The following is a 53,313-nucleotide window of genomic DNA, read 5'->3' as shown; positions in this document are numbered from 1 at the left end:
ATTCCGAACCCGGAAGCTAAGCCTTACAGCGCCGATGGTACTGCAGGGGGGACCCTGTGGGAGAGTAGGACGCCGCCGAACAATTCTTGAAGAAAGCCCCCGTGCCATTCGGCACGGGGGCTTTCTGCGTTTCAGGACGGCTCCACCAGTTTCGTGTCGTACGCCAGGATCACGGCCTGGATGCGGTCCCGTGAGCCGGTCTTCGCGAGTATCCGGCCCACGTGGGTTTTCACCGTGGACTCGGCCAGGTGGAGGCGGGCGGCGATCTCGCTGTTCGTCCACCCTTTTCCGATGACGGTGAGGATCTCGCGTTCCCGCTCCGTGAGGGCGGACAGACGTGCGTCGGCGGGAGGAACGGCCGCGGTGCCGTCGCCGGTGGGCAGATGCTGGGCGTAGGCGTCGAGGAGGCGGCGGGTCAGGCTGGGGGCGACGACCGCGTCCCCGGTCGCCACGGAGCGGATGCCGGAGAGGAGCTCCTCCGGCTGGGCGTCCTTGACGAGGAAGCCGGAGGCGCCCGCGCGGAGGCCGGCGTAGGCGTACTCGTCCAGGTCGAACGTCGTCAGGATGAGGACGCGGGTGCGGTCGCCGGTGGCGACGATGCGGCGGGTCGCCTCGATGCCGTCCAGGCCGGGCATGCGGATGTCCATCAGGACCACGTCGGGGTGCAGCTCCGCCGTCATGCGGATCGCTTCGGTGCCGTTCGCCGCCTCGCCCAGGACGGTGAGGTCGTCCTGGCTCTCCAGGAGCATGCGGAAGCCGAAGCGCTGGAGGGGCTGGTCGTCGGCGATGAGGACGGTGGTCACTGCGGGGATTCCTCCGGAAGGTGCAGACGGACGCGCCAGCCCTGCTCGGGCCGCGGTCGGGGGCCGGCCTCAAGTGTGCCGCCGTACAGGGCGGTTCGCTCACGCATGCCGGGGAGTCCGCGGCCGTCGGAAGCGGCGGCCGTCGTCGGGGTTCCCGTGTCGGTGACGGTGACCGTGACGGCGCCCTTGTCGCCGTAGGCGATGGCGATTTCCGAGGTGGCGTCGGGGCCGGCGTGCTTGAGGGTGTTGGTGAGGGCTTCCTGGATGACGCGGTAGACGGTGAGCTGACGGCCCGGGGGGAGGGTGGTCCGGCCCTCGACGGTGGTGTGGACGGGCAGGCCCGCGTTGCGGACGCCGTCGATGAGCTGGTCCAGGTCGGTGAGGGCCGGCTGGGGGGCCAGTTCCGCGGGGTGGGCGGCCGCTGTCCCCTCGTCCCTCAGGACGTCGAGGAGGCGGCGTAGTTCGCCGAGGGCCTGGCGGCTGGTGGTGGCGATGGCGTCCAGGGCCTGGGCGGCGCGTTCCGGGGACTTGCCGGCCGCGTACCTGCCGCCGTCGGCGAGGCCCGTGATGACGGAGAGGTTGTGGCCGATGATGTCGTGCATCTCGCGGGCGATGCGGGCGCGCTCGGCGGCGGCGGCGAGCTGCGCCTGCTGGTCGCGTTCGATCTCCAGGCGGCGGGCGCGGTCCTCCAGGGCGACGGTGTAGTTCCTGCGGGTGCGGACCGTGACGCCGATGAGAGCCGCCACCGTGATGGACATCAGCTGGGCGCCGATCTGCTGGTCCCAGGGCTGCTCGCCGTGGCGGAGGGCCGAGACGACGACCGGGGTGAGCACCAGGGGGGTCGACCAGTACAGGGCACGCAGGGGCAGGCGCAGGGCGATGTGGAAGACGACGAGCAGCTGGAGCATGGCCGCCTGGAGGATGGCGCCGGTCCAGGCGTTGACGAGGGCGAACGGGGCCATCGTGAGCAGGACCGCCCCCGGGTGGCTGCGGCGCCACAGGAGCGGGACCGTGAAGCCCAGGCTCAGGGAGAGCAACAGCCAGCCGGGGACGTCCGGGTTGTGGGCGATGCTGCGCCAGCCCCCGCCGACGTAGTCGATGAGGGCGGCCGTCAGCCAGAAACCGGCGAGGTGCAGGTCCCACAGCATCGGGTGGTGCCGGTCGAAGGCGCGCACCCGCCGGTTGATCCGCTGTGTGTACTCGGTGAGGGGCTCGGCCGCGCGGTCTTCGGTCACGGCGTCCATGGTGACGGGTGCGTGCGTCATACGTCCCGTCGCTTCAGCGATGCCGCCGCCGCGGCCAGGGACGCCGCCGCCCACAGGGTGAGGGTGAGCAGGGCCGTGCCCGGGGAGGTGGCGTCGGCGGCGGTGAGGGACTGCAGGGCCTGGGCGGGGAAGTGGTCGACGGCGTCGTCGACGACGGCGTACGGCAGCATCGCCAGGACCTCCGGCACGATCATGACGAGGCCGATGTACGCGCCGATGGCCAGGGGGATCGAACGGGTCACGGCGCCGAGGCCGAGGGCCATGACGGCGAGGAGGGTGAGGGCGACCGCGTTGCCGGCGAGGCCGCGCAGGACCCCGGGGTCGCCGAGAGCGGCGGACTGGTCGGTGTCGGTGAGGAAGGCCTGGGCCAGGGGGAAGGTGAGCAGGTTGGTCAGCAGGCACAGGGGGAGGGCGACGGCGGCCAGGACGGCGGCCTTGGACCACAGGACGGGCAGGCGGCGCGGTACGGCGGTCATCGTGGCCCGGATCTGGCCGGTGGAGTACTCGCCGGCGGTGGCGAGGATGCCCAGGACGGCCAGGTTGACGGTGGCGAACTGGGTGCCGAGGAGGACGAAGACGACCGTGTCGAGGCCGCCCTCGCCGGTGCCGTCGTAGGCGGCGCTGATGCCGGCGCCCATGGCGAGGGTGAGGGCGCCGGTGGCGACGAGGTTGACCCAGGTGGAGCGGAGCGTCCACAGCTTGTGCCATTCGGATTGCAGGACGCGGGCCGGGGTGGTCCGGTAGGGCTGGACGGCGGTGGTCATGCGGCTGCTCCTTCCAGGGCGGCGGGGTACTCGACCGCGTCGTGGGTGAGGTTCATGAACGCCTCCTCCAGGGAGGCCGTGTTCGGGGTGAGTTCGAAGAGGGGGATGCCGTGGGCGGCGGCCGTGCGGCCGATGTGCTCGGCGTCGGTGCCGTGCACGGTGAGGGTGCCGGGGGCGTCGGTGGTGACCGTGACACCGGGGGCGGTGAGGTGGCGTACGAGGTCGGCGGCGTCCGGGGTGACGACCTTGACGGTGCCCGCGCCGGAGTGGCGTACGAAGTCGGTGACGGTGGTGTCGGCGAGGAGCCGGCCGCGGCCGATGACGACCAGGTGGTCGGCGGTGAGGGCCATCTCGCTCATCAGGTGGGAGGAGACCAGGACCGTACGGCCCTCGGCGGCCAGGGACTTGAGGAGGGTGCGGATCCACAGGACGCCCTCGGGGTCGAGGCCGTTGACCGGCTCGTCGAGGATGACCGCGGCCGGGTCGCCGAGCAGGGCGGCGGCGATGCCGAGGCGTTGGCCCATGCCGAGGGAGAAGCCCTTGACCCGGCGGTGGGCCACGTCGGTCAGGCCGGTGAGGCCCAGGACGTGCTCGACGCGGCTCTTCGGGATGCCGTGGGTGAGGGCGAGGGCGCGCAGGTGGTGGTGGGCGGTGCGGCCGGGGTGGACGGAGCGGGCCTCCAGCAGGGCGCCGACCTGGGTGAGGGGTGCGGGGTGGGCGGCGTAGGAGCGGCCGCCGACGGTGGCGTGGCCGCGGGTGGGGGCGTCCAGGCCGAGGATCATCCGCATGGTGGTGGACTTGCCGGCGCCGTTCGGGCCGAGGAAGCCGGTGACGGTGCCGGGGCGGACGGTGAAGGACAGGTCGGTGACGACGGTCCGGTCGCCGTAGCGTTTGGTGAGGTCCTGTGCCGTAATCATGCTTCGATGCTCGGCCGTGCGGGGGCGGCGGGCGTCGGACCGCGGGCCGTAATTCGGGGTGAGGGCGGTGGTACCCCGGTACTACGGTGGCGGCCATGAGCGCCCTCCCCATCGATGACTGCGTGATCCGGCCGGTGCGCGCGGAGGAGTGGGCCGCGGCGAGGGAGCTGCGGCTCACCGCGCTGCGGGACCCGGTCGCGCACATCGCCTACATGGACACCTACGAGGAGGCCGTGGCCCGGCCGGACTCCTGGTGGCGGGAGCGTGCGGCGAACGGGGCGCGGCAGTTCATCGCCGAGGCGGGGGACGGGAGCTGGGTCGCCAATGCGGCCGTGCTGATCGAGGAGGTCGGTACGACCGACTGGGCCGGGTCCGTCGTCGCGCGGCGGCAGGGGCATCTGGTGGGCGTGTACGTGGCTCCCGGGTACCGGGGGAGCGGGCTGGCGAAGGCGCTGTTCGAGACCGCGCTGGAGTGGGCGTGGGGGCGCGGGGTGGAGCGCGTGCGGCTCCTCGTGCACTCGGACAACGCGCGGGCGCTGGCGTCCTACCGCAAGGCGGGTTTCGTCGAGACCGGGGTGACCGTGTCGCTGGGGGACGATCCGGGCGATCTGGAACTGGAGCTGGCCGTGGAGCGGCCGGTGCCGCACCGGTAGGTCACACCGGTAGTTCGTCGTGGGGCCAGCGGGTCCTGCCCTGTTCGCGGGAGCGGAGCAGCGCCAGGGTGGGCATGCCGTGGTCGGCGCCGGTGGCGAGCAGTTCCGGGAGCTGGGGGAGCGGGGCCACGGCCGCCACGTCGTCCAGGACGAGGGTGAGTGGTGGGTCGAGCCGACCGGAGGATGACCGTTCGGCCATGCGCCGGCCGTGCTCGACCACGTGTGAGGCGAGGGCCGTCAGCAGGGGCATCGCGCCCGGGCTGGTGCGGGGGTCCTCGATGGATTCACCCACGACATAAAGCGTTCCCCCTTCGTGGACGAAGGAATCCAAGGCGAGGGCATCATTTCGGTTGGGAGTGCAGGCCTCGCGGACGTTGACCGTGGAGAGCGCGGCCAGGGCGCGGGTGGTCAGCTGCTGGGCCATGTCCCGGCGTTCGGGGTGTGCGGTGAGGGCCGCCTCGAGTTCACCGGCGGCGCCGGGGGCGGCCTTGGGGTTGGTGCGGAGGATGCGTACGGCGTCGTGGACCTGGAGGCCCTGGGACCAGCGGTGGACGTGGCGGATCGTACGGCCGTCGACGGCGGCGGCGTGGACGTAGCTGCGGAGCAGGGTCTCCGCGGTGTCGCTGACCGCCTGGTCGAGGCGGGAGGTGGGGCGGACGGGGGTGAGGAGTGCGGCTGCCCTGGCTTTGGCCGTGTCCTTGTCCTCGCAGCCGGCTGTGGGGGACCAGTGGAGACGGGCGGGCGTGTCACAGAGGTGGGTGGGGTCGTAGAGGTGGATGGGGCCGAGTTTGGCGCGGGCGTCCTTGGTGTCGTGCCAGAGGGCGGGGTTGGAGGTGAGGACGAGGGCGGGGCCCTCCGCGTCGCGCACGGCCTGGGCCGCGGTGGTGTGGCGGGTGGCCGGGGGGCCGTAGTGGACCCCCGCGCCTGCGGAGCGGGGTGTTTCCCATCCGTCCGCCCGTTCGCTCTCGGATAGGGAGGTGAGCGCCGTCTCCTGCGGCGCGGGTGACTGCCGGGGTGCCGGTGGCCGCACCGGCTGCGGCGCCGGCGTCTCCTGCTCGGGTCCCCTCGGCGTCGGCACCTCGTGCAGCTGCTTCGGTGCCGGGTCCGGCTGCCGCTGGGGCCGTTGCCCCGGCATGGCCCGCGTCGCCCGCTCCGCCCGGCGTCGTGCCCGTACCGCTCTCCAGCGGGCCACCGTGCCCAGCACGAACACCGTCAGGACGGTCAGGATCATCAGCTGGCCGATGAACAGGCCCCAGAAGAGGCCGTGCCCCGAGAGGGCGGCCTCCGGGGCGTCCGGCCAGGCGCCGGGGAGGTTCTGCGGGTCGGCGACGAGGTGGCGCATGGCCACCGGGGTGCGGGCGAAGGTGACGCCGGACGGCCAGTGGCCGTGGGCGAAGAGGCCCGCGAGGCCGGTGGCCGTCCACACCATCGTGGTGACGCCGATGAGGAACGCGAGGATGCCGATCAGCAGCCCGTCGGGGATGCCGCCGCCCTGGCCGCCGGCCCGGCCGTGCTCACGGTGATCGTCCGGTCTCACGCGTGCTCCCCTACGCCACCGTCGATTCGGAGTCGCCGACGTGCTGTTCCACGAAGGCCGCCGCCCGTTCCTCCGCCTCCCGTTCGGCGGCGCGCAGGGCGTCGTCGTTGAAGTCGGCGGAGGACTCGGTCATCGCGCGGTCGGTGAAGACCAGTGGGCGTTCGGTCTCGGTGACCAGGTGTTTGACCACCTGGACGTTGCCGTTGACGTCCCACACCGCGATACCGGGCGTCAGCGTCGGAATGATCTCCACCGCCCACCTGGGCAGGCCGAGGACCCGGCCGGTCGCCCGCGCCTCGTCCGCCTTCTGGGCGTAGATGGTCCGGGTCGACGCCATCTTCAGGATGGCCGCCGCCTCCTTCGCCGCCGCCCCGTCCACCACGTCGGACAGGTGGTGGACGACCGCGACGAACGACAGGCCGAGCCGCCGGCCGAACTTCAGCAGCCGCTGGAACAGCTGGGCGACGAACGGGCTGTTGATGATGTGCCAGGCCTCCTCGACCAGGAAGATCCGCTTCTTCCGGTCGGGGCGGATCCAGGTGTGCTCCAGCCACACGCCGACGATCGCCATCAGGATCGGCATGGCGATGGAGTTGCGGTCGATGTGGGACAGGTCGAAGACGATGAGCGGCGCGTCCAGGTCGATGCCGACGGTCGTCGGGCCGTCGAACATGCCGCGCAGGTCACCGTCGACCAGGCGGTCCAGGACCAGCGCGACGTCCAGGCCCCACGCCCGTACGTCGTCTATGGCCACGTTCATCGCCTCCGCCGACTCCGGTTCGGGGTGGCGCAGCCGCTCCACGATGTCGGAGAGGACCGGCTGGCGTTCGACGATGGACTCGTTGACGTAGGCGTGCGCGACCTTGAGGGCGAAGCCGGAGCGTTCGTCCAGGCCGTGGCCCATCGCGACCTCGATGATGGTCCGGAGCAGGGCGAGCTGCCCGGTGGTCGTGATCGACGGGTCCAGGGGGTTGAGCCGGATGCCCTGGTCGAGTGCGGCCATCGGGTCCAGGCGGATCGGCGTTATCCCCAGTTCCTGCGCGATGAGGTTCCACTCACCGGCGCCGTCCTCGCCCTGGGCGTCCAGGACGACGACCTGGCGGTCGCGGAAGCGCAGCTGGCGCAGGACGTACGTCTTCTCCAGGGCCGACTTGCCGTTTCCGGACTCGCCGAGGACCAGCCAGTGCGGGGCGGGGAGCTGCTGGCCGTAGAGCTGGAAGGGGTCGTAGATGTAGCCCTTGCCGGAGTAGACCTCGCGGCCGATGATGACGCCGGAGTCGCCGAGGCCGGGGGCGGCGGTCGGGAGGTAGACCGCCTGTGCCTGGCCCGTGGACGTGCGCACCGGCAGCCGCGTCGTCTCGACCTTCCCGAACAGGAAGGACGTGAAGGCGTCGGTGACGACGGACAGCGGATCCCGCATATCGGCTCAGCCCCTACCTTCGAATGCCGGTGGCGAACGGGAGTGTGTTCACGAACGCGCGGTGGTGCTCGCGGTCGCACCACTCCAGCTTCAGGTACGACTTTCCGGCCGACGCCCGTATGGTCCGCTTGTCGCGGGCCAGGGCCTCGGGATTGCGGGAGGAGACGGTGATGTAGCCGACCAGGTTGACGCCGGCCGCGCCGCTGGCGAGGTCCTCGCCGCGCTGGTCCAGGCGGCTGTGGGCGGCGAGGTCGCGCGGGTCGACGGTGCGGTTCATCTTGGCGGCGCGGGACGCCTCCGCCTCGTCGTTGGTCTTCTCGGTCAGCATCCGCTCGATGGCGACCTCGGTGGGTTCGAGGTCCATGGTGACGGCGACCGTGCGGATCACGTCCGGGGTGTGGACGAGGAGGGGGGCCAGGAAGTTGACGCCCACCGGGGTCATCGGCCATTCCTTCACCCAGGCCGTGGCGTGGCACCAGGGGGCGCGGGTGACGGACTCGCGGGTCTTGGCCTGGAGGTAGGTGGGCTCCATGGCGTCCAGCTCGGCCGGCCAGGCGTTGCGCTGCGTCATCGCCTGGATGTGGTCGATCGGGTGGTCCGGGTCGTACATGGAGTGGATCAGCGAGGACAGCCTGCTCTGGCCGAGCGGCTGCCGTACGCGGATGTCGGCCTCCTGGAGCCGGGAGCAGATGTCGGTCAGCTCACGGGCCATGACGACGGCGAGCCCCGCGTCCCGGTCCACCTTGCCGCCGCCCTGGCTGCGCATCGCGCGGGCCATGGCGTTGGCCTCGGCGGCCAGTTCGCGCGTGTAGTGCATGCAGGCGACGAGGTAGGCGCGGTGCTGCTCGCTGCTGGTCGACACCATCGACTGGAGCTGGTCGTACGACTGCTGCAGCCACGGCGGCGACGTGGCGTCCCCGCGCACGGCGACGTCCTTGGCGTGCGCGTCGGGGTCGGCGGGCAGGGTGCGGGCGAGCATCTGGATGCGGGTCACGAAGCCGTCGCCGTTGGCCACGTGCTTCAGCAGCGTGCCGAAGCGGTCGACGAGGGCTTCCTGGTCCTCGGAGTCGCGCAGGCCGACGCCCGGTCCCTCGATCTCGATGGCGGCGGTGACGGTCTTGCGGTCCGCGTGCAGCAGTACGGCGATCTCGTCGGGGCCGAAGGGGGCGGCGAGCCAGGTGATCCGCCCGATCCCGGGCGGCGGCCCGATCTCCACCTCACGCCCGTCCATGCGGGTGCCCGCCTCGACGGCGCCGGAGCGGTAGGTGGTGCCGCGGCGCACGGTGCGCTTGTAGCTGCGGTTGATCTCGAACCATTTGTAGAAGGTGCGGTGCCTGTACGGCACGTACACGGCGGCCAGTGCCAGCATCGGGAAGCCGACGAGGAGGACGATCCGCACGGACAGGACGGGGACGAGGAGTCCGCACATCATGCCGAGGAACGCGCCCACGACGATCAGCGCGATCTCACCGGTCTCGCGATTACGGCCGACGATCGCGTTCGGCCGGGCGCGGCCGATCAGATACGTACGGCGGGGCGTGACCGGATGGGACAAGTGGGACTCGGTCGTCAACGCCCATCACCTCCCGTGCTGTTGTTACTGCTGTTGCGGGTGTTGCTGGCGTGGGGGGTGTTCACCGGGCTGCTCGAGCGGGGTGCGGGGGCGGTGGCTCCGCCGCCGTTCGACGTGCGCGAGCTGTGCGCGGCGACTCCGCCGGAGGCGGGGTTGGAGGGGCGGGGGCCGGTGGACTGGCCGCCGCGGTTGTTGTCGGCGCGGGTGCTGTGGGTCTTGATGCCCTGCGCGACCAGGGTCGCCGGGGAGCTCATGACGGCGGCGGCCTTGCCCTCGGCGCCCTGCATGAGGCGGTTGTTGCGGGAACTGGCGAGTTCGTCGCCGAAGCCGGGGACGAAGCGGTAGATCATCGCGGAGGCGAAGATGGCGAGCAGGATGATCGCCAGTCCGGAGACCACGGCGGAGAAGGCGTCCGGCCCGTCCTCGGCGGACAGTGCCCCGGCGAGGCCGAGCACGATCACGATCACCGGCTTCACGAGGATCACGGCGATCATGATGCCCGCCCAGCGGCGGACGTGGCCCCACAGGTTCTTGTCCACGAGGCCCGCGTAGACGACGGTGCCGAGGAGGGCACCGACGTAGAGCAGGGCGGCGCGGATGACGAGTTCCAGCCAGAGGACGCCGGCGGCGAGGATGGAGACGAGGGAGACGACGATCAGCATGATCGGTCCGCCGCCGATGTCGTCGCCCTTCTCGAGCGCGCCGGAGAACGTGCCGAAGAACGTGTCCGTCTGGTCGCCGGTCGCCTTCGCGAGGACCTCGGTGACGCCGTCGGTCGCCGACACGATGGTGTAGAGGATCAGCGGGGTGAAGGCGGAGGCGAGGACGGTGAGCCAGAGGAAACCGATCGCCTCGGACAGGGCGGTGGTGAGGGGGACGCCGCGCACCGCGCGCTTGGCGACCGCGAGCAGCCAGAGGAGGAGGGTGAGGATCGTCGACGCGGCGAAGACGACGGCGTACTGCTGGAGGAACGTGTCGTTGGTGAAGTCGACGTTCGCGGTTTCCTGTACGGCGTCGCTGAGCTTGTCGACGGTCCAGGAGGCGGCGTCGGCGCAGCCCTGGGCGAGGGAGGCGAGGGGGTCGAGGGTGGTGGTGGGGTCGTCGAGGGTGGAGGAACTGCCGGACCCTTCACCCTCTCTGCCTCGTTCGCAGTAGTCCTTGGCGCGGCCGGGGATGAGGTCGCAGGGGTTGTTGCTGTCCGTGGGCGTGGGTGTGGGAGTGGGTGTCGGCGTGGGTGCGGCGAAGGCCTGCGCGGCGAAAACGACGGCAGCCGCCTGCACGGCCGCGACGATACCGGTCAGTTTGAGCAGGCGGTGGTTAGCGGGCATACGTGAACCCTCCGTACTCCTCGACGGCCTTCGCCATCTCGTCGGCGCTGGAGGCCCGCTTGTCACCGGGAACCGGGGTGGGGCCGTCCTTCTGAGAGTGGGTCACGATCTTCCAGTCGTCGTTGGTCCACTCAAGCTGCATGGTGATGGTGAACCAACTGTTGGTGACCGGATTGGTGGAGCTCTCGCCTGCCAGCCCCAGAAGTCCGCTGCACCAGACCTCCACCGTTGCCGCGTCGGCGGACGACGCGGTGACCTTGGTGCCGATCGGGCTGGTACGCGAGACGAACGTGTAGCCCTTCGGTGTGGTGCCGTCGTCGTTGAGGCCCACGTTCTTGTTGAACTCCGGTGTGTACGCCTTGTCCAGCGTCGCCTCGAAGTCCGCGACGCGGTCGGGAACGATGATCGACTGAAGGATGACGTCTCGTCGGTCCTTGTCGAACATCTCGGCGGAGCCCAGCGCCACCGAGTAGTTCGCCGCCGCGCTCTCCGCGCCCTGCTGGTCGTGGGCGAAGCCCGAGGGGATGCCGGACGCCTTCGAGCTGACCGGCTTCTTCCCCGACGGGGCTGTCGCCGCCGCCTTGGGGGAGTCGCCGGAGCCGCCCTCCTCTGCGGCGGAATCGTCGCCTCCACGGTTCGCGAAGGCGATCGCCGCGATCAGGAGGACCACCACGCCGACCACCGTCACCAGGCTGCGCGACGACGAACGGCCGCCTCTGCGCGCACCGCCGTACGGATCGCCGCCCCTTTCCGGCAGGCGGGTGCGGGTCTGGCCCGTGTCGTCTCCGAGACTCATACCGCGTACGCCCCCTCAGTGCCGTGCGGAAACACCTCGTACTCCGCGTACTCCATGTACGACGGTAGCCGTGCTGGTCCCCGCGCGGGCGCGGTGTGGTGACTGGACATCAGGGAAACGCAACCTCAGCCGGTGGGCACGACGGGCGGGTGGGGTGGAGGAGGTGCCGGGCGTGCCCGGTCGGGAGCGATGGGGCGGGGCTACACGGCCATTCCGTACACGATGGTGAACAGCGTGCCGAGCGAACCGATGATGAAGACGCCCGTGAGCCCCGCGATGATGAGGCCCTTGCCCTGTTCGGCACTGAACGTGTCCCTCAACGCCGTGGCGCCGATGCGCTGTTTGGCCGCCCCCCAGATGGCGATGCCCAGGCAGATGAGGATGGCGACCGCCATGACCACTTCGATCATGATTTTGGCCTCGTTGCCCAGGCTGCCGAAGGGGCCCCAATCCGGAGCGATCCCGCCGATAATGGTGTTGATGTCTCCCTCGTCGGCCGCGAAGAACATGTAAGTCACCGCCCCTGTATGGGTAGTTCCGTACCCCTGCGGTGGTGCAGAGGTCAGCCCTCATTGTCGCCGACGATGGCACTGTCGCATGTCGACTTGGCTTCATCTGTTGGCGGGTTTCGTACGAATAGCTTGCCACCGGCGCGCGCCGTACTCCGGGAGGGGCGCGCTCCGCTGGGTGAGAAGTCGTATCGTCACTCTGTGTATCACGCTGGGTAATGCTGGGCAACGAGGTGTGTACTCGGCTGCGGCTTGAGCCCGTGCGGCAGGTGGTGGGCGGGCGCGGACTGACCTGCTCACCTGAAACGCGTGAGCATCTCGGCTCTCGTTGTCCTTGGGCTGCTCATTTGAGTGCCTGATGAGCGTTGTTCTGTCTACTGTTCACGCTTTTCAGCAGGGTGGGTCTTCTCCCGCCCCGCGCTGCCGCGGTGAGGTGAGGAAGGAGAGGGCTCATCTCGATCAGTCCGGGGCCCGGCCGCGCTACGCCGCGAAGTGGTCGAACTCGCCGGCCCGGACGCCGCGCACGAAGGTCTCCCAGCGGCGGCGGTCGGTGGTGACGGCGGGGACTCCGGGAACGCCGGGAGCACGGAGGCGGACGATCCGGTCGTCGTCGCCGACGGTGGTCACTTCGAGGCCGGGGACCTGGGGGTCCCGGTGCGGTTCTTCCTTGAGGGAGCGGAGAAGGGCGCGGAAGGCGTCGGGAGTGGTGGTGAGGATCGCTCCGCCGGGGTCGGCGGACTCGGTTATGTGGATCCCGGTGGGGGTCGCGGCGACGTGCACGCAGGAGTCGCCCGAGCCGCACAGGGATGACTTCTGCCAGTTGAGTCCGGGCATCACGTTTCCTCTCACAGGTCTCGGAGAAGGTGGTTGATGACATCGCGTGACTTCTCCGGAGTAAGCGCCCGGGAGTCCAAGCGATCGAGCAGGATCCGGTACATGTCCAGCTGAGCATCGGCGTCGAGGAACACGGGCCCGTGGGACTGGTCGAGATGGACGGTGTCGAGCTGGGGGATGGGGCCGTGCGAGTAGAAGATCGACTGTCCCGACCCCGGAAAGCCTCCGGCGGCGAACGGCAGCACCTTGATGGTGATGTGCTCCCGCTCGCTCATGTCCAGTAGGTGCCGCAACTGCGCGCGGGCGGTCGCCGGGCCGCCGAACTGCATGCGCAGCGCGGCCTCGTGGATCACCGCGTGGTACGGGGCGGCGGATGCGCGGTAGAGCACGGCCTGGCGCTTGATGCGGAAGGAGACCCGGTGCTCGATGTCCGGGGGCGGGAACTCGGGTACGACCTGCCGGAACAGTTCACGTGCATGTTCGGTGGTCTGCAGCAGGCCGGGGATGTGGACGGTTACGGCGCCGCGTAGGCAGGTCGCGTGGTGCTCGACTTCGGCCAGGTTCAAAAGCGCGGCGGGGAGGATTTCGCGGTACTCCTCCCACCAGCCGCGCTTGCGGTCTGCGGCCATGTCGCTGAGGGCCTGGACGAGTGCCGGATCGCCGCACTTGTAGTGGTGGGCCAACGTGCGTACACGTTCTGGGCTCACACCGATGCGTCCGGCTTCCGTGTTGCTGATTTGGTTCTGCTTTACGCCGAGCAGTTGACCGGCCTCTGTGGCAGTGAGTCCCGCGCGCTCGCGCAATTTCCGCAGCTCGGCGCCAAGCCGGAGCTGACGACCGGTCGGGCTGGTTCTCACGCTTTCTGACGCTCCCTCGGCGCTACGGTCACCCACACGGGTGGAAGCTAATGCAGATCTGGAGAACTGGCTAATGCGTTAGCTGGGTGCGGCTAGCTTAGTTGTAGGCGCCCCGCCCAGAAGCGCACCGATCGACGGTTCGGCACTGCCACTGGGCAACTGTTCGCAACCACCCAACTGACCTCGCCGATCGGAGACTTCCATGTCCACCGTATCCCCGCCCTGGTCCTACATCCTCCACCTCTCACGCGATCCACGCTCACCGGGGATCGCCCGCTCCACCCTGCGGTCCGTGCTGGCCGCCTACGAACTCGGCGAACTCGCCCCCACGGCCGAACTGCTCGCCTCGGAGCTGCTGACCAACGCTCATCTGCACACCGGCGGCCCGTACGCCCTCCACATCCGCCCGGCCGGGTCCGGTCAGCTCCGGGTGGGGGTGTGGGACAAGGACTCGACCGTCCCCTCCGGTCTGGGCGCCGGCTTCGCTCACGGTGCCATGCCGCACGGAGCCTCGGAGGGCGGGCGGGGCCTGGCCCTCGTACGGGCGTACGCCGACTCCTGGGGCGCCTCGCTGCTGGAGGGGCCGGAGGGTACGTCGGGCGGAAAGGTGCTGTGGGCGGAGTGCGGCTGGGGCGGCCCGCTGCAGCCGCCCGAGGGCAGATCGTGAGGGGAGCCGGGTGCGTGAGCACGGAGCAGGCGCAGTGACGGAACCGGCCCAGCACGGGGGACGCGTCACCGAGTGGGTCATCGGACTTTCCGTTGGGCGTCCTGCCGGGTCTGCCGCCAGGTCTCTTGCCGGGTCTCCCCTCGGGCCTGCCGCCGGGTCTCCTGCCGGGCCTGCCGCCAGGTCTCTTGCCGGGCGTCCCGCCGGGCCTGCCGCCAGGTCTGCCGTCGGGCGTCCCGCTGGGCCTTCCGTCGGGCCTGCCGTTGGGCGTTCTGCCGGGTCTGCCGTCGAGTCTCTTGCCGGGTCTCCCCTCGGGTCTGCCGCCGGGTCTCCCCTCGGGTCTGCCGCCGGGTCTCCTGCCGGGCCTGCCGCCAGGTCTCTTGCCGGGCGTCCCGCCGGACCTGCCGTCGGGCCTGCCGCTGGGCGTCCCGCTGGGTCTCCCGTCGGGCGTCCCGCTGGGTCTCCCGTCGGGCGTCCCGCTGGGTCTGCCGTCGGGTCTCCTGCCGGGTCTCCCCTCGGGTCTGCCGCCAGGTCTCTTGCCGGGCGTCCCGTCGGACCTGCCGTCGGGTCTCCCGTCGGGTGTCCTGCCGGACCTGCCCGTGCCACCGAAGGGCCGGGTCCGTCCGCGGCCGGGGCGCCTGCGCGACGTTGCCGGGAGGAGTCAGGGCGCAACGGGTCCGTGGGCGCAGATCGTGGGAGGCAAGCCGGTGATGCCCCCGACTCCGCGCGGCGGGCACGCGGGTGTGGTGAAGCGGGCACGGCGGCAGCCCCAAGCCGCTCTGTCCGAAGGGCCGGACGTGTACGGGGTGTCATCTTCGACGTGGCCGGAGGGGGCGGCGTGGCCGGGGACGGACTTCCGCAACACGGCACTTCGCCACAGCCGTAACAACCACGCCGAAGTACCTCGTGATCATTCCGAAGAGCGGGCGCCGCCTCTACACTGACGTGCGGCGGTGGACTGCCGGACGCTGAAGGGCGGTTGACGGTGCGTAAGGCATGGGTCGCGGCGGGGATCGCCGTCAGTTCCGCGCTCGCCTTTGTGATGCTGCTCGTCGTCGGGGTCTACGTCGTCGCCGGGAACCTCGCCAACGGAGTGGGCGGCGGGGCGACCAAGGCCCTCGCCAAGGGAAGCGTGCCGGCCGCGTATCAGGCGCTCGTGCAGAAGTGGGGCAACCTCTGCCCCGCCATCAACCCGGCCCTGCTCGCCGCCCAGCTCTACCAGGAGAGCGGATTCAACCCGAAGGCACAGAGCCACGCGGCGGCACAGGGCATCGCCCAGTTCATCCCCGGTACGTGGGCCACGCACGGGGTCGACGGGGACGGGGACGGGGACCGTGACGTGTGGGACCCGAAGGACGCGATTCCGTCGGCGGCGACGTACGACTGCGCGCTCGCGTCCTACGTGAAGGACGTCGGCGGGAATCCGACCGAAAACATGCTCGCCTCGTACAACGCGGGGGCGTACGCGGTGATCAAGTACGGGGGTGTTCCGCCGTACAAGGAGACGCAGAACTACGTCAAGCGGATCCTGTCGCTGGAGAAGAGCTTCGCCGCGCCGGTGGGGCGGGTCGATCCGTCGAAGCAGGCCGCCGGGGCCATCGCGTACGCGCAGAAGAAGCTCGGGACGCTCTACCTGTGGGGCGGTAACGGTACGCCTGAGCACGGCGGACGGTTCGACTGCTCGGGGCTGACCAAGGCGGCGTACGAGAGCGTGGGGATCACACTGCCGCGGGTGGCCAACGACCAGTACAACGCGGGACCGCATCCGAAGCGGGACGAACTGCTGCCGGGCGATCTGGTGTTCTTCTCGGACGACCTCACCAATTCCCGGGCCATCCGGCATGTGGGTATTTATGTCGGCGGCGGGTACATGATCGACGCGCCCCGAACCGGGGCCGTGATCCGGTTCGACCCGATCGACACACCTGACTATTTTGGTGCCACCCGGGTCACCGAAGATGGCGCGAAAGCACTCCCCACCACGGTGTGAGCGGAGCGTCAACCCTCCCCCCTGAGCTGCGGAGACGCATCTCTCTTCGATAACGTCTGCGTGATCATTCGGTGGAGTGTGGAACGTATCAACGGGGACCGTGCGTTCCTGTTGTCGTAGCCGAGCGAACGAGCGGATCTACAAACCACGGGGGTGGCGGGAACGGCGTGCGAACGGTGCGCCGGGAGATATGACGAAGGGGCCGCAGCACCATGGCTGGATTCGCCGATTCCGGGTCGAACCCCGACGTCGACCTGCTCTATGACATCAACGGCCTGGCGAAGGCCGCACCGCCGTGGCTCGATCACCTCATGGAGTTCGTGGGCGAGTTCGGCCTGCTGTTCGCCTTGCTGGGGCTGCTGGCGTGGTGCTGGTGGGGTGTCAGGCGGCGGGGCGGTGAGGACGCGGCCCCGGCCGTGGCGGGCCTGGTGTGGGCCCCGCTCGCGGCGGGCGTCGCGGTCCTGGTGAACGTACCGATACGTGGGTTCGTGGAGAGGCGTCGGCCCTTCCTCGACCACGAGGGGCTCGAGGTCCTGGTCGACGGCAAGAACGACTACTCGTTCGTCAGCGACCACGCGACGCTCTGCATGGCGCTGGCGGTGGGGCTGTTCCTGGTCAACCGGCGGCTCGGGATCATCGGCCTGGTGCTGGGACTGCTGGGCGGGTTCATCCGGGTCTACATGGGCGTGCACTACCCGACGGACGTCGTGGGCGGGCTCGCGCTCGGTACGGCCGTCGCACTGCTGCTCTCGCCGCTCGCCATGGCGCTGCTGACGCCGCTGATGCGGGCGATCGAGCGGTCGCCGCGGGCGGGGTGGCTGATCACGGCGCGCGGACGGCATCACGTCGAGGCGGGGCGGGTCGCCCCGGGGACCAGGAACGGGGCGTCGGGCGGCCCCGAGGAGCGGGATCTGGCGGCCTGAGCCCGCGTCGACCGGAGCCGGAGGAGACGGCGGGCGCGGACTCGCGGACTCGCCGGCTCGTTGTCGGTCCCCCCTGCCAGACTCGCCCGCATGACCAGCAGCACGGGAGCTCCCGTTCCGATTCCGGCCGATCCCCGGGCCTCCGAGACGTACGCCGCTGGAAAGGCTGGACCCCGGACCACCACCGTGCCGTCCGCGGGGAACTCACCGCCGTGAAGGCGCCCCGCCCCGTGCGCGGTGAGCCGGCGGCCCTTCCGTCGCCCGCGCACGAACGGTTCGCCCGGGCCTGGAAGGAGGGCACGGCACCCCCGCGGGCGAAGGGCCGGGGCTGACCTCACATCCGGGCGCGGCCCACGCGCGGCCGCCGGTACGGGAACGAGGCGTGGGTCACTCGGGGGTGTGGTTCTCGGCGTCTTTTCTGGCTTGGCTTCTGGCTCTCCTGGCCGGGCCCCGCCAGCCGCAGGTGCAGTGGGCCATGCAGAAAGGGCCCTGTTCGGTGGTGGTCGTGGTGTGGGGGACGGGGGTCGGCTCGTCGTCCTGGTGCGGCACGTCGACCACGGTAGCGCCCCGCTCGCCGGCGTGACGGGGCCCCTCACCGGTCGTTGACCGGGCATGGCTCGGATGTGCGGCGTGGTGGCTGGATTCGGGGTGGTGTGCTGTCTGGGGCTCGGGGCCGTGGGCTGCGCGAGAAGCGACGCCGTGACCCCGGGGGCTCCCGCCGGGGATGCGGTGCGGGTGCTGCGGGAGGCCGCCGACGTGCTCGTGAAAGCCGGGAGTTCCAAGGCGACCACCTCCCTGGAGATGGCGACCGGCGGGACCCGGGTCACCATCAGGGGCGAGGGGGTGTACGACTACCGCGAGCGGCTCGGACGGCTGAAGGTGCTGCTGCCGCAGGACCCGGCCGGGAAGGTCGTCCGGCGGCCCATCACCGAACTCCTCGCCCCCGGGGCGCTGTACATGAAGAACCGGGGAGCCGGGGTGCCCGCCGACAAGTGGGTGCGGGTGGACACCGGGACGCTGTCCGACGGGAACCTCGTCACCGGCGGGGCCACCGATCCGTTCGCCGCCGCCGAGGTGCTGCGCGGGACACGGTCGGCGACGTTCGTGGGGCGGACCGAGGTCGCCGGGACGAAGGTGCGCCACTACCGGGGGACCGCCGATCTGCGGCAGGCCTCGCGGGACGCCTCGGACGCGAACCGGGAGGTGCTGGGCGCGGCGGCGAAAGGGTTCGCCACCGCGCGGGTGCCGTTCGACGCCTACCTCGACGACGAGGGACGGATCCGCAAGCTCCGGCACCGGTTCAGCTTCGTCAACGGCCGGCAGGACCGGCCCGTCGCGGTCGCCTCGACCACGCTGCTGTACGACTTCGGGGTGCCGGCCGACGTACGGCTTCCCGAGGGCGAGGACATCTACGCGGGCCGGATCGCCGAGGAGGGAAGCCGGGAGTGACCGGCCTGAACTAGCCCTTCCGTGCCATGCGCGGTGCGTAGGGCGCTCCCTACTCTAGGAAGTCGGTGACGACAGAGACGAGGTGAGGCGCGTGGCACCGCTCGGCGGTGGGACGGTTCCGGTTCAGGACCACGTGGCGCTCGCCGAGATCGAACTCTGCGGGGAGCTGATCATCGCCGCCTCCAACGCCGAGGAGCGGCTCAGCCTGGAGAGCATCGACGAGGTACTGCGGGTGGCCGAGGCGCGGGTCGAGTCCGCCGGGCACTGAGACCGGTCAGGTCCGGAGCATACGGGCGATGGCCTGCGTCGCCTCCTTGACCTTCGCGTCGATCTCGTCACCGCCCCTGACGGCCGCGTCCGCGACGCAGTGGCGCAGGTGCTCCTCCAGCAGCTGCAGCGCGAACGACTGCAGTGCCTTGGTGGAGGCGGACACCTGGGTGAGTATGTCGATGCAGTACACGTCCTCGTCGACCATGCGCTGCAGGCCGCGGATCTGGCCCTCGATGCGGCGCAGGCGCTTGAGGTGCTCCTGCTTCTGGTCGTGGTAGCCGTGGAAGCCGTGGTCGTGGTCGGTCACGAGGTCCGTCACGTCCGGGGCGGAGGGCGCGTTCGCGCCGGTCTCGGTGGTCGTCATCGCGTCCTCCTGGTGCACTGACGGGCGACATATACCCCTGGCGGGTATATGGTAGCGAACTTTGCTGGGTATAGGCATCTTGGCCGATGACATGCGCTGCGGCCGGAAACGGACCTCGGACCGCCCCCGTGCTCGTCGATCTGCCTGATGGGCGACACTGGTGGGCGGCCCGTTAGTCGCGGCCGGATGATGCGCCTAGCATCAGCCTGACCGAAACCGATGCTCACCGAGGACCCCACGTGCGCTTTCGTCTGACCCCCAGGGAGACGAGCTTCTACGACATGTTCGCCGCGTCCGCGGACAACATCGTCACGGGCTCGAAACTCCTGATGGAACTGCTCGGGGCGGACCCCTCCGCCCGGGCCGAGATCGCAGAGCGTATGCGGGCCGCGGAACACGCAGGTGACGACGCCACGCATGCGATCTTCCACCAGCTGAACTCCTCGTTCATCACGCCGTTCGACCGTGAGGACATCTACTCCCTCGCGTCGTCCCTCGACGACATCATGGACTTCATGGAGGAGGCCGTCGACCTGGTCGTCCTCTACAACATCGAGGAACTGCCCAAGGGCGTCGAGCAGCAGATCGAGGTCCTGGCGCGGGCCGCGGAGCTGACCGCGGAGGCCATGCCGCACCTGCGCACCATGGAGAACCTCACCGAGTACTGGATCGAGGTCAACCGGCTGGAGAACCAGGCCGACCAGATCCACCGCAAGCTGCTGGCCCACCTCTTCAACGGCAAGTACGACGCGATCGAGGTGCTGAAGCTCAAGCAGATCGTGGACGTACTGGAGGAGGCGGCCGACGCCTTCGAGCACGTGGCGAACACGGTGGAGACCATCGCCGTCAAGGAGTCCTGAGCCCTTCATGGACACCTTCGCTCTGGTCGTGACCATCGGGGTCGCGCTCTTCTTCACCTACACCAACGGCTTCCACGACTCGGCGAACGCGATCGCCACGTCCGTGTCGACGCGGGCGCTGACGCCCCGGGCGGCGCTGGCGATGGCGGCCGTGATGAACCTCGCCGGTGCGTTCATGGGCTCCGGGGTCGCCAAGACCGTCAGCGAGGGGGTGATCCAGACACCCGAGGGGTCCAAGGGGATGGGGATCCTCTTCGCCGCGCTGGTCGGGGCGATCGTCTGGAACCTGATCACCTGGTACTTCGGGCTGCCGTCGTCGTCGTCCCACGCGCTGTTCGGGGGCATGGTGGGGGCGGCGCTGGCCGGGGGGACGACGGTGTACTGGCACGGGGTGGTCGACAAGATCGTCATCCCGATGTTCGTGTCGCCGGTGGTCGGCATGCTCGCCGGTTACCTGGTGATGACCGTGATCCTCTGGATCTTCCGGCGGACCAATCCGCACAAGACCAAGCGGGGGTTCCGGATCGCGCAGACCGTCTCCGCGGCGGGCATGGCGCTGGGACACGGTCTGCAGGACGCGCAGAAGACGATGGGCATCGTGGTGATGGCACTGGTCATCGCGGATGTCGAGGACTACGGCGATCCGATTCCGGTGTGGGTGAAGGTCGCCTGTGCGGTGATGCTGTCCGCGGGGACGTACGCCGGTGGGTGGCGGATCATGCGGACGCTGGGGCGGAAGATCATCGAGCTGGATCCGCCGCAGGGGTTCGCCGCGGAGACGACGGGTGCGTCGATCATGTTCGGGTCCGCGTTCCTGTTCCACGCGCCCATCTCCACGACGCATGTGATCACTTCGGCGATCATGGGTGTGGGGGCGACGAAGCGGGTCAACGCCGTGCGGTGGGGGGTGGCCAAGAACATCGTTCTCGGGTGGTTCATCACCATGCCGGCGGCGGCGGCGGTGGCCGCGCTGTCGTTCGGGCTGGTGCACCTGGCGTTCTTGTAGCCGGGTGCTGCGTCCTGGTGCTGGGCGGGGGGTCGTTGCGCAGCCCGGCGTTCGCGGGGTGCCGCCGCGCCCACCCGTGTCGCCCTGGGGGTACCTCCCAGGCCCTTGAGGCACCGGGGGAGGCACGATTGCCCGCGGTGACGTGTCTGCGGTGACGTGCCCGTGGTGACGTGAGCAAAACGGAAGGGCCCGCCCCCGGGAGCCGGGGGCGGGCCCTTCGTGCCTCGCGGTGGCACCGCCATGCAGCACCGCGAGGAGTTCGACGGCCTAGCCGAAGCGGCCGGAGATGTAGTCCTCCGTGGCCTGGACCGACGGGTTGGAGAAGATGCGCTCCGTGTCGTCGATCTCGATCAGCTTGCCGGGCTGGCCGACGGCCGCCAGGTTGAAGAAGGCCGTACGGTCCGAGACGCGTGCCGCCTGCTGCATGTTGTGCGTCACGATGACGATCGTGAAGCGCTCCTTCAGCTCGCCGATCAGGTCCTCGATGGCGAGGGTGGAGATCGGGTCCAGGGCGGAGCAGGGCTCGTCCATCAGCAGGACGTTCGGCTCGACCGCGATGGCGCGGGCGATGCACAGGCGCTGCTGCTGGCCGCCGGAGAGGCCCGAGCCCGGCTTGTTCAGGCGGTCCTTGACCTCGTTCCAGAGGTTGGCGCCCTTGAGGGACTTCTCGACGATGTCGTCCAGCTGGGACTTCTTGTACTTGCCGTTCAGGCGCAGGCCCGCCGCCACGTTGTCGTACACCGACATCGTGGGGAACGGGTTCGGGCGCTGGAAGACCATGCCGACCTCACGCCGTACGGCCACCGGGTCGATGCCGGCGCCGTACAGGTTCTCGTCGTCGAGCATGACCTTGCCGTCGACCCGGCCGCCGGGCGTCACCTCGTGCATGCGGTTGAGCGTGCGCAGGAAGGTGGACTTGCCGCAGCCGGACGGGCCGATGAAGGCCGTCACCGAACGGGGTTCGACGGTCATCGAGATGTCCTCGATGGCCAGGAAGGAGCCGTAGTAGGCGTTGAGGCCGCTGACGTCGATGCGCTTGGCCATGGGTATCACTTCTTCTTTCGGGTCCGGAGGGCCTTAGCGACCGGTCTTCGGGGCCTTCCAGCGGGCGATGCCGCGGGCCACCAGGTTGAGGATCATGATGAACGCGATGAGCGTCAGGGCCGCCGCCCAGGCACGGTCGTACGCCGGGCCGGAACCGCCGCTGTTGGCGTACTGCAGATAGATGTACATCGGCAGCGATTCCTGCGGGTCCTGGAACGGGTTGGCGTTGATGAAGTCCGTGCCCCACACCAGCAGCAGCACGGGGGCGGTCTCGCCGGTGATACGGGCGATCGCGAGCATCACACCCGTGACGATGCCGCCGATCGACGTCGGCAGGACCACCTTCAGGATGGTGCGCCACTTCGGCACGCCGAGCGCCAGGGACGCCTCGCGCAGCTCGTTCGGGACGAGCTTGAGCATCTCCTCGGTGGAGCGGACCACCACCGGGATCATCAGGATCGACAGAGCCATCGAGCCGGCGAAGCCGGACGGGCCCATCTTCAGGATCAGGACCCAGAGGCTCAGGATGAACAGACCGGCGACGATCGACGGGATGCCCGTCATGACGTCGACGAAGAAGGTGACGGCCTTGGCGAGCTTGCCGCGACCGTACTCGACCAGGTAGATCGCGGTGAGCACACCGACCGGAACCGAGATCAGGGTGGCGAGGCCGACCTGCTCCAGGGTGCCGAGCATGGCGTGGTAGATACCGCCGCCGGGCTCGGCGTCGGCGACCACGCCCATCGAGTGGGTCAGGAAGTAGACGTCGAGGACCTTGATGCCGCGCTCGGCCGTCTCCCAGATCATGGAGGCCAGCGGGATGACGGCCATGAGGAAGGCGACCCAGACCAGGCTGGTCGCGGTGCGGTCCTTGGCCTGGCGGCTGCCCTCGACCTTCGCCGAGATGCCGTAGGAGCCGATGACGAACAGGAGGGCGGCGATCAGCGCCCACTGGATGCTGCTGTTCAGGCCGGCCGCGGCGCTGATGCCGAGACCGAGGGCGACGGAGCCCGCGGCGACCGCCCAGGCGAACCACTTGGGCAGGGTCGCGCCGCGCAGGGAGCTGCGCTGGGGGGAAAGGGTTGCGTTGCTCATGCGTTGGCCCCCGAGTACTCCTTGCGGCGGGCGATGATCAGGCGGGCCGCGCCGTTGACCAGCAGGGTGATGACGAAGAGCACCATGCCGGAGGCGATCAGCGCGTCCTGTCCCATCACGGTGGCCTCGTTGAACTTGCTCGCGATGTTCTGCGCGAACGTGCCGCCGCCCGTGTCGAGCAGGCTGAGGTTGATGTCGAACGACGGGGAGAGCACCATCGCCACGGCCATCGTCTCGCCGAGCGCACGGCCGAGGCCCAGCATCGAGGCGGAGATGACGCCGGAGCGGCCGAACGGCAGCACCGACATGCGGATGACCTCCCAGCGCGTGGCGCCGAGGGCCAGGGCCGCCTCCTCGTGCATCCGCGGGACCTGGCGGAAGACCTCGCGGCTGACGTTGGTGATGATCGGGAGGATCATCAGGGCGAGCAGGATGCCGACGGTGAACAGCGAGCGCGGGGCGCCGTCGCTCCACTCGAAGACGCCGGTCCAGCCGAGGTAGTCGTCGAGCCAGCCGTAGAGGCCGTTCAGGTGCGGCACCAGGACGAGGGCGCCCCACAGGCCGTAGACGATGGACGGAACGGCGGCGAGCAGGTCGATCACGTACGCGATGGCGCCGCCGAGCCGGCGGGGCGCGTAGTGCGTGATGAACAGGGCGATGCCCACCGAGATCGGAACCGCGATGATCATGGCGATGACCGACGACACGACGGTGCCGAAGGCCAGGACCGCGATGCCGAACTCCGACGGGACGGCGGTGGGGTTCCACTCGAAGGTGGTGAAGAAGTTCGCCTCGTCCTTGCTGATGGCTATGGACGCGCGGTAGGTCAGGAAGGCCGCGATGGCGGCCATGAGGACCAGGACGAAGATGCCGGATCCGCGGGAGAACCCGAGGAAGATCCGGTCACCGGGGCGGGTGGCACCGCGCGCGGCACGCTTGTCCTGGGGAACGGAGGGTCCGGGTGCGGGGGGAGCGGTTGGTTGCTGTGTGGTGATGTCCATCGGGTTCTCCGGTCTGCGGAGCCGCCGGGGTCGGCGGCTCGGTCGGAGCCGTCCGGACGGCCGGGGGCTCCTGTTGGCGGTGCACCGGACGGTGCGGCCCAGCCCCGGCCGGGGCTGGGCCGCACTCTCGGGTCAGCTGAGGCCGTTGACGGTCTCGCGGACCTTGGTGATGATCTCCTCGGGCATCGGGGCGTAGCCCGCGTCGGCCAGCAGGCCCTGGCCGTCCTCGGAAGCCATGTAGTTCAGGAAGGACTTCGTGGCGGGCAGGGTGTCCGCCTTGTTGCCCTTGTCGCAGGCGATCTCGTACGTCACCAGGACGATCGGGTAGGCGCCGGCGGCGGACGGGGTGTAGTCAAGCTCCAGGGCGAGGTCCTTGCCGGTGCCGACGACCTTGGCGGCGCCGATGGCGGCGGTGGCGTTCTCGATGGTGGCCTGGACCGGCTCGGCGGCCTCGGTCTTGATGGAGACCGTGCTCATGCCGTCCTTGGCGTAGGACAGCTCCATGTAGGAGATGGCGCCGGGGGTCTGCTTGACCTGCTGGGCGACACCGGAGGAACCCTGCGCGGACTGGCCGCCCTTGGCCTCCCAGGACTTGCTCGGCTCGTACTTCCAGTCGTCGGGCGCGGCGGCCTGGAGGTAGGTGGTGAAGTTGTCCGTGGTGCCGGACTCGTCCGAGCGGTGGAAGGCCTGGATCTTCAGGTCGGGAAGCTTGGCGTCGGGGTTGAGCTTCGCGATCGCCTCGTCGTTCCAGTTGGTGATCTTGCTGTCGAAGATCTTGGCGAGGGTCGGCGCGTCCAGGACGAGGTTGTCGACGCCCGTGACGTTGTAGCCGACGGCGATCGGGCCGCCGACCATGGGCAGGTCGATGGCCTGGCCGCCGGAGCAGATCTTCTTGGACTGCTCGATCTCCTCGGCCTCCAGCGCGGAGTCCGAACCGGCGAACGCGGTCTGACCCTGGAGGAACGCGGTGACGCCCGCGCCCGAACCGGTCGGGTTGTAGTTGACCTGCACGCCCTTGCACGCCGCCACGTACTGCTTGACCCAGGCGTCGATCGCGTTCTTCTGGGCGGAAGAGCCGGAGGCCTGCAGCTGGCCCTTGGCGTCGCCGCAGTCGATGTTGCCGGCCTGCGCGGTGGCGGAGGCGTCGCCACCGTTGCTGTTGCCGGTGTCGTCGGAGCCGCACGCCGTGAGGGCCAGGGCGCCGGAGACGGCGAGAGCACCGAGAGCGAGGGCCCGCCGGTTCTTGCGCTGAAGCTTCACTTGAGTTCCTTCCAGTGGCCGCCGTCCTGAATTCGGCGGCGTGCGAAGTGTGGGTGACACGGTCACCCATCCATCTCTTCGGGCGATCCGCATCGCGTAAGGCCGAAATTAGGCAGAACAGGTGAAGGAGCCGATTGGCGTAAATGAACGCACGGTGAACCCCTGGGGACGGTGCGGTGAGGTCACGGAACGCTTACGTCGAGGACACGGGGGGATACCGGGCGGGAACAGGACACTCACCGTGCCGGACGGAGGGTGGCGAGGAGGGCGTCCACCAGATCGGCGTCCCGGGGCTCGGTGAGGCGGGCGCGGGCGGCTTCCGGAGGGAGCCAGAGGACGCGGTCGACCTCGTCGCCCGGGGTGAACGCGCCGGAGACGGCTTCGGCCGCCCAGTAGCGGACCCGCTTGGGACGGCCGTTCGCCAGGTAGTGCGCGCTGGGCAGCTCGGCGGCCGGGGCGGCCGTGTGGCCCGTCTCCTCGGCGACCTCGCGCAGGGCGCCGGCCAGCGGGTCCTCGCCGCGCTTGAGCTTGCCCTTGGGCCAGGACCAGTCGTCGTACTTCGGCCGGTGGACGAGACAGAGCTCGAGGTCGCCGGTCACGGGGGAGCGGCGCCACAGGACGCAGCCGGCGGCCTGGACGGTGAGGGTGTGGTGGGTCGCGGAGCGCGGTGTGCTCACCGTGCGCCTCCCTATAACGTGCCGATGACTTCCTTCTGCCAGGAGCGCTGGAACGCGTACCGCGCCGCCTCCACCTCATGCCGCTGGTCGGCGTGGAGCACGCCCAGCGCGTACGCCGTGGCCGGGGCTATTCGCGGGGTGCGGGCCGCCTGCGCCGCGGCCGCCGCCGCCTCGGAGGCGTCCCGGTGCCGGTCCAGTGCCTCGCCGGCGGCGAGGAGGCCCGGGCCCGGGCCGGCGCGGAGGACCTCGAGGGCGTAGCGGTGCAGGCGCAGGAGGAGCCGGACCTGGTGCCAGGGGGCGTCCTGCGGGTGCGGGGCGGGATCCGGGGAGAGGCCGTGGATCAGCGCCTCGGCGTTGTACGGGCTGCCCGCGGTGAGCAGGGGCAGCGCGGCGACGGCGTCGGCGAGCCGCTCGCACGCGGCGTCGGCGAGCGGGCGCAGATCGGTGTCGGCCGCCGCCGGGGACAGCGGCACCTCGCTGGCGAGCACGGCCACCTTGTCGGCGACCGCGTGGAACCGGGAGGAGCCGAGCGCCTGGAGCGCGGTGGAGTGCGCCCGGGTCCGGGCCAGCGTCAGCTGCCGGTCCAGCAGCGCGCCGGCCTTGGCGGCGCCGACGGTCAGGTTCCCCCGGTCCGGCGCGGCGGCCCTGCGGTCGGCGGTGGCGGTGATGGTGCGGCGGAGGTGTGCGGGGCGGTCGGCCTCGGACGCGCCTTCGGCCGGAAAGCCGTTCCCCCGCGCACCGCCCGTACGGGTCTCGTGGTCGGGTGCGGGTGGCCCCTGTGGGGCCTTCTCGCCGTTGGCGGTCGCGGTGGTGCCGGGCGTGCCGAGCGTCATGCCGGCCAGGGCCCGCGTGCGGGGCGCGGCCGTTCCCCGGGCCGGGAGGGGTGGTGCCCCAGACAACCGGTGGAGGGCGAGGAGGAGTTGGTCCAGGCGGGACGCGCAGGCGTGTTCCAGGGCCAGGGTGCCGGAGACCCACGCCAGTTCGGGGCGCATCGCCTCCGACCAGTCGGGGTCCAGCGCCGGCTGGAAGGTGTGCAGGCTGGCGCTGATGCGGCGGGCCGCGCGGCGCAGCGCGCGGGCCGCTTCGACGGAACCGTCCGACGCGGCCGCGCCCGCACCGGCCTCCCGGTGGAGGCGCAGCGCGCGGAGGAACTCGGTCGCCTGGTCCCGCAGATAACCGGCCAGGACGTCCGCCGGTACCGGACCGGCCGTCGGGTCAAGGTGTCGCTGTGCCACGCCGGCGCCTCCGGGCGTCTATGAGCATCTCCTGGACGTTGCGCAAGGGCTGGCCGTCCGCGTCCGTCGCGTGCCGGGTCCACTCGCCGTCCGCGGCGAGGTGCCAGGACGCGGTGGTGTCCGACATGCCGGTCTCCAGCAGCCGGTTCAGGGCCGCCCGGTGAGCCGGGTCGGTGACCCGTACCAGCGCCTCTATACGGCGGTCGAGATTGCGGTGCATCATGTCCGCGCTGCCGAACCACACCTCGGGCTCGCCGCCGTTGCCGAAGGCGAACACGCGGGAGTGTTCGAGGAAGCGGCCGAGGACGGACCGTACCCGCACGTTCTCCGACAGGCCCGCCACGCCCGGCCGGATCGCGCAGATGCCGCGCACCCAGATGTCGACCGGCACGCCCGCCTGCGACGCCCGGTAGCAGGCGTCGATGACTGCCTCGTCGACCATCGAGTTGACCTTGATGCGGACGTAGGCGGGCCGCCCGGCGCGGTGGTGCTGGGCCTCCTTGTCGATGCGGGATATCAGGCCGTCCCGCAGGGACTTGGGGGCGACGAGCAGCCGCCGGTAGGTCTCGCGGCGGGAGTAGCCGGAGAGCCGGTTGAACAGGTCGGACAGGTCCGCGCCGACCTGCGGGTCGGCGGTGAGCAGCCCGAGGTCCTCGTAGAGGCGGGCCGTCTTCGGGTGGTAGTTGCCGGTGCCGACGTGGCTGTACCGCCGGAGCGTCTCGCCCTCCTGACGGACCACCAGGGACAGCTTGCAGTGGGTCTTCAGACCGACCAGGCCGTACACGACGTGGCAGCCGGCCTCCTCCAGCTTGCGCGCCCACTTGATGTTCGCGTGCTCGTCGAAGCGCGCCTTGATCTCGACCAGGACCAGCACCTGCTTGCCGGCCTCGGCGGCGTCGATCAGCGCGTCGACGATGGGGGAGTCGCCCGACGTGCGGTACAGGGTCTGCTTGATGGCCAGCACGTCGGGGTCCTCGGCGGCCTGCTGCAGGAACGCCTGCACCGACGTGGAGAACGAGTCGTACGGGTGGTGCAGCAGCACGTCCCGGCTGCGCAGCGCGGCGAAGACGTCGGGCTGGGACGCCGTCTCGACCTCCGCCAGGTCGCGGTGGGTGCCGGCGATGAACTTCGGGTACTTCAGCTCGGGCCGGTCCAGGCCGTGGATGCGGAACAGGCCGGTGAGGTCGAGCGGGCCCGGCAGCGGGTACACCTCCGCCTCGCCGACCTTCAGCTCGCGCACCAGCAGGTCCAGCACCTCGCGGTCGATGGACTCCTCGACCTCCAGGCGCACCGGCGGCCCGAAGCGGCGCCGCATGAGCTCCTTCTCCAGTGCCTGGAGCAGGTTCTCCGCGTCGTCCTCCTCGACCTCGAGGTCCTCGTTGCGGGTGAGCCGGAAGGCGTGGTGCTGCAGCACCTCCATGCCCGGGAACAGCTCCTCCAGGTGGGCGGCGATGACGTCCTCGATGGGGACGTAGCGGCCGGGGGAGCTCTCCAGGAAGCGGGACAGCAGCGGCGGCACCTTCACGCGGGCGAAGTGCCGGTGACCGGTGACCGGGTTGCGTACGACCACGGCCAGGTTCAGCGACAGGCCGGATATGTACGGGAAGGGGTGCGCCGGGTCGACCGCGAGGGGGGTGAGGACCGGGAAGATCTGGTGCCGGAAGAGGGTGAACAGACGGGCCTGCTCCTTCTCCGTCAGCTCGTTCCAGCGGACCAGGTGGATGCCCTCCTCCGCGAGTGCGGGGGCGACGTCCTCGTGGTAGCAGGCGGCGTGCCGGGCCATCAGCTCGCGGGAGCGGGCCCAGATCATCTCCAGCACCTCGCGCGGCTGGAGGCCGGAGGCGGAGCGGGTGGCGACGCCGGTGGCGATGCGGCGCTTCAGTCCGGCCACGCGGACCATGAAGAACTCGTCCAGGTTGCTGGCGAAGATCGCGAGGAAGTTGGCGCGCTCCAGCAGCGGGGTGGCGGGGTCCTCGGCGAGTTCGAGGACGCGTTCGTTGAACGCGAGCCAGCTGCGCTCCCGGTCGAGGAAGCGGCCCTGCGGCAGCGGTGCGGCACCGTCGGCCGGCGACTCCTCGTAGCCGTCGAGGTCCGCGTCGATGTCGGGTTCCAGGTCGGAGACCACTCCGGCCACGGTGTGCGGGCGGTGGGCGGCGATGGAGCCCACGGAGGGCTGCGGGTGCTGTACCTGTGCCTGGGTGTTGGGCTGGCTCATGGCCCCATTGTTCCGCGCCGCCGGCGTCACGGGCGCGTCGGAGGACGCGGGTGGGAGCGGTGGTGGCCCTGGGGCGTCCCCGTTCCCCCCGTTCACCCTTCGGGGCGGTGAAGGCTCTGGCACGGCGGGATTCATTGGCCGAGCGTCGCAAGCCTGTCTGAATCGATGGTTACGGAGACATGACGTCCCGGATATCGGGCGGCGGCCCGCGGGGGTGGGCGGGCCCCGGCGCGGGGAGCCGTACGCCCCTCCCCGGCCGGGAGGGACGTACGGGCGCGCGCGTCAGGCCGTGCGGCGGCGCAGCAGCCGGAAGGCCGCGTAGGCCGACAGCGCGGCGACGGCGAGCAGGATGCCGGAGGCGACCAGCTGGAGCGGCCAGTAGTGGGCGGCGGGATGGAAGTCGCGGTAGAAGCCGACGGCGTGCAGGTCGGACAGCGTTGCCTCGCACTCGGGCAGCATGCCGGTGTAGCAGGGGAGGTCCAGCCGGTCACCGTCGGAGGTCAGCACGCCTTGGCCGACCGTGATTCCCCACCCGGCCGGGCCCTCCCGCAGGCCGCTGGTCTCGGTGACCGTGGGCCACAGACGCGGCAGGGCGGTGTGGACGGCCGCCCACAGTGCCCCGAGCACGACGACGGCCACGGTGAGCGCGGCCATGGCGCGGCGCAGCAGCAGTCCCGCGAGGACGCCCGCGGCCAGTCCGGCGAGGGCCAGGGCCACCGGGACGGTGCCGTTGGCGTAGAACGTGGGGAAGTGGGTCCACAACTTGGCGGTGTCGACGCGGCCGTCGGCCGCCGTCCAGGCCAGGCGGTGCAGGCAGGCCAGCAGACCGGTCGCGGCGACGGTCAGCACGGCCGGGAAGGCGAGCCGGGAGGCCAGCCAGCGGGCCGGGGAGACGCTCTGGGTCCAGGCGAGGCGGACCGTGCCGGACTCCATCTCGCGGCCGGTCAGCGAGCCGCCGGCCCAGGCGGCGACCAGGAACGGCACGGCGAGGACGGCGAAGGTCGTGTAGTCGTAGACGTTCTTGTAGAGCAGGATCGAGTCCTGGTCGTAGCTGCACGTCGGGGTGGAGCCGCAGGCGTTGTACTGCTTCCAGGCCGCCGCCGAGGCGTCGGTGAGCGGGCCGCCGAGCCAGAGCAGGGCCGCGCCGAGCAGCAGCACGGTCGCCGCACCGGTGAGGAGGGCCGGGCGGTGCAACCGGTACAGCCAGCGCAGTTGCCGGGGCGCGGGGGCGGGGCGGTCGGTGGTGGCCGGGGCGGTCAGGGTGGCGGTCATGCGGCGGGCTCCATGGGGTCGGCCGGGGTGAGGGCCTCGGGGTTGCGCAGGTAGGACAGGACGAGTTCCTCCAGGGACGGCGCGCCGACGCGCCAGTCGCCGGGCAACGGGCCGGACGGGCGGATCAGCGCGCTGAGCCGGCGGCCGGTGGTGCGGGACTCCACGACGTCGTGCGGGGCCAGGTCCGTCTCCGCCGGGGCGGAGACGCGGGTGTGGGCGGCCAGCAGGTCGTCGATCTCGCCGGCCAGGCGGACCCGGCCGCCGCCGATCAGCAGCAGGTGGTCGCAGGAGTCCTCCAGCTCGGCGACGACGTGCGACGACATCACGATCGTCGTGCCGTGCGCGGCGGCCTGCCCCATCAGGACGCCCATCAGCTCGTGCCGGGCCTGGGGGTGCCCCCAGGCCCTTAAGGCACTGGGGGAGGGTCGAGGTCGGCCATCGGCTCGTCCAGCAGCAGCAGTTCGGGCCGCTTGGCGAGGGCGAGCGCGAGGGCCACGCGGGTGCGCTGGCCGCCGGAGAGGGCGCGGACGCGCCTGCGCGGGTCCAGGTCGCCGCCGGCCACGATCCGCCGCGCGGTGTCCGCGTCCCAGCGGCCGGGGTTCAGATCGGCGCCCATGCGCAGCGTCTCGTCGATCGTGAGCTGCGGGTACAGCGGCTTGCCCTGGTCGACGAAGCCCACCCGGGGCGGGCCGCCGCGGGGTCGGTGCCGAGGACGGTGATCGTGCCGTCGGTGGGGGCCAGCAGCCCGGCGGCGATCGCGATCAGTGTGGACTTGCCCGCGCCGTTGGGGCCGACGACGGCGCAGACGCGGCCGGCGGGCAGCCGGAAGGAACAGTCGCGCAGCGCCCATGCGGCGCGTCGGCCGAAGCGCTTGCCGAGCGCGTCCGCCTCGATGGCCGGGACGGTCATGACGGGTCTCCCTGAGAGGTCTTCGGATGTGCGGGGTCCGGTGTCCGCACCGGGTAGTGGGTGTCGAGCACGGCGGTGAAGAGCGCGGCCACGTCCTCCCGCTCCAGGCCGGCCGCCCGGGCCCGCGCCGCCCAGTCCTCCAGCTCCGCGCGCAGCGGGGAGTCGGCGGGGGCGGCGCCCAGGGAGCGCCGTACGAAGGTGCCCAGGCCGCGCCGGGCCTCCACCAGGCCCTCGCGTTCCAGTTCGCGGTAGGCCTTCAACACGGTGTTGGGGTTCACGGCGGTGGCTTCGACGACCTCGCGGGCCGTGGGCAGCTTGTCGCCGGGTTCCAGCAGGCCGAGGCGCAGGGCCTGTTTGGTCTGCTGCACGATCTGGACGTAGGTGGCCGTGCCGCTGTGCCGGTCGATGCGGTAGTCGATCACTCGACAACCACCCTTTCACTAATTGAGTAGTGAAAGGGTGGTGCAAGGGGGAGGGGAAAGTCAATCGCGATCCCGTGAACCGATCGGCGGGGCCCGTGCGATGAGGGGACGTGAGCGAAACGAGAAGCGACGGGGAGCTGCTGCGCGCCGTCGCGGCGGACGGGGACCGGCGCGCCTTCGAGGAGCTGTACCGGCGGTACGCGCCGTGGCTGACCGCCCGGATGCGCGGCCGCTGCTCCGACGCGGGGATCGTCGACGACGTCGTACAGGAGACGTTCCTCGCCGTGTGGCGGGGGAGCGCGCGCTACCGGGAGGACGGGGACGTGGCCGGCTGGCTGTGGCGGATCGCCTCCCGCCGGCTGGTCGACGCCCTGCGCGGCGCCGGGGCGCGCGGCCGGCTGCGGCAGGCGCTGGCGCGGCTGCGGCACCGGGACGAGGCGTCGGCGGAGGACCGCGTGCTCGCGGGGGTGGAGCACGGGGACCTCGCCGGTGCGCTGGTGCGGCTGTCGCCGGAACTGCGCGCGGTGCTCCAGGCCACGGTCGTCGACGGGCTGACCACCCGTGAGGCCGCCGTCCTGCTCGGCATCCCGCCGGGCACGGTCAAGACGCGGGCGATGCGGGCCCGCAGGCAACTCCGGGAGGCGCTGGCATGACGTACGGAACGACGGGCGGTACGTCCGGGGGTGGCACCGGCTGGCACGTGCCCGAAGCGGACCTGCGGGCCTACGCGCGGGGCGAGCTCCCGGCACCCCTGCTGTGGTCGGCCGACACCCACCTCACCGCCTGCGCGCCCTGCCGGGCCGTCCTCGCCGGCGTGAGCGACCCCGTCGCCCTCGACACCGGATGGGAACGGCTCGACGCCGAACTGGACGCGCCCCAGCCGGGATTCCTGGAGGCGCTGCTGCTGCGGCTCGGCATCGCCGACCACACCGCACGGCTGCTCGCCGCCACCCCGGCGCTGCGCCGCTCCTGGCTGGGCGCGGTCGCCGCCGTCCTCCTGCTCACCGTGACCGTCACCGCCGGTCACGGCACCACCGGCTCACCGACCCTCTTCCTCGCCCTCGCCCCGCTGCTGCCGCTCGCCGGGGTCGCGTGGTCGTACGGGCCCGCGCTGGACCCGACGTACGAGATGGCGGTCGTCGCCCCGATGCACGGGTTCCGGCTGCTGATGATCCGCACGGTGGCGGTGCTCGGCGCCGGGCTCGGCCTCAACGGGCTGGCCACCCTCGCCCTGCCCGGGTACGGACTGCGCGCCCTGGCCTGGCTGCTGCCCGCCCTCGCGCTCACCGCGACCGGACTCGCGCTGACCGCCCGGCTCGGCCCGGTGCTCGCCCCGTCCCTCGTCGGCGGCGGCTGGGTCGCGCTGCTGCTCGCGGCGGACGCCGTCCGGGCCGGCGGGGGCGGCCCGCTCGCCCCGTTCACCGCGGCCGGGCAGGGCGTGTCGGCGGCGGTCGCCGTACTCGCCGCCGGACTGCTCGTCCTGCTCCGGGACCGCTTCGACCTCAGCGGTCGGCATGCGGCCTGACGGCCGCCCTGCTTCCTGCCGGAAGGGGGAGTCCGGCCCGGCCGCTCCGGTCCCCTCTCCGCCGGGAGACCCGGCCTGACCGCTCCGGCATCTCGCCGGAGGGGGAGCCCGGTCCGGTCGCCCAGGCTTCCCGCCAGGGGGAGCCCGGTCCGGCCACCCCGGCACCTTGCCGGCCGGACCCCGGCCACTCGCGGTCCGGCCGCTCCTCACCCCGGCCGCTCCTCACCCCGGGCACTCGCGGTCCGGCCGTCCTCGACTCCGTCCACCTGCCTCCACCTGTACGGGAGTTCCGTATGACCCCCACCGTCTCCGCCTCCGGGCTGAGCCTCCGCTACGGCGGCACCCGCGCCCTCGACGACGTGTCGCTGCGGCTGTCCGCCGGCGTCACCGGGCTGCTCGGGCCCAACGGCGCGGGCAAGACCACGCTGCTGCGGGTGCTCGCCACCGCCGTGCCGGCCGACCGGGGCGCCTTCACGGTGCTCGGCCACGACCCGGGCACCTCGCGCGGCCGCCAGGAGGTCCGGCGCCGGCTCGGCTACCTGCCGCAGACGCCCGGCTTCCACCCCGACTTCACCGCCTTCGAGTTCGTCGACTACGTGGCGATCCTCAAGGAGCTCACCGACCGCTCCGCCCGCCACCGCGAGGTGCGCAGGGTGCTCGACGAGGCCGGTCTCGGCGACGTGCGCGGCAAGCGGATCCGCGATCTGTCCGGCGGCATGCGGCAGCGGGTGGCGCTGGCGGCGGCGCTCGTCGGCGACCCCGCGTTCCTCGTCCTCGACGAGCCCACCGTCGGACTCGACCCCGAACAGCGCATGCGGTTCCGGGAGCTGGTCGCGCGGGCCGGTGAGGGCCGCACGGTGCTGCTGTCCACGCACCAGACCGAGGACGTGGCGATGCTCTGCCACCGGGTCGTCGTGCTGGCCGGCGGCACCGTCCGCTTCGACGGCACCCCCGCCGAGCTGACCGCGCGGGCCGCCGGCCGGGTGTGGAGCAGCACCGAACGCGACCCCGGCGCGAAGGCCGGCTGGCGCACCGGACTCGGCACCTTCCGCAACGTGGGCGACCCGCCCGCCGGCGCGGAGCTCCTCGAACCCACCCTGGAGGACGGCTACCTGCTCACCCTCGACGGCACGGACACGACGGACACCGAGGTGGCCGCATGACCGCGCTCACCGCCGGGACCCCGGCCGCCGCGGTCACGGCGTCCGGTCGCCGCGCGTCCTGGGCGGCCGTGTTCGTCCTGGCCCGATTCGAGACCCGCCGGCTCCTGCTGCGGGCGCCGGTCCTCATCGCCTTCGCGGTCTACATCGGCTGGACGGTGTGGCGCACGCGCACCTCCTGGGACGGTTTCCCCGCGCTGCAGGACGCCGACCGCGCCACCCAGAACGCGCCCCTGCTCGTCGGCCTCGCGGTGTTGCTGAGCGCCAACCAGGCCGTGCTGCGCTCCCGGCGGTACGACACCGACCGGCACCTCGACGTGCTGGTGGTCCAGCCGTGGCGCCGTACGGTCGCCCATCTGCTGTCCGTCGCGGCCGTCGCGCTGCTCACCGGGGTGTGCGTGGCCGGCCAGTTCACCTGGGAGGCGCTCAAGCCGGGCGCGGTCGGGCACGGTTCGCCGGGTGAACTGCTGGCCGGACCGCTGTCCGTGCTGCTGCTCGGAGCGCTCGGGGTGCTGCTGGCCCGGCTGTTGGCCTCCTCCTTCGCGGCCCCGCTGCTGATCGTCCTCCTCCTGTTCTCCTCCCTGCTGGCCCCCGGCTCCGCCGACGAGGGGTGGACGCGGTGGCTGGCGCCGACGGTCGGCGGGAACACCTCCACCACGCTGCCGTCCGAGCTGCTGGGCCGCCCCGCCGCCTGGCACGCCCTGTACCTCGCGGGCCTCGCGCTGAGCGCGGCCCTGCTCGCGGTGCTGGTCTCCGGGGGTGCCCGGCTGCGGACCGTCCGGGCGGGCGTCGCCGGGGCGGTGGCGCTGACCCTGGTGGGCGCGGTGGCCCAGTCCCAGGACCTGTCGCCGGAGATCGCCGAGGCGCGTACGCGGTTCTCCGTCACCCCGGAGAAGGAGCAGCGGTGCGCCGAACGGGACACCACGACGTACTGCGCCTTCCCGGAGTGGGGAGCGCGCACCGGCGACTGGGACCGGGTCCTCACCGGCGTGCGCTCCCTCGTGGGCGGCACCGCGCAGGACCGGCCGCTCGTCGTACGGCAGCGGGTCGAGGCGCGCTACGGCCTGGACGGCGACGCGGCGATCGACTCGTCCACCCGCCCGTACGAGGTCACCGTCGGCACCGCCTGGGGCGGCAACCGGGTCCCGGAGTTCGCCGTCGCCGTGGCCGGTGTGCTGGTCACGGGGTCGGAGGAGGAGCTGGGCACGATGTGCGACGGCCGGATGGTCACCGTCATGTGGCTGGCGCTCGCCGGCCGCCCCGACCCGGTGTCCGACCTGCGCCGGGTGCGCCTGGACGACGGCGACGTCGGTTCGGCGATCGTCCTCTCGCAGACGCAACCGCTGAACATGACCGCCGCGCACACGGAGGTGGTGCGTGAGCTGCTGCGACGCCCCAAGGAGGAGACCGCCGCGAAGGTGAAGGCGCGCTGGGCCGAGCTGACGGCCCCGAAGGTGACGACGGACCGGGTCGCGCGGCTGCTGGGCCTGGACGAGCCGGAGGCGAAGGACGAGTGCCTGTGAGGGCCACCGCCACGGCCCTGCTGCGGCCGACCGTACGGACCATGCCCTGGAGGGCGGTCGCGGCGGCCGGCACCCTGGGCCTGCTGCTCGCCGCGGTGCCGGGGCTGATGGGCGATCAGGCCACCGGCCGGCTCGCGCTGAACGCGCTGCGGGCGTCCGCCGTGGCCTTCGCGCTGGGAGCGGCCTTCGTGCTGGACGACCCGGCCCGGCACACCACGGCCGCCGTCCCCACCCGGCGGGCCGTCCGCCACGGACTGCGCGTCCTCCTCGTGGTCCCGGTCGCCGCCGTGTGGTGGACCGCCGCGCTGCTCCTGGTGCCCGGGCCCGTCCGCCCCCCGGCCGCCGGGATCACCCTCGAGGCGGCGACGGCCCTCGCCCTCGCCCTGGCCGGGGCGGCGCTCGCGATCCACCGCGGGGACGGCGCCCGGCCGGGCCAGGCGGTCGCCGGGTCCCTGCTCGTCGGGTCGGTCCTGGGCCCGCTGCTGACCCCCGGGAGCTGGGCCCTGTTCACGGCCCCGGACGACGCGAGGTGGGCGGCGGCCCACGACCGCTGGGCGGTCCTGCTGTGCGCGGTGGTCGTGGTGGGCGCGGCGTGCGCGACGGAACCGGGACGCCGCCTCACCCGCCGCGGATTCCGCGGACTCAGGTCTCCGTCCGGTACATCAGGTCCGTCTCGTACGTGACGAAGCCCAGCCGCTCGTAGACGGACACCGCCGCCTTGTTGTCGGCGTCGACGTAGAGCATGGCGGTCGGCAGGCCCCGGCCGGCCAGGTGCCGCAGCCCGATCGTGGTGAGGGACCTGCCGAGGCCGCCGCCCTGCGCGTCGGGGCTCACCCCGAGGACGTACACCTCGCCGAGGCGCTCCGCCGCGTGCACCTTCGTCCAGTGGAAGCCGACGAGCCGGCCCTCCCGCTCCGCCAGGAAGAACCCCTCGGGGTCGAACCACGCCTCGGCCTTGCGGTCGTCCAGGTCGCGCTGGGTGAGGGAGCCCTGCTCGGGGTGGTGGGCGAACGCGGCGGCGTTCACCGCGAGCCAGGCGGTGTCGTCCCGCCCCGGCACGAACGTCCGGACGGTCACGCCGTCCGGCAGCACCGGGTCGGGCAGATCGAGGCCGGCCAACGGCCGCCGCATCTGCCGCAGTTCCCGGAACAGCGTCAGCCCGAGGACCTGCGCGAGGTGCCGGGCGGCGGAGTGGCCGCCGTGCGCCCACACCCGCAGCCGCTTCCCGGACGCGGCGAGCAGCGCCGAACCGAGCGCCCGCCCGTGTCCGTTGCCCCGGTACGAGGGGTGCACGACCAGCTCGGCGGCCGGCGGCTCCACCGGATCGGTGTCCTCCAGCTGGGCGTACCCGACGAGCTCGCCGTCGACGGAGAGCAGCAGGTGCGAGACCCCGGCCCGCTCCCCGCCGCGCAGCTGCAACCGCCCCTGCTCGGACACCGCCTGCTGTCCGTCGGTCTCGGCGGCCTCGGCGAGCAGGGCGAGAACCGCCTCGGTCTGCTCGGGGCCGAGCGCGGCGTACGTCTGGAGCGAGCGGGAGCGGCCGGGCCGTGCGAAGTCGTCGCTGGTCATGCGTACGAGACTAAAGGGAGCGCGCGGGGAGGGTGCCGTAAAACGGACGACAACGGTGCGGGGGAAAGTTAAACCAGGCCGTAACCCTGGAGCCCCTGTTGCGCTACGCGCGTTGACTCTAGGCTGCGCCGGTATCCATTCGGACCCACAGGGGGGCGCATGCCAGCCACATCCCCGGCGCACCACCAGCGCCGCAGACGCCGTACCCACCGTCTCCTCGCGACCGCCGCCGGTGTGCTCACCGTCGGCGCGCTGGCCGCGGCCGCCCTGCCCGGGTCGGCGACGGCGGGCGAGAACCAGGGGGACAAGGGAACGTCCCGCGACCACGGCCGCTACCAGGACGTGCAGCTGCTGTCCTTCAACGACCTGCACGGCAACCTGGAGCCGCCGTCCGGCTCCTCGGGCCGGGTCACCGAACTCCAGCACGACGGCACGACGAAGACCGTCGACGCGGGCGGCGTGGAGTACCTCGCCACCCACCTGCGCGAGGCGCGCGAGGGCAACCGCTACTCCATCACCGCCGCCGGCGGCGACATGGTCGGCGCGTCCCCGCTCCTCTCGGGCCTCTTCCACGACGAGCCCACCATCGAGGCGCTGAACAAGCTCGACCTCGACGTGACGAGCGTCGGCAACCACGAGTTCGACGAGGGCGCGGCCGAGCTGGGCCGCCTCCAGAACGGCGGCTGCCACCCCACCGAGGGCTGCTACACCGACGAGGAGTTCGAGGGCGCCGACTTCCCGTACCTGGCGGCGAACGTCCTGGACGAGAAGACGGGGAAGCCCGTCCTCAAGCCGTACTGGGTGTGGAAGAAGCAGGGCGTCAAGGTCGGCTTCATCGGCGTGACCCTGGAGGGCACCCCGGACATCGTCTCCGCCGAGGGCGTCAAGGGCCTCACCTTCGAGGACGAGGTCGAGACGATCAACAAGTACGCCAAGGAGCTGCGCCGCAAGGGCGTGAAGTCCATGGTGGCCCTGATCCACGAGGGCGGCTTCCCGGCCTCGTCCGCCTACAACTACGACTGCGACTCCCCGGGCGCCGGCGACGGCATCTCCGGCCCGATCGCGGACATCGCGAAGAACGTCACGCCGGACGTGGACGCGCTGGTCACCGGCCACACCCACAACGCGTACGCGTGCACCATCCCCGACCCCGCGGGCAAGCCCCGCACGGTCACCTCGGCCGCGTCCTTCGGCCGCCTCTACACGGACACCACGCTGACCTACGACCGCGCCACGGGTGACATCGCCCGTACGGCTGTGAAGTCCGCGAACCACGTGGTCACCCGGGACGTCCCCAAGGCGCCCGACATGACCGCGCTGATCGACGAGTGGAACACCCTCGCCGCCCCGATCGGCAACCGCCCGATCGGCTACATCTCCGGCGACATCGTGCGTGACGGCACCGAGTCCCCGCTCGGCGACCTGATCGCCGACGCGCAGCTGGCGTACGGCAGGACGTTGGACGCGGAGACCGACCTGGCGCTGATGAACCCCGGCGGCATCCGCGCGTCCCTCACCCACGCGGCCGGTGGTGCGGAGGGCGACGGCGTGGTGACGTTCGCCGAGGCCTTCACCGTCCAGCCCTTCGCCAACACGGTCAACCTGCAGGACTTCACCGGCGCGCAGGTCATCCAGGCCCTGAAGGAGCAGGTCAGCGGCGCGAACGAGGCGGCCCCGAAGATCCTCCAGATCTCCTCCGGTCTCACCTACACCCTGGACCTGACGAAGACCGGCGCGGACCGCGTGGTCACGGACTCGATCAGGCTCGACGGTTCGGCCATCGACCCGTCCGCCACCTACCGCGTCGCCACGAACAGCTTCCTCGCGGGCGGCGGCGACGGCTTCCCGACCCTGGGCCAGGGCACGAACGACCTGGTCGGCGAGGACGACCTGGCGGCGCTCGAGCGCTACCTGACCGCCAACTCGACGCCCACGTCCCCGATCGCCCCGCCGAAGGCGGACCGCATCACCATCGTGCGGTAAGCACTGACGGGGCCGGTACGAGACGGGTTCACCGCCTCGTACCGGCCCCGACGCATGCCCGTGCCCCTACCCGGGCCACACGACCGCCTGCGCGACGATCACCCGCTCGCCGTCGAAGGTGACCGACGGACCTTCGTGCAGCAGGTACCCCATCTTCAGCGCCTCGCTCACCCGGTGGCAGAAGGCCGAGTCGTCGGGACCGGTCAGTACGCGGTAGACGGGCAGCCCGTCCGGTGGTGTCGACATACCCGGAAGCGTGTCACACCCCCTCTTTCGGGTGATGCGATCGGGTGAGCCCGTGCGGGCTGCTGCGGCCTGGCTATGGTGAATCCATGGCAGAGCACACCACCATTCAGGTGTCCCGGCAGACCCGTGACCACCTCGCCCAGGTCGCGAAGGAGCGGGGCATGACCCTTGGGCAGCTGGTCGAGCAGTTGGCGACGCAGGAACTCACCGCCGACCAGATCGCGGAACGCGTGGCCGCCACGCGCGCGGTGCTGCGGGAGCGGATGGGATGCACGCTGACCGACGAGGAATTCGATCAAGGGCCGGACGTCCTGGCCAACGTCTATGCGATGGCCGCCGAGAAGATGCACGCACAGCGAGGACGGGCCGCTTGATCATTCTCGACGCCAGCGCTGTCGTCGCCCTTGCCCAGGGGCACCGCGCTCTGCATCATCTCGCCGACAACGTGGCCCACACACCCGGTGAGTGGTTGCACGTCCCGGCGCTGTGCCTGATGTACGCCGAGTCGATGGCGAAGGGCATTGCCGGTGATGTGCTCGCGCTGCCTGGCGTCATGGTCGACGCGCTCCACCAGACAGCGGCGGCAACGGTCGGCAGTATGCACCGAGAGGGCTGGGGCGGCACCGACACCTGTCACGCCCTCTACATCGCCACCCCGCACAGGGAGACCGGGGGCATGTCGATCATCCTGACCGGCCGGGAGGACAACTACCCGCCCGGTGTGCTCACGGTCGACATCGACTCCCCCGGAATGCTCGGCTTCCACTGAGGCTGTCCGGCCCCACGCCGGGAGGACGGCGTGGGGCCTGTTGCGAGGGGCGGGGTCAGGACGCCGTGGGGGTCCAGCCCGCCAGCCAGTCCGCGACCTCCTGGTCGGCGGCCTGGGCGTCCGTCAGGTGCGGGCGGTTGCTGCTCGCCGTGCCCGAACCCGCGCCCGTGTTCCTGTACTCGGCGAAGCGGTCGTCCTTCCAGGAGAAGCCGCTCATGTCGGTCCAGGGCGTGGTGCGGACCGCGGCGCTGAGGCTGGTGTTGCGGACCGTGGTCTGCGGGTCCAGGGAGGCGTCGCCGCCGGCGTGCCAGGGGCGGCCGAGGTAGAAGGTGCGGTCGGAGACGGCGCCGCCCACCGTGGAGTTGGCGATGAGGATGCCCTTGCGGTTCGCGGCGGTGCTCGGGGCCGTGACATAGCCGGCCGAGGTGCCGTCCCAGCGCTTCTTCAGGGTGATGACCGAGCGGTCGATCACCGCGGTCGCCCGGCCGAAGATGAAGTCGACGTTCCCGACGACGTAGGAGTTGGTGACGTAGACCCGGCCCAGCTTGTCCTTGGCGGCCGTGTCCAGCAGGAGCGTGTCCTGGTCGCCCTCGACGATCACGCCGTCGAGGAGGACCTTGTCGGCCGCCGTGCGCAGGGCGACCGCCTGGTGGCCGGAGAGGGACTGGTTGGCGCCCTCGTCGAAGTCGTTGGAGACGGTGAGGTTGCGGGCCTGGAAGTCGTCGGCCTCGACGGCGACCGTGGCGCTGCCCGAGGTGCCGTACGTGCCCGAGCCGTCCGGCTTCGGCGTGCCCGCCGCGTTGTTGTAAACGATCACCGTGTCCTTGCGGCTGCCGCCGGTGCCCTGGAAGGTGACGTGCGGCTTGTTCGACGGGACCCTCACCGTCTCGCGGTACGTGCCCGGCTTGATGGAGATCACCACGCGGGAGGCGTTGTTCGCGGGGACGGCGTTCACCGCCGCCTGGACCGTCCTGTACTGGCCGCTGCCGTCCTTGGCGACGGTGAGGGTGGTGGCCGCCGCGGCCTTCGTCGACGCCTCCGCCGCCGATGCCGTCGTGCCGATGGAACTCCGCGGCCCGGTGCCCGACTTCAGCAGGGACGGCACGTCCGCCGCCTTGTCGAGCGTGTACGCGTAGTACGCCTTCGGGTCGAAGGCCGTACCCCCGCTCTCGTTGCGGCCCGACGTGCCCGAGAAGACGTTGCCGCGCTGCACGACCGTCGCCGTCGCGTCCTTGATGACGGGGTTCCTCATGCCCTGGAAGTAGCTGTTCTCCAGGACCATCCGGGTGCCGCCGCGCGAGTAGTTGCCGTACGAGGAGTTGATGCTCGTGCCCGCGACGTCCTCGAGGAAGTTGTTGTAGAGGTGCGCGTGGGCGGCGTTGTCCGTGGAGGGGTTGCGCTGCTCGGTCTCGCGGAACCAGTTGTGGTGGATCGTGATGTCCGTCGTGACGTTCTCGGTCCAGCCGATGCCGAAGGTCTTGTTGTTCTGGCTGAGCCTGTTCCAGGAGACCGTCACGTACGTGCTGTCCTTGCGGACGTCGATCAGTCCGTCCGCCATGTTCCGCAGGTCGTTGTGGTCGATCCAGACGTGGTGCGCGCCGTCCATCTGGATCGCGTCGTAGTCGTGGTCCTTGTCGTTCCAGACGCCCTGGTAGGCGTCCCGGATCGTCAGGTTGCGGATGATCACGTTGTGCACGCCCTGGCCGAGGAAGAAGCCCCCGCCGACGATGTGCCCGGACGTGCCGGAGCCCACGATCGTCTTGTCGGAGGCGACCTTGACCTCCTTGCCGACCGGGTTCATCATGATCGTCCCGGCCACGACGATGACGTACGGCTCGGCGGCCGTGGCGTACTTCTCCAGGTCCGCCTGCGTGCGCACGGTGACGGTCCGGCCGTCCCGGCCGCCGTACGTGCCGTTCTGGCCGAGCGCGTCGACGGAGGCGAAGCCGTCGGCGGTGGCGGTGGCCCAGGCGGGGGCGGCGGCCGTCGTCGCGGCGGACGCCCGCTGGGGGACGACGTCGGTGCCGTACACCAGGGCCCCGGCGGCGGTCAGGGCCAGCGGGAGGCCGACGGCCAGGAACTTCCCGGGCCTGCGGTGCCGGGCCGTGCTGCGGTGCTCGCTCATGCGGCGATCCGTTCCGTGTGGGGGTGGGGACGCCGTTCGGTCGCCGCCCGGCACGGAAAGGTTGCCGCCGCCTTCGGTCAGGGCACCTCGGGCGGCGGGGTCGGGGCGCCCGGCAGGCGGACCGTGGCCGTCGTGCCGCCGCCGTCCGCCCGGGCCAGGGACACCTCGCCGCCCGCCTGCTGCACCGTACGGGCCACGATGGACAGGCCGAGGCCGGAACCGGGGAGGGCGCGGGCACCGGGGGAGCGCCAGAACCGGTCGAAGACGTGCGGGAGTTCGTCGGCGGGGATGCCGGGGCCGTGGTCGCGGACGGTGAGGACGCCGTCGGCCAGGCGTACGTCGATCGTGCCGCCCTCCGGACTGAACTTCACCGCGTTGTCGAGGATGTTGACCACCGCCCGCTCCAGCGCGGACGGCTCCGCCCGCACGTACCAGGGGTGGACGTCCGCCGTGATGGTCAGCTCGGGGCCGCGCAGCCGGGCGCGGCGCAGCGCCGACTCGACGGCGTCCTGCCAGGCGACGATCTGCGCCCGGTCCGCGTGCTGGCCGGTGTCGGGTCGGGACAGCTCCTGCAGGTCGCCGATGAGCGCGGCCAGTTCCGTCATCTGCGCCTTCACGGAGGCGAGCAGGGCCCTGCGGTCGGTCTCCGGGATCGGCCGGCCCGTCTCCTCGCTGCGGGTGAGGAGTTCGATGTTGGTGCGCAGGGAGGTGAGCGGGGTGCGCAGCTCGTGGCCGGCGTCCGCGATGAGCTGCTGCTGGAGGTCCCGGGAGCTGGCCAGCGCGGACGTCATGGAGTTGAAGGAGCGGGAGAGCCGGGCGATCTCGTCCTCCGACTCGCCCGCCACGGGGATGCGGACGGTGAGGTCCTCGGTCCGGGCCACGTGCTCCACCGCCCGGGTCAGCTCGTCCACGGGGCGCAGGGCGGTCCGGGCCACCCAGAGGCCGGCGGCGGCGGCACCCACGACCCCCGCGCCCGCGACGAAGAGCAGCACCAGCGCGAGGTTGCCGAGGGAGTCGTTCACCTCGCTCAGCGGCCGGGCGGCGGAGACGGCGACGTTGCGCAGGCCGGGCACGGTGTAGGTGAAGACCCGGTACTGCCCGCCGTCGGTCCCCGTCGCCTGGTGCAGCGCGTCGGGGGACGTGCCCTCGGCGACGGCGCGGTCGGCGCCGGTGAGCGGGACCTCCTCCGTGCCGATGATGAGGCAGCTCCCGCCCTCGTCGTCCACGAGCTGCACGGACGAGCCGAAGGGGTTCTCCTCGGGGGTGACGGGGTCGGGGGCGCACAGACCGGTGCGCAGGTCGAGGTACTTGCTCACCTGCTGCCCGTTCATCCGGTTCGCCTTCAGGGCCTCGTCCAGCGAGCTCACCAGCACACTCTTCACCACGAACCAGCAGGCCACCGCCACCACCGCCACCGCGAACGCCACCGCCGCCGCCACCAGCAGCGACAGCCGGGCCCGGATGGGCAGGGCACGGACGCGGCGGACCAGCCCGCTCACTCCGCGCCGCCCTGCCGCAGCGCGTACCCCACCCCCCGCACCGTGTGCACCAGGCGCGGCTCGCCGCCCGCCTCGGTCTTGCGGCGCAGGTACATGACGTACACGTCGAGCGAGTTGGACGAGGGCTCGAAGTCGAAGCCCCAGACCGCCTTCAGGATCTGCTCCCGGGTGAGCACCTGGCGCGGGTGCGCCATGAACATCTCGAGCAGCGTGAACTCCGTGCGGGTCAGCTCCACCCGCCGGGTGCCCCGCGTGACCTCGCGGGTCGACAGGTCCATGCGCAGGTCGGCGAAGGCGAGGACGTCGTCGGACTCGGCGGAGGCGGCCACCGCCGCCGCGTACGAGCTGCGGCGCAGCAGCGCGCGGATACGGGCGAACAGCTCGTCCAGCTCGAACGGCTTGACCAGGTAGTCGTCCGCCCCCGCGTCCAGGCCGGTCACCCGGTCGCCGACGGTGTCCCGGGCGGTCAGCATCAGGATGGGCGTGGTGTCGCCGGTGGCGCGGATGCGGCGGGCGGCGGTCAGGCCGTCCATCCGGGGCATCTGGATGTCCAGGACGAGCAGGTCGGGACGGTACGCCGCCGCCTTCTCCAGGGCGTCCGCGCCGTCGACGGCGACCTCGGTGCCGTACCCCTCGAAGGCCAGGCTGCGCTGGAGTGCTTCGCGCACCGCCGGCTCGTCGTCGACGATCAGGATGCGCTGGGGGTCACGGTCGCCTTCTGCGGGGCTCATGGGCTCGGGGTTCCTCACGGCTCTCTACGGTTTCAGGCCTTCAGCCTCGCACGTCACGCGGGCGGCGCGTCAGGTCGTCGAGCCGGAGCGCAGCGCCGGCAGGTCCGACTTGACGGTGTTGACCGGGATGGCGAAGCCCAGGCCCACGCTGCCCGCCTCGGACGAGGACGAGCCGCTGCCGCTCGCCGAGTACATCGCGGAGTTGATGCCGATGATGTTGCCGTTCATGTCGATCAGCGCGCCGCCGGAGTTGCCCGGGTTCAGGGACGCGTCGGTCTGGATCGCCTGGTACGTGGTGGTGGAGCTGCCCGTGTCGCCGTTGAACTCCCGGCCGCCGTACTCGAACGGCCAGCCGCCGCCCTGCTGCCGCTGCCCCTCGCTCTCGTCCGTCGAGACCGTCACGTCACGGTCGAGGGCCGAGACGATGCCGCTGGTCACCGTGCCCGTCAGGCCCTCGGGGGAGCCGATCGCCACGACCTGGTCGCCGACCCGCACGCCGTCGGAGTCGCCGAGGGTGGCCGCCTGCAGACCGGAGGCGTTCGCCAGCTTGATCAGGGCGAGGTCCTTGCTGCTGTCGGTGCCGACGGTCTTGGCCTCGTACGTCTTGCCGTCGCTGGTCCGCACCTCGATCGAGGAGGCGCCGGACACGACGTGGTTGTTGGTGACGATCTCGCCGTCGGACGTGATGATCACGCCGGAGCCGGTGGAGGACCCGGAGTTGGAGGTGGCGTTGATCTCGACGATGCTCGGGGTGACCGCCTCGGCGACGCCGGACACCGTGCCCTTCTGGCCGGCCGGTACGACGGTGGTGCTGGTCGAGCTGGAGGCGACGGTGTCGTTGCCGGTCAGCTCCTGCACGCCGTAGGCGGTGCCGCCGCCCACGGCCGCCGCGACGATCGCCACGGCGGCGAGCAGGGCCGCCGGGCCGCGGGCGCGCTTCCGCTTCGCGGGCTGCGGCGCGGGCTCCTGCGCGAGCCGGGACGAGGGCTGCGCGTGCGTCGGCGGGGCGTACGCCGGCGGGGGCGGCCACTCGGGGTTCACCTGGTGCGGGCTGCTCTCGTGCTCGCCGCTGGGGCGGAGGCTCTCGGTCATGGCTCCGAGCCTCGCGCCCGACGATGAGAGCGAGCTGAGTGTGTGCTGAGAAGCCCGGCAGAACCTCGTATGCCCGATATAAGGACCGCCGGGGCCGGCCGTAGGGTCCGGTTACTGCCTGCAGCCGCAGGAGTGGCGTACCACCAGGCGGGACGGGTACACCTTCAGCCGCTCGCGGCGCGAGCCCGCCACCCGCACGCCGTCGTCCAGGACGAGGTCGACCGCCGCGCGGGCCATCGCCGAACGGTCGGAGGCGACCGTGGTCAGCGGCGGATCGGCGAGCGCCGCCTCCTTGATGTCGTCGAACCCGGCGACCGCCAGCTCGCCCGGCACGTCGATCCGCAGCTCCCGCGCGGCGCGCAGGATGCCGATCGCCTGGTCGTCGGTGGAGCAGAAGACCGCGGGCGGGCGGTTCGGGCCGGACAGGATGTCCAGGCCGACGCGGTAGGCGTCGTAGCGGTTGTACGGGGCCTCGAAGAGGCGGCCCTCGGTCGGTATGCCGGCCTCGTCCATCGCGCGCCGCCAGCCCTCGACGTGGTCGGAGACCGGGTCGCCGACGGCGGGGGTCTCCGCGGTGCCGCCGAGGCAGGCCACGTACTCGTTGCCGTGTTCCAGCAGGTGGCGCACGGCGAGCTGGGCGCCGCCGAGGTCGTCGGTGACGACGGCGACGTCGTCGATCGCCTCCGGGCGCTCGTGCAGCAGCACGACCCGGGCGTCCCACGCGTCGATCTCCGCGGCGGCCTGGTCGTTGAGCGCGTGGCTGACCAGGATCAGGCCGGAGACCCGCATGCCGAGGAAGGCCCGCAGGTAGTGGACCTCGCGCTCGGCGATGTAGTCGGTGTTGCCGACCAGCACCATCTTCCCGCGCTCGGAGGCGGCCTGCTCGACCGCGTGCGCCATCTCGCCGAAGAACGGCTGGCGGGCGTCCGGGATGATCAGGCCTATGAGGTCCGTGCGCCGCGACGCCATCGCCTGGGCGACCCGGTCCGGCCGGTACCCCAGCTCCTTGATCGCGGCGAGGACACGCTCGCGCGTGGCCGGGGCGACCGGCCGGGGTCCGTTGTTGATGACGTAGCTGACGACGGCGGTGGAGGTCCCCGCCAGCCGCGCCACATCATCCCTGGTTACCTTGGCCACGCGCGGAGTCTACGCGGATATACCCGGGGTGGGCAGGGCGTATCAGACCTTGGATGACGCCGTTTCCGCGCTGTCCGTCTTCTCCTCGGCCTTGGCGGCCTCGGCGTCCTCGGCGGCGCGCGCCGGCTTTTCGGGCTTCTCGGGGGTGACGAACCGATAACCGACGTTGCGGACGGTGCCGATCAGCGACTCGTGCTCGGGGCCGAGTTTGGCGCGCAGACGCCGTACGTGGACGTCGACCGTGCGGGTGCCGCCGAAGTAGTCGTAGCCCCAGACCTCCTGGAGCAGCTGGGCGCGGGTGAAGACCCGGCCGGGGTGCTGCGCGAGGTATTTGAGCAGTTCGAATTCCTTGAAGGTCAGGTCGAGGACCCGGCCCTTGAGCTTCGCGGAGTAGGTCGCCTCGTCGACCGACAGGTCACCGTTGCGGATCTCCATCGGGGAGTCGTCGTTGACGATCTGCTGACGGCCCATGGCGAGGCGCAGCCGCGCCTCCACCTCGGCCGGGCCCGCGGTGTCCAGGAGGACGTCGTCGATGCCCCAGTCCGCGGTGACGGCGGCCAGGCCGCCCTCGGTCACGACCAGGACGAGGGGGCAGCCGGGGCCGGTGGAGCGCAGCAGCTGGCACAGGCTGCGGACCTGCGGGAGGTCGCGGCGGCCGTCGACCAGGATCACGTCGGCGCCGGGGGTGTCGACGAGGGCGGGGCCCTCCGCGGGGGCCACCCGCACGTTGTGCAGCAGCAGGCCGAGGGCGGGGAGCACCTCCGTCGACGGTTGGAGGGCGTTGGTCAGGAGCAGCAGAGAGCTCATCGCACCCCTCCGGCCCGGGTCGTCGTCGTTCGCTCGTGCACGGTTCGCTCGCCCATAACGTCTGGTTCCTCCTCGGTCCCTGCGAGGACGTTTACGGCATTGCTGCGTGCGTTCGACGGCCCGTACACCGGCGGTTTCCCGCGTTCGTATACAACGCTTCCGAAAGCACAAAAGGACCCGGGGGCTTCGCTGCCCGAGTCCTCTTCGCAGCAGAATAGCCGACATGAGTACCGGTCGGGCAGGTCATGTGGCGCGATCCACCGTTCGTTCCACCATTCGTCCATATTCCGAGACGGGTGGGGTAACACGGGGCGGGGCGCCTTTGCGGACGTTCTTGCGCACCACGGACGGCGTGGCGATCGATTCCGTATACGAACCGGGTGCTCCGTACGAACCGGGTGCCTCCCCTTCCCGCGATCTCGTTTTCGTGATCGCGCACGGGTTCACCGGGGACGCGGACCGGCCGCACGTGCGGAGGGTGGCGCGGACCCTCGCGCGGTACGGGAGCGTCGTGACGTTCTCCTTCCGGGGGCACGGGGCGTCGGGCGGGCGGTCGACGGTCGGGGACCGGGAGGTGCTCGACCTCGCGGCGGCGGTCGGATGGGCGCGTGAGCTGGGGTACGCGCGGGTGGCCACCGTCGGGTTCTCCATGGGCGGGTCGGTGGTGCTGCGGCACGCCGCGGCCGGCCGGGACGCCGGGGTCGACGCCGTCGTCTCCGTGAGCGCGCCCGCGCGGTGGTTCTACCGGGGGACCGCCCCCATGCGGCGGCTGCACTGGCTGGTGACCCGGCCGTCCGGACGGCTGGTGGGGCGGTACGGGCTGCGGACGCGGATCCACCACCGGCAGTGGGACCCGGTGCCGGTGTCGCCCGTCGAGGCGGTGCCGCGGATCGCGCCCACGCCGTTGCTGATCGTGCACGGGGACCAGGACGGGTACTTCCCGCTCGACCACCCGCGGACGCTGGCGGCCGCCGCCGGGGAGCACGGGGAGCTGTGGATCGAGGCCGGCATGGGGCACGCGGAGAACGCGGCGCCGGATGCGCTGCTGGGGCGGATCGGGGACTGGGTGGTGGGCCGAGCGAGCTAGCGTCTCTGATCAGCTGAGCGGACCGTGGGGTCCGGTGGGTGCTCTGTCCACCTGGGCGGGGAAGCGTGAGCGTGGAGATGGAATCCCGCGCCCAGTGCTGCTCCGCGTGGCCGGTGTCGGCTGGTGGTGGGTGTGCTGGTCGTCGTCACGTCCTGGTGCCGGTGGGCTGCGCGGGGCAGCCGGGTCCGGTCCGTGTGAGCGTGTCCCTCCGGACGCTTGCCTGCTGGGCCTTGCGGTCCGGCGGGGGAGGGTGTCCGGCGTCGCCTGGGCGTCGGACGTGCTGTCCGGGGCCGGGTGGGTCCGGTTTTGGACCGGTCCCGGCCGGTGTTGGTGGTCGGGGTGATGGCGGCTTCGGCTTCGAGTCCGTCGATCACGGAGCGGATGACCAGGGCACCGCCGGTGCGGTCTGCGACGGTCTTGGCCTGGTGGGCCAGGCCGCGTGCGGCGATGCGCTTCCACGCACCCGTGTCGCGGTCGCCCTGGTATCCGCAGGACGGGCAGAGTGCCCATTTCCAGCCGGGGGTGGTGGGTCGGTCCGGTGCCTTGCGGTGCCGCAGCGGAACGAGGCACTGGGGGCAGTGCCTGGAGGTGTTGCGGGCCGGGACGGTGACGACGGCAATACCCACTTCGGCGGCGAGGTGCCGCATCCGGTCGAAGATCTGCCCGCGTACCTGCTGGGAGAGCCGGGTGTTCATCGTGCGGCCCATGCCGCGGGCCTCCATGGAACGGAGGTCCTCCACGTAGATCACGCTCGCTTCGGCGGCGATGGCCTGGTCGACGGTCCAGCGGGCGGCAGCCTGTGCGAGGGCGTTGTTGAGGTTCGACCGCCGGGCGGACACGTGCCGGATCTCGTCCATGAGTGCCAGAGTCCTGGCCGTCAGCGGGTGGTCGGTGTCGTCGCCGATGAGCCGCTGGTAGTGGTCGGCCTTTGCGCGCAGGTGCTCGGACAGGCGGCGCAGCCGGTGCTGTTTCGCGAGCACACCGGCTGTACGGAACATGCCGCCGGAGCCGGGTGAGGTGATGGTTTTGTCGGCGTGGAGCCGGGCGGCGCCGGCGGACAGCAGGGTGTTCAGGCCCCAGTCCACACCGAGCGCCACTGTGTGCCCGGTACGCCGGATCTTGGGGACGGCGTGGGTGTAGGCGAGATCGGCCCGTACCGTGCCCTGGTGGATGCGCAGGGTGGGCAGGTGCAGCACCGCGCCCATGGGGATCGTCGGCGGCAGCGCGACGGGGCAGGTGGTCCACGTCCAGTCCTGGTAGGAGCGCGGGTCGGGTCGGGTGGGCAGTTGTAGGCGCAGCAGCGCCCGGCCCGGATCACTCTCGTGCCGTTCGATGGTGGCTTGCTGTCCGTCGCAGGCGGACAGCAACAGCATTCGGGCGACCCGGGGCGCGGCCTCCAGCTGGAACACATCGGCCGGCATCCGCCCGTGCTTCCCGGCGAACGCGGCGATCTGCCGGGTGCGGGACTTGATGACACCGGACGGCAGATGCTGCCCACCGGGTACCGCTTCGCGGACCGCGTCCCACTCCTGGGCGGTCCGCCTGGCCGGATCGGCGGGCCAGGCCGCAAGGACACCGGAGGTGAGGTCCACGCGCCACTTCGCGGAGCGGAGTGTGCGGCCGGCCTGTTCCTGGGCCATGCGCACGATCCGGTCGTTGACCTTCACACCCCCGGGAGCGGTCACGGTCCAGCCCAGGCGCCGCAGCGCCATCCAGGCGTTCGACGGAAGCTTTTGGCCCCCGGCATCCTCACCGGAGGCGAGGACGTCCACGTCGGTGGCATTCCAGCGCTCGGTCATCAGCTCGCGTGTCATGCCGGACACGAGGTCCACGGCCCAGCCGACCCGCTCGGCCAGCAAGGAGGCGGACATGAACTCACCGGTCTTCTCGTCAACCGCCGCGCGCAGCAGGCCACGAGCGCACGCGGTACGGGAGGTCTCGCCCTCGCCGACCGGCAGCTTCCGGCTCATCGACCCCCCTTTACCCGCGATGCTGTCATCCGATCAACGACACACCCGCGCGAAGGTCACACATTCGAACCCCACACCCACCTACCGCACCGACACCGGACGCACGGCACGACACCACCAGATGACACCATCACTACGGACACCGAAGGAAACGCGTGAGCCTGACGGTGTTCGTCGTTCGTCGTCGACCGATTGAGGATCAGCAGATGGCAAAGGTCACGGTGCGGTACTGGGCCGCCGCCAAGGCCGCGGCCGGGGTGGCCGAGGAGGCGTACGAGGCGGCCACGCTCGCCGAGGCGCTCGACGCGGTGCGCGGGCGGCACCCCGGCGAACTCGCGCGCGTGCTGCGGCGGTGCTCGTTCCTCGTCGACGGGGATCCCGTGGGCAAGCGCGCGCATGAGACGGTACGGCTGGCCGACGGCGGCACGGTCGAGGTGCTTCCGCCGTTCGCAGGAGGGTGAGCGATGACGAACCAGCCGTACGGGGCGTACGACCCGTACCAGGATCCGCAGCGGGCTCAGGGCGTGTGGCCGGGGCAGCAGCAGGCGTACGAGGACCCGTACGCGGACCAGCAGTACACGCAGCAGTGGCAGGGGCAGACGTGGGAGACGCAGACGCAGCCTCCGGTGGCCGCGGAGGCGTACGCTCCGGCTTCCCCCGCTCCTGCTCCCGTTCCCCGGGCGGTTCCGGAGGCCCCGGTGGCCCCGGTGGCTGACGGGTCCGGGCCCGAGTACGGCCCGGCCACGCTGGGCGGGAACTCGCGCGTCACGGACGCGCAGCGGGCGCGGGCCGAGGGGCGGTCGCCGATCATCGAGCCCGGGATGCAGCCGGCGCTGCTCACCGCGCTGCTGGGGCTGCTGCTGGCCGGCGGGGCGGCGCTGGGGACGTACGCGCTGCTGGTGCCGTTGGTGGTGCTCCAGGGGCTCACGGCGGCGGGCTGGTTCCGGCTGAACGGGATGTGGCCGGCCCGGCAGGGGATCGCGCTGGGGTTCCTCGGCGCGCTGGCCGTGGACGCGGCGCTGCTGCTGTCCGACCGGTCGACGGTGGCGATCCCGGGGACGCTCGGGGTGTGGGTGCTGCTGTCGCTGGTGCTGCAGCTGCGGTCGCACGCGGATCCCGACGAGCGGATGTACGGCCTGATGGCGACGGTCGTGGCGGCGGCGCTGGCGATCGCGGCGGCCGGGTACCTGGCGGCGGACGCGTCCGCGGTGACCGTGGGCGCTGCCGCCGTGGCGGCGGGGACGGTGGCGCGGGCGCTGCCGCTGCCGACGCCGGTGTCCGTGGTGGTCGCGGCGGCGGCCGCGGCGGGCGCGGGATTCGCGCTCGACGGGCCGGCGGGAGCGCTGGTGGGGGCGGGCGCGGCGGTGTGCGCGCTGATCGGCCACCGGGTGGCGAGCTACGACTACCCGTCCCGCTTCGTGCACTTCACGGCGGGCGTGGCCCTGCCCCTGGCCGCGGCGGCCCCCGCGGTGTACGTCCTGGGACGACTGTCCGCCTGACGGCCGGTGGGTGGGACGCCCGTGGAGCGGTCCCCTGTCACAGGTGATCGACAATCTCCCGGCCCCCACCCCCCACAGGGTTACCCTCGCGGCACGACCTCGTCGAAACCGCCAGGTGGGGGACACCGCATGCGCGCACTGCGAATACTGCTCATCGTCATCGTGATACTCGGCGGCATCTTCGTCATCGTCGACCGGGTCGCCGTCAACTTCGCCGAGGGCGAGGCGGCCGACCGCCTGAAGGCGACCGAGAACCTGGCGAGCACCCCCGACGTGTCGATCAACGGCTTCCCGTTCCTCACCCAGCTCGCCGGCGGCACCCTCGACGAGGTGGAAGTAGGCATCCGGGACTACGAGGCCGGCACCGGTGACGGCGCCGCGAGGATCCGTATCGCCGACCTGCGCGCGGACATGCACGGCGTCGACTTCTCCACCGACTTCAGCTCCGCCGTCGCCGACAGCGCCACCGGCACGGCCACCATCGCCTACGACGAACTGCTGAAGACCGCCGGCAAGGCCGAGCCCGGCCGGGTGGGCCCCGGCGTCACCGCCAGGATCGTCGGCCTGTCCGACGGCGGCAACGGGAAGATCAAGGTCGCGGTGGAGGCCACCGTGCTGGGCGTCGAGCTGCCCGAGCCGGTCTCCGTGCTCAGCTCCGTGACGGTCGTGGACGGCGACA

Annotated in this window: 51 protein-coding genes, 1 rRNA gene and 1 pseudogene (1 of these 53 running past the window's edge); 21 read left to right on the top strand and 32 right to left on the bottom strand. The window is 71.6% G+C overall.

The features are described from left to right. Positions 1-81 (top strand): 5S ribosomal RNA (gene rrf, locus AB0A94_RS23535); the annotation flags it as partial. Positions 82-131: 50 nt separating this feature from the next. On the opposite strand, the gene AB0A94_RS23530 is transcribed toward rrf, so the two are convergent. The 4 genes from AB0A94_RS23530 to AB0A94_RS23515 are packed head-to-tail and all read right to left on the bottom strand — an operon-like array spanning position 132 to position 3,749. After that, positions 132-803, bottom strand: a complete 672-nt coding sequence (locus AB0A94_RS23530; RefSeq protein WP_361747222.1) for a response regulator transcription factor — start codon at positions 801-803, stop codon at positions 132-134. Continuing rightward, entirely contained in the window at positions 800-2,047 is a 1,248-nt protein-coding gene (locus AB0A94_RS23525) for a histidine kinase (RefSeq protein WP_361747240.1), read from the bottom strand. Before AB0A94_RS23525 ends, AB0A94_RS23530 begins: the two co-directional genes overlap by 4 nt. Before the next feature lie 17 nt (positions 2,048-2,064). Next, on the bottom strand, positions 2,065-2,832 hold the full coding sequence (locus AB0A94_RS23520; RefSeq protein WP_361747219.1) for an ABC transporter permease: 768 nt from the start codon (positions 2,830-2,832) through the stop codon (positions 2,065-2,067). Beyond that, positions 2,829-3,749: an ABC transporter ATP-binding protein gene (locus AB0A94_RS23515; RefSeq protein ID WP_361747217.1), complete on the bottom strand. Its 921-nt coding sequence runs from the start codon at positions 3,747-3,749 to the stop codon at positions 2,829-2,831. Before AB0A94_RS23515 ends, AB0A94_RS23520 begins: the two co-directional genes overlap by 4 nt. 95 nt (positions 3,750-3,844) lie before the next feature. On the opposite strand from AB0A94_RS23515, the gene AB0A94_RS23510 reads away from it, so the two are divergent. Next, positions 3,845-4,402, top strand: a complete 558-nt coding sequence (locus tag AB0A94_RS23510; RefSeq protein WP_361747215.1) for a GNAT family N-acetyltransferase — start codon at positions 3,845-3,847, stop codon at positions 4,400-4,402. A 1-nt stretch (position 4,403) separates the two neighbouring features. On the opposite strand, the gene AB0A94_RS23505 is transcribed toward AB0A94_RS23510, so the two are convergent. From AB0A94_RS23505 to AB0A94_RS23470, 8 genes are all read right to left on the bottom strand, one after another. Continuing rightward, positions 4,404-5,939: a type VI secretion protein gene (locus tag AB0A94_RS23505; RefSeq protein ID WP_361747213.1), complete on the bottom strand. Its 1,536-nt coding sequence runs from the start codon at positions 5,937-5,939 to the stop codon at positions 4,404-4,406. A gap of 10 nt (positions 5,940-5,949) precedes the next feature. Further along, a complete protein-coding gene (locus AB0A94_RS23500; protein WP_361747212.1) occupies positions 5,950-7,359 on the bottom strand; it encodes an ATP-binding protein in 1,410 nt (469 codons plus the stop codon). A 13-nt stretch (positions 7,360-7,372) separates the two neighbouring features. Then, the gene (locus tag AB0A94_RS23495; RefSeq protein WP_361747210.1) at positions 7,373-8,932 is read right to left on the bottom strand and encodes an SCO6880 family protein; all 1,560 of its coding nucleotides are present in this window, start codon (positions 8,930-8,932) and stop codon (positions 7,373-7,375) included. Continuing rightward, positions 8,929-10,260, bottom strand: a complete 1,332-nt coding sequence (locus AB0A94_RS23490) for a hypothetical protein (protein ID WP_361747208.1) — start codon at positions 10,258-10,260, stop codon at positions 8,929-8,931. Before AB0A94_RS23490 ends, AB0A94_RS23495 begins: the two co-directional genes overlap by 4 nt. Then, positions 10,250-11,056 (bottom strand): hypothetical protein, encoded by an 807-nt coding sequence (locus AB0A94_RS23485; RefSeq protein WP_361747206.1) that lies wholly within the window; start codon positions 11,054-11,056, stop codon positions 10,250-10,252. Before AB0A94_RS23485 ends, AB0A94_RS23490 begins: the two co-directional genes overlap by 11 nt. 200 nt (positions 11,057-11,256) lie before the next feature. After that, the gene (locus AB0A94_RS23480; RefSeq protein WP_030829533.1) at positions 11,257-11,565 is read right to left on the bottom strand and encodes a hypothetical protein; all 309 of its coding nucleotides are present in this window, start codon (positions 11,563-11,565) and stop codon (positions 11,257-11,259) included. 480 nt (positions 11,566-12,045) lie between these two features. Then, positions 12,046-12,399 (bottom strand): DUF397 domain-containing protein, encoded by a 354-nt coding sequence (locus AB0A94_RS23475; RefSeq protein WP_361747204.1) that lies wholly within the window; start codon positions 12,397-12,399, stop codon positions 12,046-12,048. A gap of 11 nt (positions 12,400-12,410) precedes the next feature. Next, on the bottom strand, positions 12,411-13,256 hold the full coding sequence (locus AB0A94_RS23470; protein WP_361747202.1) for a helix-turn-helix transcriptional regulator: 846 nt from the start codon (positions 13,254-13,256) through the stop codon (positions 12,411-12,413). A 202-nt stretch (positions 13,257-13,458) separates the two neighbouring features. Between AB0A94_RS23470 and AB0A94_RS23465 the strand changes: the two genes are divergently transcribed. The 5 genes from AB0A94_RS23465 to AB0A94_RS23445 all read left to right on the top strand — a co-directional run bounded on the left by AB0A94_RS23465 (position 13,459) and on the right by AB0A94_RS23445 (position 18,550). Beyond that, on the top strand, positions 13,459-13,923 hold the full coding sequence (locus tag AB0A94_RS23465) for an ATP-binding protein (protein ID WP_361747200.1): 465 nt from the start codon (positions 13,459-13,461) through the stop codon (positions 13,921-13,923). 1,039 nt (positions 13,924-14,962) lie between these two features. Next, complete coding sequence (locus AB0A94_RS23460) at positions 14,963-15,910, top strand: bifunctional lytic transglycosylase/C40 family peptidase (protein ID WP_361747238.1); 948 nt, start codon at positions 14,963-14,965, stop codon at positions 15,908-15,910. Between the two features lie 212 nt (positions 15,911-16,122). After that, positions 16,123-16,833 (top strand): phosphatase PAP2 family protein, encoded by a 711-nt coding sequence (locus AB0A94_RS23455; RefSeq protein ID WP_361747198.1) that lies wholly within the window; start codon positions 16,123-16,125, stop codon positions 16,831-16,833. Between the two features lie 621 nt (positions 16,834-17,454). Beyond that, positions 17,455-18,282, top strand: coding sequence for a hypothetical protein (locus AB0A94_RS23450; protein WP_361747236.1), 828 nt, complete (start codon positions 17,455-17,457; stop codon positions 18,280-18,282). Between the two features lie 82 nt (positions 18,283-18,364). Next, positions 18,365-18,550 (top strand): hypothetical protein, encoded by a 186-nt coding sequence (locus AB0A94_RS23445; RefSeq protein ID WP_217127154.1) that lies wholly within the window; start codon positions 18,365-18,367, stop codon positions 18,548-18,550. Between the two features lie 6 nt (positions 18,551-18,556). Here the strand turns inward: AB0A94_RS23445 and AB0A94_RS23440 are convergent, their stop codons facing one another. Then, positions 18,557-18,916: a metal-sensitive transcriptional regulator gene (locus tag AB0A94_RS23440; RefSeq protein ID WP_361747195.1), complete on the bottom strand. Its 360-nt coding sequence runs from the start codon at positions 18,914-18,916 to the stop codon at positions 18,557-18,559. A 239-nt stretch (positions 18,917-19,155) separates the two neighbouring features. Between AB0A94_RS23440 and AB0A94_RS23435 the strand changes: the two genes are divergently transcribed. Both AB0A94_RS23435 and AB0A94_RS23430 read left to right on the top strand, forming a co-directional pair. Further along, positions 19,156-19,776, top strand: a complete 621-nt coding sequence (locus AB0A94_RS23435) for a DUF47 family protein (protein ID WP_142194520.1) — start codon at positions 19,156-19,158, stop codon at positions 19,774-19,776. Positions 19,777-19,783: 7 nt separating this feature from the next. Continuing rightward, the gene (locus AB0A94_RS23430; protein WP_361747193.1) at positions 19,784-20,782 is read left to right on the top strand and encodes an inorganic phosphate transporter; all 999 of its coding nucleotides are present in this window, start codon (positions 19,784-19,786) and stop codon (positions 20,780-20,782) included. 267 nt (positions 20,783-21,049) lie between these two features. On the opposite strand, the gene pstB is transcribed toward AB0A94_RS23430, so the two are convergent. The 10 genes and pseudogenes from pstB to AB0A94_RS23380 all read right to left on the bottom strand — a co-directional run bounded on the left by pstB (position 21,050) and on the right by AB0A94_RS23380 (position 31,912). Further along, positions 21,050-21,826: a phosphate ABC transporter ATP-binding protein PstB gene (gene pstB / locus AB0A94_RS23425; protein WP_030829515.1), complete on the bottom strand. Its 777-nt coding sequence runs from the start codon at positions 21,824-21,826 to the stop codon at positions 21,050-21,052. 33 nt (positions 21,827-21,859) lie between these two features. Continuing rightward, positions 21,860-22,921, bottom strand: a complete 1,062-nt coding sequence (gene pstA / locus AB0A94_RS23420) for a phosphate ABC transporter permease PstA (RefSeq protein ID WP_361747191.1) — start codon at positions 22,919-22,921, stop codon at positions 21,860-21,862. Further along, positions 22,918-23,922 carry a phosphate ABC transporter permease subunit PstC gene (pstC, locus tag AB0A94_RS23415; protein WP_361747189.1) on the bottom strand — a complete coding sequence of 335 codons (1,005 nt, stop codon included), beginning with the start codon at positions 23,920-23,922 and terminating at the stop codon, positions 22,918-22,920. The genes pstA and pstC overlap by 4 nt, the downstream gene beginning before the upstream one ends. Positions 23,923-24,054: 132 nt before the next feature. Next, the gene (pstS, locus tag AB0A94_RS23410) at positions 24,055-25,182 is read right to left on the bottom strand and encodes a phosphate ABC transporter substrate-binding protein PstS (RefSeq protein WP_361747187.1); all 1,128 of its coding nucleotides are present in this window, start codon (positions 25,180-25,182) and stop codon (positions 24,055-24,057) included. Positions 25,183-25,418: 236 nt separating this feature from the next. Further along, positions 25,419-25,859 (bottom strand): NUDIX hydrolase, encoded by a 441-nt coding sequence (locus AB0A94_RS23405; protein WP_361747186.1) that lies wholly within the window; start codon positions 25,857-25,859, stop codon positions 25,419-25,421. A gap of 11 nt (positions 25,860-25,870) precedes the next feature. Next, entirely contained in the window at positions 25,871-27,094 is a 1,224-nt protein-coding gene (locus AB0A94_RS23400; protein ID WP_361747184.1) for a CHAD domain-containing protein, read from the bottom strand. Then, positions 27,075-29,444 carry an RNA degradosome polyphosphate kinase gene (locus AB0A94_RS23395; protein ID WP_361747182.1) on the bottom strand — a complete coding sequence of 790 codons (2,370 nt, stop codon included), beginning with the start codon at positions 29,442-29,444 and terminating at the stop codon, positions 27,075-27,077. Before AB0A94_RS23395 ends, AB0A94_RS23400 begins: the two co-directional genes overlap by 20 nt. 147 nt (positions 29,445-29,591) lie before the next feature. Continuing rightward, the gene (locus AB0A94_RS23390) at positions 29,592-30,581 is read right to left on the bottom strand and encodes an ABC transporter permease (protein ID WP_361747178.1); all 990 of its coding nucleotides are present in this window, start codon (positions 30,579-30,581) and stop codon (positions 29,592-29,594) included. Further along, positions 30,578-31,490 (bottom strand): annotated as a pseudogene (locus tag AB0A94_RS23385) (ABC transporter ATP-binding protein). Before AB0A94_RS23385 ends, AB0A94_RS23390 begins: the two are co-directional and overlap by 4 nt. After that, positions 31,487-31,912 carry a GntR family transcriptional regulator gene (locus AB0A94_RS23380; protein ID WP_361747176.1) on the bottom strand — a complete coding sequence of 142 codons (426 nt, stop codon included), beginning with the start codon at positions 31,910-31,912 and terminating at the stop codon, positions 31,487-31,489. The pseudogene AB0A94_RS23385 and the gene AB0A94_RS23380 overlap by 4 nt, the downstream one beginning before the upstream one ends. A gap of 110 nt (positions 31,913-32,022) precedes the next feature. Here AB0A94_RS23380 and AB0A94_RS23375 point away from each other — a divergent pair, with 110 nt between their 5' ends. From AB0A94_RS23375 to AB0A94_RS23355, 5 genes are all read left to right on the top strand, one after another. Continuing rightward, positions 32,023-32,565 (top strand): RNA polymerase sigma factor, encoded by a 543-nt coding sequence (locus AB0A94_RS23375; RefSeq protein WP_361747173.1) that lies wholly within the window; start codon positions 32,023-32,025, stop codon positions 32,563-32,565. Next, on the top strand, positions 32,562-33,437 hold the full coding sequence (locus AB0A94_RS23370) for a zf-HC2 domain-containing protein (RefSeq protein WP_361747171.1): 876 nt from the start codon (positions 32,562-32,564) through the stop codon (positions 33,435-33,437). The genes AB0A94_RS23375 and AB0A94_RS23370 overlap by 4 nt, the downstream gene beginning before the upstream one ends. 293 nt (positions 33,438-33,730) lie before the next feature. Then, a complete protein-coding gene (locus AB0A94_RS23365) occupies positions 33,731-34,600 on the top strand; it encodes an ABC transporter ATP-binding protein (RefSeq protein WP_361747170.1) in 870 nt (289 codons plus the stop codon). Then, on the top strand, positions 34,597-36,120 hold the full coding sequence (locus AB0A94_RS23360; RefSeq protein ID WP_361747168.1) for an ABC transporter permease: 1,524 nt from the start codon (positions 34,597-34,599) through the stop codon (positions 36,118-36,120). Before AB0A94_RS23365 ends, AB0A94_RS23360 begins: the two co-directional genes overlap by 4 nt. Next, the gene (locus AB0A94_RS23355) at positions 36,117-36,803 is read left to right on the top strand and encodes an ABC transporter (RefSeq protein ID WP_361747166.1); all 687 of its coding nucleotides are present in this window, start codon (positions 36,117-36,119) and stop codon (positions 36,801-36,803) included. The genes AB0A94_RS23360 and AB0A94_RS23355 overlap by 4 nt, the downstream gene beginning before the upstream one ends. Here AB0A94_RS23355 and mshD read toward each other — a convergent pair. Then, positions 36,763-37,689: a mycothiol synthase gene (gene mshD / locus AB0A94_RS23350; protein ID WP_361747164.1), complete on the bottom strand. Its 927-nt coding sequence runs from the start codon at positions 37,687-37,689 to the stop codon at positions 36,763-36,765. The two genes, AB0A94_RS23355 and mshD, sit on opposite strands and share 41 nt — an antisense overlap. Before the next feature lie 159 nt (positions 37,690-37,848). Here mshD and AB0A94_RS23345 point away from each other — a divergent pair, with 159 nt between their 5' ends. Next, a complete protein-coding gene (locus AB0A94_RS23345) occupies positions 37,849-39,672 on the top strand; it encodes a bifunctional metallophosphatase/5'-nucleotidase (protein WP_361747162.1) in 1,824 nt (607 codons plus the stop codon). Positions 39,673-39,738: 66 nt separating this feature from the next. Here AB0A94_RS23345 and AB0A94_RS23340 read toward each other — a convergent pair whose 3' ends face one another. Continuing rightward, positions 39,739-39,918 carry a DUF1737 domain-containing protein gene (locus AB0A94_RS23340; protein ID WP_361747161.1) on the bottom strand — a complete coding sequence of 60 codons (180 nt, stop codon included), beginning with the start codon at positions 39,916-39,918 and terminating at the stop codon, positions 39,739-39,741. 86 nt (positions 39,919-40,004) lie between these two features. Here AB0A94_RS23340 and AB0A94_RS23335 point away from each other — a divergent pair, with 86 nt between their 5' ends. Both AB0A94_RS23335 and AB0A94_RS23330 read left to right on the top strand, forming a co-directional pair. Beyond that, the gene (locus tag AB0A94_RS23335; RefSeq protein ID WP_361747160.1) at positions 40,005-40,292 is read left to right on the top strand and encodes a hypothetical protein; all 288 of its coding nucleotides are present in this window, start codon (positions 40,005-40,007) and stop codon (positions 40,290-40,292) included. Further along, positions 40,289-40,687 (top strand): hypothetical protein, encoded by a 399-nt coding sequence (locus AB0A94_RS23330; RefSeq protein WP_361747158.1) that lies wholly within the window; start codon positions 40,289-40,291, stop codon positions 40,685-40,687. Before AB0A94_RS23335 ends, AB0A94_RS23330 begins: the two co-directional genes overlap by 4 nt. Before the next feature lie 55 nt (positions 40,688-40,742). Here AB0A94_RS23330 and AB0A94_RS23325 read toward each other — a convergent pair whose 3' ends face one another. The 6 genes from AB0A94_RS23325 to AB0A94_RS23300 all read right to left on the bottom strand — a co-directional run bounded on the left by AB0A94_RS23325 (position 40,743) and on the right by AB0A94_RS23300 (position 48,078). Continuing rightward, positions 40,743-42,812, bottom strand: a complete 2,070-nt coding sequence (locus tag AB0A94_RS23325; RefSeq protein ID WP_361747156.1) for a pectinesterase family protein — start codon at positions 42,810-42,812, stop codon at positions 40,743-40,745. 77 nt (positions 42,813-42,889) lie between these two features. Next, positions 42,890-44,311, bottom strand: coding sequence for a HAMP domain-containing sensor histidine kinase (locus AB0A94_RS23320; protein ID WP_361747154.1), 1,422 nt, complete (start codon positions 44,309-44,311; stop codon positions 42,890-42,892). Beyond that, positions 44,308-45,042, bottom strand: coding sequence for a response regulator transcription factor (locus tag AB0A94_RS23315; protein ID WP_361747152.1), 735 nt, complete (start codon positions 45,040-45,042; stop codon positions 44,308-44,310). Before AB0A94_RS23315 ends, AB0A94_RS23320 begins: the two co-directional genes overlap by 4 nt. Positions 45,043-45,111: 69 nt before the next feature. Continuing rightward, entirely contained in the window at positions 45,112-46,134 is a 1,023-nt protein-coding gene (locus tag AB0A94_RS23310; protein WP_361747151.1) for a trypsin-like peptidase domain-containing protein, read from the bottom strand. 111 nt (positions 46,135-46,245) lie between these two features. Further along, the gene (locus AB0A94_RS23305) at positions 46,246-47,271 is read right to left on the bottom strand and encodes a LacI family DNA-binding transcriptional regulator (protein WP_361747149.1); all 1,026 of its coding nucleotides are present in this window, start codon (positions 47,269-47,271) and stop codon (positions 46,246-46,248) included. Between the two features lie 42 nt (positions 47,272-47,313). Continuing rightward, positions 47,314-48,078, bottom strand: coding sequence for a response regulator transcription factor (locus AB0A94_RS23300; RefSeq protein ID WP_361747147.1), 765 nt, complete (start codon positions 48,076-48,078; stop codon positions 47,314-47,316). 223 nt (positions 48,079-48,301) lie between these two features. Between AB0A94_RS23300 and AB0A94_RS23295 the strand changes: the two genes are divergently transcribed. Further along, positions 48,302-49,165 carry an alpha/beta fold hydrolase gene (locus AB0A94_RS23295; protein ID WP_361747145.1) on the top strand — a complete coding sequence of 288 codons (864 nt, stop codon included), beginning with the start codon at positions 48,302-48,304 and terminating at the stop codon, positions 49,163-49,165. Here the strand turns inward: AB0A94_RS23295 and AB0A94_RS23290 are convergent. Then, positions 49,162-51,135: a zinc ribbon domain-containing protein gene (locus AB0A94_RS23290; protein WP_361747143.1), complete on the bottom strand. Its 1,974-nt coding sequence runs from the start codon at positions 51,133-51,135 to the stop codon at positions 49,162-49,164. The two genes, AB0A94_RS23295 and AB0A94_RS23290, sit on opposite strands and share 4 nt — an antisense overlap. A 206-nt stretch (positions 51,136-51,341) precedes the next feature. Between AB0A94_RS23290 and AB0A94_RS23285 the strand changes: the two genes are divergently transcribed. From AB0A94_RS23285 to AB0A94_RS23275, 3 genes are all read left to right on the top strand, one after another. Further along, positions 51,342-51,596 (top strand): MoaD/ThiS family protein, encoded by a 255-nt coding sequence (locus tag AB0A94_RS23285; protein ID WP_217128729.1) that lies wholly within the window; start codon positions 51,342-51,344, stop codon positions 51,594-51,596. A 3-nt stretch (positions 51,597-51,599) separates the two neighbouring features. Then, positions 51,600-52,634: a hypothetical protein gene (locus AB0A94_RS23280; protein ID WP_361747141.1), complete on the top strand. Its 1,035-nt coding sequence runs from the start codon at positions 51,600-51,602 to the stop codon at positions 52,632-52,634. A gap of 129 nt (positions 52,635-52,763) precedes the next feature. Further along, positions 52,764-53,313: the 5' portion of a DUF2993 domain-containing protein gene (locus AB0A94_RS23275; protein ID WP_361747139.1), read on the top strand. It continues 194 nt past the right edge of the window; 550 of the gene's 744 nt are visible here — the first part of the coding sequence; its start codon is at positions 52,764-52,766; its stop codon lies off the right edge, out of view.

Source organism: Streptomyces sp. NPDC044984 (assembly GCF_040646935.1).
Classification (GTDB): Bacteria; Actinomycetota; Actinomycetes; order Streptomycetales; family Streptomycetaceae; genus Streptomyces.
Note: the sequence above shows the minus strand (reverse complement) of the source record. Positions and strands in the feature narration are given on the sequence as shown.

Excerpts from the sequence above, each read along its gene's own strand:
- AB0A94_RS23525 (WP_361747240.1), bottom strand. The coding sequence starts at position 2,047 with ATGGACGCCGTGACCGAAGACCGCGCGGCCGAGCCCCTCACCGAGTAC.
- AB0A94_RS23520 (WP_361747219.1), bottom strand. The coding sequence starts at position 2,832 with ATGACCACCGCCGTCCAGCCCTACCGGACCACCCCGGCCCGCGTCCTG.
- AB0A94_RS23515 (WP_361747217.1), bottom strand. The coding sequence starts at position 3,749 with ATGATTACGGCACAGGACCTCACCAAACGCTACGGCGACCGGACCGTC.
- AB0A94_RS23510 (WP_361747215.1), top strand. The coding sequence starts at position 3,845 with ATGAGCGCCCTCCCCATCGATGACTGCGTGATCCGGCCGGTGCGCGCG.
- AB0A94_RS23500 (WP_361747212.1), bottom strand. The coding sequence starts at position 7,359 with ATGCGGGATCCGCTGTCCGTCGTCACCGACGCCTTCACGTCCTTCCTG.
- AB0A94_RS23490 (WP_361747208.1), bottom strand. The coding sequence starts at position 10,260 with ATGCCCGCTAACCACCGCCTGCTCAAACTGACCGGTATCGTCGCGGCC.
- AB0A94_RS23485 (WP_361747206.1), bottom strand. The coding sequence starts at position 11,056 with ATGAGTCTCGGAGACGACACGGGCCAGACCCGCACCCGCCTGCCGGAA.
- AB0A94_RS23480 (WP_030829533.1), bottom strand. The coding sequence starts at position 11,565 with ATGTTCTTCGCGGCCGACGAGGGAGACATCAACACCATTATCGGCGGG.
- AB0A94_RS23475 (WP_361747204.1), bottom strand. The coding sequence starts at position 12,399 with ATGCCCGGACTCAACTGGCAGAAGTCATCCCTGTGCGGCTCGGGCGAC.
- AB0A94_RS23465 (WP_361747200.1), top strand. The coding sequence starts at position 13,459 with ATGTCCACCGTATCCCCGCCCTGGTCCTACATCCTCCACCTCTCACGC.
- AB0A94_RS23460 (WP_361747238.1), top strand. The coding sequence starts at position 14,963 with ATGCTGCTCGTCGTCGGGGTCTACGTCGTCGCCGGGAACCTCGCCAAC.
- AB0A94_RS23455 (WP_361747198.1), top strand. The coding sequence starts at position 16,123 with ATGGCTGGATTCGCCGATTCCGGGTCGAACCCCGACGTCGACCTGCTC.
- AB0A94_RS23450 (WP_361747236.1), top strand. The coding sequence starts at position 17,455 with ATGTGCGGCGTGGTGGCTGGATTCGGGGTGGTGTGCTGTCTGGGGCTC.
- AB0A94_RS23440 (WP_361747195.1), bottom strand. The coding sequence starts at position 18,916 with ATGACGACCACCGAGACCGGCGCGAACGCGCCCTCCGCCCCGGACGTG.
- AB0A94_RS23430 (WP_361747193.1), top strand. The coding sequence starts at position 19,784 with ATGGACACCTTCGCTCTGGTCGTGACCATCGGGGTCGCGCTCTTCTTC.
- pstB (WP_030829515.1), bottom strand. The coding sequence starts at position 21,826 with ATGGCCAAGCGCATCGACGTCAGCGGCCTCAACGCCTACTACGGCTCC.
- pstA (WP_361747191.1), bottom strand. The coding sequence starts at position 22,921 with ATGAGCAACGCAACCCTTTCCCCCCAGCGCAGCTCCCTGCGCGGCGCG.
- pstC (WP_361747189.1), bottom strand. The coding sequence starts at position 23,922 with ATGGACATCACCACACAGCAACCAACCGCTCCCCCCGCACCCGGACCC.
- AB0A94_RS23395 (WP_361747182.1), bottom strand. The coding sequence starts at position 29,444 with ATGAATCCCGCCGTGCCAGAGCCTTCACCGCCCCGAAGGGTGAACGGG.
- AB0A94_RS23390 (WP_361747178.1), bottom strand. The coding sequence starts at position 30,581 with ATGACCGCCACCCTGACCGCCCCGGCCACCACCGACCGCCCCGCCCCC.
- AB0A94_RS23370 (WP_361747171.1), top strand. The coding sequence starts at position 32,562 with ATGACGTACGGAACGACGGGCGGTACGTCCGGGGGTGGCACCGGCTGG.
- AB0A94_RS23365 (WP_361747170.1), top strand. The coding sequence starts at position 33,731 with ATGACCCCCACCGTCTCCGCCTCCGGGCTGAGCCTCCGCTACGGCGGC.
- AB0A94_RS23360 (WP_361747168.1), top strand. The coding sequence starts at position 34,597 with ATGACCGCGCTCACCGCCGGGACCCCGGCCGCCGCGGTCACGGCGTCC.
- mshD (WP_361747164.1), bottom strand. The coding sequence starts at position 37,689 with ATGACCAGCGACGACTTCGCACGGCCCGGCCGCTCCCGCTCGCTCCAG.
- AB0A94_RS23345 (WP_361747162.1), top strand. The coding sequence starts at position 37,849 with ATGCCAGCCACATCCCCGGCGCACCACCAGCGCCGCAGACGCCGTACC.
- AB0A94_RS23340 (WP_361747161.1), bottom strand. The coding sequence starts at position 39,918 with ATGTCGACACCACCGGACGGGCTGCCCGTCTACCGCGTACTGACCGGT.
- AB0A94_RS23335 (WP_361747160.1), top strand. The coding sequence starts at position 40,005 with ATGGCAGAGCACACCACCATTCAGGTGTCCCGGCAGACCCGTGACCAC.
- AB0A94_RS23325 (WP_361747156.1), bottom strand. The coding sequence starts at position 42,812 with ATGAGCGAGCACCGCAGCACGGCCCGGCACCGCAGGCCCGGGAAGTTC.
- AB0A94_RS23315 (WP_361747152.1), bottom strand. The coding sequence starts at position 45,042 with ATGAGCCCCGCAGAAGGCGACCGTGACCCCCAGCGCATCCTGATCGTC.
- AB0A94_RS23310 (WP_361747151.1), bottom strand. The coding sequence starts at position 46,134 with ATGACCGAGAGCCTCCGCCCCAGCGGCGAGCACGAGAGCAGCCCGCAC.
- AB0A94_RS23300 (WP_361747147.1), bottom strand. The coding sequence starts at position 48,078 with ATGAGCTCTCTGCTGCTCCTGACCAACGCCCTCCAACCGTCGACGGAG.
- AB0A94_RS23295 (WP_361747145.1), top strand. The coding sequence starts at position 48,302 with ATGAGTACCGGTCGGGCAGGTCATGTGGCGCGATCCACCGTTCGTTCC.
- AB0A94_RS23290 (WP_361747143.1), bottom strand. The coding sequence starts at position 51,135 with ATGAGCCGGAAGCTGCCGGTCGGCGAGGGCGAGACCTCCCGTACCGCG.
- AB0A94_RS23285 (WP_217128729.1), top strand. The coding sequence starts at position 51,342 with ATGGCAAAGGTCACGGTGCGGTACTGGGCCGCCGCCAAGGCCGCGGCC.
- AB0A94_RS23280 (WP_361747141.1), top strand. The coding sequence starts at position 51,600 with ATGACGAACCAGCCGTACGGGGCGTACGACCCGTACCAGGATCCGCAG.